A 48,733-nucleotide genomic window follows, 5' to 3' on the forward strand; every position below is an offset into this window, starting at 1 on the left:
AGCGCAAGCAGCGCGTCACCGATGAATTTGTCCACGAAGCCGCCAAAGCTTTGCACCGCTGCCGTCAGTTCCTCGAACAATTCGTTCTGAAGCGCCTGCATGACTTCAGGATCGAGTCGCTCGCTCATCGTGGTGAAGCCGCTAAGGTCGGCAAACAGCACGGTAATCGTGCGGCGGTTTGCTTCGCTGTCGATCCTGTCGGGCTGCGATCGAAATGCTTGTTGCGCATCGGCCGTTGCATTCGGCACCAGCGGTGGTGAGGCAGCCCTGATCGGGAATGTCACCGGACTCGTCCGCGTCGTCGCCGGCCCGCCGGCTTTGGGGGCCTCACCGACGAGGGCGCCGCATTTCGGGCAGTACGCGAAATCTGGTGCGCACGCATAGCCGCAGCCGGGGCACGCGTTCGGCTGCTTCGTGCCGCACTTCGGGCAGAAAGCAAAGCCGCTCTGAACCTCGGAACCGCAACAAGAGCAGTTCATGGGTCGTGACCCTGCGGAAGCCGCGATGGCGCGGTCTGCTGGACCCGGCCAGATGGGCCCAGGATCCCGGCAAGGATGGGCTCGTCGCGCCGGAAGAGCAAGCGGCGGTTGCGGCGCTCGCGGTTACGGCCGCGAACGCGGCTTCACTCCTCCCCGTATCCCCTTAGCCGATCGATATCCAAAATAGTCACGCCGCCGTACTCCAACCGCAGCAGCCCCTCCTTCTCCAGCCGGTTGAGCGCGCGGTTGGCGTTTTGCCTGGACATGCCGGAGAGCGCGCCGATCTCCTCCTGGGTGATCTCCAGATGCGCGGTCGATTCCGGATAGAGGATCGGGTTGAACAGCAAGGCGATGCTGCGGGCGAGCCGTGCGGTGGCATCCAGCGTGCGGTTGACCTCGAGCATGCCGATGAACTGGCCGAGCCGCTCGTTGAGCTGGCGGACCAGAAAACGGTTGAAGCCGACGCTGTTCTCGAACAGCCACATGAAGGCACTGCGCTCCATCAGTGCGACGCGGCTGTCGCGCAGCGCGACCACGTCGTAGCGGCGCGGCTCGTTCTTGAGCACGCTGCCCTCGCCGAACCAGGCCCCCGCCGTCAGCCCGGCCAGGCTCGTCTCCTTGCCGTCACGCGAGACCCCGCCCATCCGGGCGAGGCCGCTCACCATGCCGGCCCAATAGGCGAATGTGTCGCCGCGCATGAAAACGGTCTCGCCAGTGCCGTAGGACCGCTCCGTGATTCCACCGCGGGCGACCTCGATCTCCTGCTTGGTAAGTTCGCGCGACCAGGCGGCGACGCGCTTCAGTTGATCATCTGAAATCATGATCTAGAGGCCAGCCGCACCGTTTCGTCACTCCATCCTTCTGTTGCACCGCAACACGATTATTTCAGCAGCATCCGACGAAAGATGAAGGCCGCTTGCCGCCCGAAAAATTTTGTCACCGAATTGTCAACCGGGAGACATTCCTAAATAGCGCTTTCCCCTATTGAGGGCCACCTTGGGCAATGCGGCTTTTGATCCCGACCGGGAACGAAAGCCGCGCGGTCCGGTCGAGACCATCTGCTGCATGGCCTCACCGGCACGACCGTACTAGGATCGCCCGAGAGGAACGGACGAAGAGCGCCACAAAAAGCGCCATCACCGGGAGGGCTTTGTTTGGTGGCTACCAGTCTTGAAGTGCGCGGCGTGTCCTTGCGATTCGGCGGCGTCCGTGCGCTGACCGATGTCGGCTTCGCCATCAAGGAGGGCGAGCTGTTCTCGATCATCGGCCCCAATGGCGCCGGCAAGACCTCGATCGTGAACTGCATTTCCGGCCGCTACAAGCCCACCGAAGGCCAACTCTTCTACCAAGGCCGCGATATTACCGGATTGACGCCGAATGCGCGGGCCTCGCTCGGCATCGGCCGCACCTTCCAGAATCTTGCGCTGTTCCACCACATGAGCGTGCTCGACAACATCATGGTCGGCCGCCATCACCTGCTGAAGAACAACTTCTTCACGGGTTCGCTCTACTGGCTCACCGGCGCGCGCAAGGAAGAGCTCGAGCATCGCCGCAAGGTCGAGGAGATCATCGACTTCCTCGATCTCCAGTCGGTACGAAAAGCGCAAGCCGGCACCCTCTCCTACGGCCTGCGCAAGCGCGTGGAACTGGCCCGCGCCATGGCGCTGGAGCCGCGCCTCATTCTCCTCGACGAGCCGATGGCCGGCATGAATTTCGAGGAAAAGGAGGACATGGCCCGCTACATCGTCGATCTCAACGAGGAGTTCGGGATGACGGTGGTGATGATCGAGCACGACATGGGCGTGGTGATGGACATCTCCCACCGTGTCATGGTGCTGGATTTCGGCCGCAAGATCGCCGAGGGCGATCCGGCCGCGGTGCTCGCCGACCCCCACGTCAGACGCGCCTATCTCGGCGAGGAGGATGAGGTGCTGGTCGATCCAGACGATGCCCCGCCGGCGCAGGAGAGCGCGGCATGATGGATTACGCAGGCCGCGTCGCGCAGGCCGATACCTATCCAAAGATGCTCCGGCTGAATGCCAGGGAGCACGGCAACGAGATCGCGCTGCGCGAAAAGGATCTCGGACTCTGGCGCCCGTTCACTTGGAATGATTATCAGACCCGCGTACGCAACTTCGCGCTCGGCCTCGTCGAATTGGGCCTCGGGCGCGAGGATGTCATCGGCATCATTGGCGACAACCGGCCGGACTGGGTCGCTGCCGAGGTGGCGACCCATGCGATCGGCGGATTGAGCCTCGGGCTCTATCGCGACGTGCTGGATGAGGAAGCCGCCTACCTGCTCAATTACGGCGAAGCGCAGCTTGTCTTCGCCGAGGACGAAGAGCAGGTCGACAAGCTGCTCGTGCTTGCCGAGCGCGTGCCAAGGCTCAAGCACATCATCTATTCCGATCCGCGCGGGATGCGGAAATATGACGATCCACGGCTGATGTCGGCGGAGAAATTCGCCGAGCTCGGCCGGGCGCGAGCTGTGCGGGAGCCCGAGCTTTACGATCGGCTGGTGGATGCCACCAGGGGCGAAGACGTTGCGATCCTCTGCACCACATCGGGTACCACGTCGCATCCGAAACTCGCGATGCTCGCCGCCGGACGCGTGCTCGGCCATTGCGCGACCTATCTCGCCTTCGACCCGAAGGGGCCGGACGACGAATATGTCTCGGTGCTGCCGCTGCCCTGGATCATGGAACAGGTCTATGTGCTCGGCAAAGGCCTGCTCTGCCGGATGAAGATCAACTTCGTCGAAGAGCCGGATACGATGATGAACGATTTGCGCGAGATCGCGCCGACGTTCGTGCTGTTTGCGCCGCGCGTCTGGGAATCCATCGCCGCCGACGTCCGCGCCAAGGTGATGGACGCCACACCCTTCAAGCAGCGCCTGTTCGATGTGGGCATGCGAAGCGGGCTCGCCGCGCTCGAACAGGGCAAGCGTTCCGGCTTTGCCGACGCGATCCTGTTCCGTGCGCTGCGCGACCGCCTCGGCTTCACCCGTCTGCGCTCGGCTGCAACCGGCGGCGCGGCGCTCGGCCCCGACACCTTCAAGTTCTTCCAGGCGATGGGCGTGCCCCTGCGCACGCTCTACGGCCAGACCGAATTGCTCGGCGCCTACACGCTGCACCCCGAGGGCAAGGTCGATCCCGACACCACCGGCGTACCGATGGCCGACAGCGTCGAGATCCGCATCGACAATGCCGACGTTCACGGCGTCGGCGAGATCGTGGTGCGGCATCCCAACATGTTCCTGGGCTACTACAAGAACCCGGAGGCGAGCGTCGCCGACCTCAGGGATGGCTGGATGCTGTCGGGCGATGCCGGATATTTCAACGACAACGGGCAGCTCGTGGTCATCGACCGCATCAAGGATCTTGCCGAGACCTCGCGCGGCGAGCGCTTCTCGCCGCAGTTCATCGAGAACAAGTTGAAATTCTCGCCCTATATCGCGGAAGCCGTGGTGCTTGGCGCCGGCCGCGACGCGCTCGCGGCGATGATCTGCATCCGCTATTCCATCATCTCGAAATGGGCAGAGAAGAACCGGCTCTCGTTCACGACTTATAGCGACCTCGCCTCGCGGCCGGAGGTCTATGCCTTGCTCCGCAAGGAGGTCGAGACCGTGAATCTCACGCTGCCGCCGGCGCAACGCATCTCGCGCTTCCTGCTGCTTTACAAGGAGCTGGACGCTGACGACGGCGAGCTCACCCGCACGCGAAAAGTGCGCCGCAGCGTCATCAACGAGAAATACGCCGGCATCATCGACGCCATTTACCGCGGCGTCGCCGACATCCCCGTCGACACCGTGATCCGCTTCCAGGACGGCACTACCCAAAGGGTGCGCACCACACTGCGGGTGGTGGATCTGGGCGGAACCGGGCATTTGGCGGAGGCGGCGGAGTGACACACGTGATCGTCATGCGCGGGCCTGACCCGCGCATCCATCCTCTTTCGAGCAAGCTTCTTTCCAAAACGATGGATTGCCGGGTCAAGCCCGGCAATGACGAGCTGGATTAACCGTCATGAACACCGCCTTCCTCATCCAGCTCCTGGTCAACGGCCTCGTGGTCGGCACGCTCTATGGCGTGGTCGCGATGTCGTTTGTGCTGATTTACAAGGCCAGCCAAGTCGTCAACTTCGCGCAAGGCGAGCTGCTGTTGGTCGGCGCCTGGGTGTGCTGGACGCTGCTGGCGAAATACCAGGTGCCGTTCTGGATCGGCATGCCGATGACGCTGGTCTTCATGTTCGTTTTCGGCATCGCCATCCAAGTCTTGATCCTGCGGCCGATGATTGGCGAACCCATCATCTCGGTGATCATGGTGACGATCGGCCTCTCGACCGTGCTCCAGGCCACGCTGAAATGGATGTACGGCGTCAATCCGCAGCCGTTTCCGCGTGTGTTCGAGAGCCAATCGGTCAGCCTGTTCGGGCTTCAGATTCAGACCGTCTATGTCATGAGCCTTGTCGTCTCGGTCGCCATGATGATCGGCATGGCATGGTTCTTCCGTGCCTCCAAATACGGACTTGCGATGCGTGCGACCGCGTTCAACCAGCAGGTGGCGCAGTCGCTCGGCATTTCCGTCAAGAGCGTGTTCGCGATGGCCTGGGCCATTTCGGCGACGGTGTCGGCAGTCGCGGGCGTCGTGGTCGCCGTGGTGAACGGCGTGTCGTCGGGGCTCGCTGCCTACGGCATCAAGGTGTTTCCGGCGGCGATCCTCGGGGGGCTGGATTCGGTCGGCGGCGCCGTGCTCGGCGGCATCATCATCGGTCTGCTCGAGAACATCGCGCAATATGTCGACAGCGAGTATCTGCACTGGGGCAATCTCTACGAGATCGCGCCGTTCTACGTCCTCATCATCGTGCTGATGATCAAGCCCTATGGCCTGTTCGGCACTCACGACATCGAGCGGATCTGACCCATGGCCGGCCCTGCCCTCATCCCTGCTGGTGATTTCCGCACTTCCTACGCCGCGGACACCACGATATTTCCGACCACGACCAGCCGCAATTTTGCGATCGCCGGCGCGCTGCTGCTTTGCCTCGCGCCGCAGTTCCTTGGCGGCTACTGGCTCAGCATCCTGATCCAGATCGGCATCTTCTCGATTGCGGCGCTGGGCCTGAATATTCTCGTCGGCTTCACCGGCCAGATCTCGATCGGGCACGCTGCCTTCTTCCTGCTTGGCGCCTTCACCTCGGCCTACATCTCCAACAACGCGCCGATCCCGGTGTTCTTCGCGATCCCGCTCGCGGGTGTGGTCACCGCGCTGGTCGGCCTGATCTTCGGCATTCCGGCGGCCCGGCTGAAGGGGCTCTACCTCGTCATCGCGACGCTTGCCGCGCAATACATCCTGCTCGACTTTTTCTCTCGCGCGGAGTGGTTCACCGGCGGCTCGGTACCGGCCAGCGCCAATCCATTCTCGATCTTCGGCTTCACCCTGCGCGGCGACAGGCAATATTTCTATGTCGTGCTGGCCTATGTGGTCGCGAGCTACGTCCTCGTCACCAACTTAATGCGTACGCGCGACGGCCGCGCGCTGGTGGCGATCCGCGACCATTATCTCTCCGCCGAGATCATGGGCATCAACCTCACAAAATACCGCACCCTGTCGTTTGGCCTCGCCGCTTTCTTCGCCGGCATCGCGGGTGCGCTCTATGCGCACTACCAGCTCGTGGTCTCCCAGGAAGGCTTCGGCATCGAGCGCTCGATCCTGTTTCTCGCCATGATCATCATCGGCGGCACCGGCTCGATCATGGGCACGCTGATGGGCACCGCCTTCGTGGTGCTGCTGCCGGAATCCATGGAATTCCTCAGCGTCCATTTAAAGGGCGGCGCGATCGACAGGGCGCTCTCGCTCAACAACAACATCACCTTCCTGCGCGAGATCGCGATCGGGGTGATCATCATCGCGTTTTTGATGTTCGAGCCGGACGGGCTTGCGCATCGCTGGCGTCAGATCAAGGCTTACTGGAAACTCTACCCGTTCTCGCATTGAGCGCGGGCAACTGTCTAACCAACGAATAAACAGCAGGAGGCAACAAATGAAGACAAAATCCCTTTTGAGCACCGCATCGCTTGCGCTGGCGATCGTAGCCTTTTCGGCGAGCGCGCAGGCGCAGATCGCGATCGGGCATCTCGCCGACTATTCCGGCGGCACCTCCGACGTCGGCACGCCGTTCGGCCAGGCGGTCGCCGACACCTTTGCCTGGGTCAACAAGAACGGCGGGGTCGGCGGCAAGCAACTCAGCGTCGACACCAATGATTACGGCTACCAGGTGCCGCGCGCGATCGCGCTCTACAAGAAATGGTCGGCGCCCGATTCGAAGGTCGCGGCAATCATGGGCTGGGGCACGGCGGACACCGAGGCGCTGACCGGATTCCTCGCCCAGGACAAGATTCCCGACATGTCCGCCTCCTACGCCGCGGCGCTCACCGATCCCGAAGGCATCAGCGGCAAGGCCAAGCCCGCGCCCTATAATTTCTTCTATGGCCCGAGCTATTCGGACTCGCTGCGCGCGATGTTGATGTGGGCGGCCGAGGACTGGAAGGCCAAGGGCAAGCCCAGCAAGCCGAAATTCGTGCACATGGGCGCCAACCACCCCTATCCGAACGCGCCAAAAGCTGCCGGTGAAGCCATGGCGCAGGAGCTCGGCTTCGAGGTGCTGCCGCCACTCGTGTTCGCGCTCGCGCCGGGCGACTACAGCGCGCAGTGCCTGAGCCTGAAATCCTCGGGCGCCAACTACGCCTATCTCGGCAACACTGCGGCCTCCAACATCTCGGTGATGAAGGCCTGCAAGAGCGCCGGCGTCGAAATTCAGTTCCTCGGCAACGTCTGGGGCATGGATGAGAACGCTGCCAAGACCGCGGGCGATGCCGCCAACGGCGTGATCTTCCCTTTACGCACCGCGGTGAGCTGGGGCGGCGATGCGCCCGGCATGAAGACGGTGATGGAGATCTCGAAGATGTCCGATCCCACCGGCAAGGTCTATCGGCCCGTGCATTACATCGCGGCCGTCTGCTCGGCGCTCTACATGAAGGAGGCGCTCGACTGGGCCGCCAAGAACGGCGGCGCCACCGGCGACAACGTCGCCAAAGGATTCTACCAGAAGAAGGACTGGGTACCGGCCGGGATGGAAGGCGTCTGCAATCCCTCGACCTGGACCGAGAAGGACCATCGCGGCACGCTGAAGGTCGACCTCTATCGCACCAAGATCACCGGCGCGACCGATGGCGATCTCAACGACCTCATGGCCAAGGGCACGATCAAGCTCGAGAAGGTCAAAACCGTCGAGCTGCCGCGCAAGCCGGAATTGCTGGGGTGGTGAGCGCGACGCTCACCTCATGCACAACTGTCATCCCCCGCGAGGGCGGGGGATCCAGTACGCCGCGGCTTCTCAAGAGGACGTCTCTGGAATACTGGGTCGCCCGGTCAAGCCGGGCGACGACTGCGGAGAACTGCGAAACATGACCCAGCCCACCGAAGCCGTTCGTCTCTCCCCCAGCATCGTGCCCGCGCCGCCCCTCCTCGGCATGCGCAACATCGAGGTCGTTTATGACGACGTCATCCTGGTGCTGCGCGGCCTCAGCCTCGATGTGCCCAAGGGCGCGATCGTGGCACTGCTCGGGGCCAACGGTGCCGGCAAGTCGACGACGCTGAAGGCGATCTCGGGGCTGCTCAAGACCGAAGACGGAGAGGTCACGCGCGGCGAGATCCTGTTCGAGGGCGAGCGCATCAACGGCATCGATCCCGACAAGATCGTCCGCCGCGGCATCTTCCAGGTGATGGAGGGACGCCGTATCGTCGCCGACATGACCTCGCTGGAAAACCTCAAGCTCGGCGCCTTCACCCGCAGGGACCGCGAGGTCGGTGCCGATCTCGACATGGTCTTCAACTATTTCCCGCGCCTGAAGGAGCGCACGGGGCTCGCCGGCTATCTCTCCGGTGGCGAGCAACAGATGCTGGCGATCGGCCGCGCGCTGATGGCCCGCCCGAAGATGATCCTGATGGACGAGCCGTCGATGGGCCTGTCACCCCTGCTCGTGAAAGAGGTGTTCTCGATCATCCAGAAGATCAACCGCGACCTCGGCGTCACCATCCTGCTGGTCGAGCAGAACGCGCGCGCCGCGCTGTCGGTGGCGAGCCACGGCTACATCATGGAGCAGGGCAAGGTCGTGCTCGACGGCACCGCGGATGAATTGCGCGACAACGAGGACGTCAAGGAATTCTATCTCGGCGGCGCCGGCGATCAGCGCAAGAGCTTCAAGAACCTCAAGAGCTTCAAACGTCGCAAGCGCTGGCTATAGCGCTTTCAAGCGAAGTAGGAACCGCCTCGCGTGAAAACAACGCGTCAAAACAACAGATTCTCAGCCCAGCACCTGCTCCGCTTCCGTGACTGCGCAGAGAACATGATAGAACGACGACGCAGGAATGGTGTCGATCAGCGATTTGCCGTCGCGATCGAAATGATCGAACCAGCCACCTTTGACGGGATGGCTGAGATAATGCCGTTCGAGCCGCACCAGCGCCGAGCGCGCTTCTTCCGCCGCCCCCGTCTCGCCGGACTCGGCCTGGGCGATCCACGCCTTGGCAATCTCGGTCTGCGGCCACAGCCGGCGCGAGCCGCGGCGGATGTTGCCGGTATCATCGCCCTCGTCGACGAGGCAGCCGGTGGCCTCGTCGCGATAGCGCAACGCGGTCGCCAGCAGCTCAGTGCGCCGCTGCCCGGTCGGACATCCCGTGATGCGCTCGAACCCCTTCAGGAGCCAGACCCATTCCGCCTGGTGGCCGGGCTCGACGCTGATCGGCTCGATCTTCGACCAGTCCTCCTCGAAATATTCGCCGAGCGTACGCTTCTGCTTGTCGTAGAGATTGGCGAGGAACAGTGCAAAAAACTCGCCGGCGCGGTTCTGGAACGCCAAATCGTGGGTCGCGTCAAAACAGGCGATCATCGCCTCGAACAGGTGCATGTGCGGATTTTGCCGGCGCGGCAGCGAGACCGGCAGACCTTCATGGACGCCGCCATGCGGCGAACGCAGATGGCCGTCGAGGAAGGCGAGCAGTGCGTCGATCTCGGCGCGAACCTGCGCGTCGTTGTCGAGTGCATAGACGGTCGCCAGCGCAAACAGGATGAAGGCGTGGTCGTAGGCATCGCGCCGCGCATCCAGCACCGTACCCTCCGGCGTCAGCCGGTGCACGTAGCCGGGCCTGCCGTCGGGCGCCTTCGCTCTTGCCAGCAGGTGCTCGAGCCCCTTCAGCGCGATGGCGCGCCCGTCCGGACACCAGCCCATCTGCGCCGCCTTGGCGTAGCACCAGATCTGGCGGGCCTGCACGAACACGCGCCGCGGCGCGGCCGCATCTGCCGTGCCATCACGGTGCAGCCGGTCGATGAAGCCGCCCGCGGCATGGTCCCAGCCGACGGTCGACCACAGCGGCAGCGCCTCGTCGATCATGAGACGCTTCAGGCGCGCGACGACGCTGGACGTCTCGTCCGCCGCATTGATTCCTTCGTCCGCCATCGCGTTCTCTCCACGCCCCGACAATGGCCGTCTGATACCCATGCAAGCGGCGGCGTGCAACGGATGCCAACCCGGAAAGTTCAGCCATGACCGCCCATTACGACGACCTGGAGACGCGCGAACAGGCGGCACGCGAGGCCGAGCTGTTCTCCCGCCTGCCGAGCGTGCTACGCAGCGCGATGACCGCACCCGCCTATGCCGAGCGCCTGAGGGGCTTCGACCCGTCTGCCGTGACCTCCAGAGCGGCGCTGGCGAGCCTGCCGGTGCTGCGCAAGTCGGAACTGCCGGCCCTGCACAAGGCCTCCATGCCCTTCGGCGGCTTTGTAGCGGCTGCGCCGGGATCGTTCGCCCGCCTCTTCACCTCCCCCGGTCCGATCTTCGAACCCGAGGGGCGGCAGGCCGACCCCTGGCGCGGCGCACGGGCCCTGTTCGCAGCCGGGTTCCGGCAAGGCGACGTGGTGCTCAATACCTTCAGCTACCACCTCACCCCAGGCGGCTTCATCTTCGATTCCTCGGCGCGCGCGCTCGGCTGTGCAGTGATCCCGGCCGGCCCCGGCAACACCGAGCAGCAACTCGAGCTGATCGAGGCCTACCGGCCTGTCGGCTACAGCGGAACGCCGGACTTTCTGAAAATATTGCTCGATGCCGCAGGAAGCGCGGGCCGCGACGTCTCCTCGATCAAACGCGCGCTGGTTTCGGGCGCCGCCTTCCCGCCCTCGCTCCAAGCCGAGATCGAGGCGCGCGGCATCGACGCCTACCAAGCCTTCGGCACCGCCGATCTCGGCCTCATCGCCTTCGAGACCGGGGCGCGCGACGGCATGGTCGTGAACGAGGACCTGATCATGGAGATAGTCAAGCCCGGTACCGGCGATCCGGTTGCACCGGGCGACGTCGGCGAGATCGTGGTGACCTCGCTCGACCCGCGCCATCCCTGGATCCGCCTCGCACTTGGCGACCTCACGGCCGCGCTGCCGGCTCCGAGCCCGTGCGGGCGCACCAACATGCGCATCAAGGGCTGGATGGGCCGCGCCGACCAGACCACCAAGGTCAAGGGAATGTTCGTCCGCCCCGAGCAGGTCGCCGAAATCGGCAAGCGCCATCCGGCGCTCGGGCGCCTGCGCCTCGTCGTCACGCGCCAGGGCGAGACCGATGCGATGACGCTGAAGGCGGAGACGGCGGCGGCAGACGATGCGCTGCGTGAGGAGATCGCGGCCAGCTTGCGGACGGTGACGAAACTCGGCGGCGCCGTCGAGCTGGTCGGCCCTGGCGCGCTGCCCAACGACGGCAAGGTGATCGCGGACGAGCGGTAGACTCAAAATCCAATTCCCTGCGAACAGGGAATTCTGCAGGGAAAACGCGCGCGCGGCAGCGCCGTCATCTGGTCCCTACCTTGCGCAATGCCTTGGAATCGCAACGCAATCCAAACGGTTGCGTCGCTCCGGTCAAACCGGAACAGGGAATTTTTTGCGGGCCAGCAGGGAATCTGGTTGCCCTGAGCACGGAACACTATGAGCGCAGCACGAGCGCTGTGCCAAAGGCCCAGCTGTGCGGATCTTCCCTGGCCGACACCATTCGGAGCTGCGAAAGTCCAGTGCTAACCAAGGCCAACACCTTGGTATCCGGAAATCTACGGCGCTGCAGCCGACTGCTGCCCTTGCATCACCGTGATTTCCCGGTGTTGCGTGCGCTCCACCGATCCGCGGCCTGGCAACAGGTCTGCGGATCACCGCCAAACTGCCACCGGAGGTTTAAGGGACTGCGCTGGTTGTTCCGGCATGGCGTAGTAAGCGTTGCTCCGCTTCGGCCGGCGGGATGTTGCCGATGGGCTCGAGGGGCCGCCGATGGACAACCCTCGGCCACGAGCAACATTCTTCTGCAGGCGCAGTGGCAGTCCTGCGAGTCCAGCCGTTATTCAATCGTCTTCGATGCGAACGGACGATGAGATCGATGTACCAAGAGCGGCAGAATGAATGCTTGGAGGTTCGTCCCATCAAAGAGATACGCCGCGAGACCAGCCGCTTTCGCAGCATCGAGATCGCTCTGTTTGTCGCCGATCAAGAAACTGTCGCTGATATTTACCGGGTACCGCTCAAGCAAAGCATTGATCATTCCAGGTTGAGGCTTGCGGCAGCTGCAGAGGACTCGGTATCGCGCAATCTGAGCATCGGGGTGGTGTGGGCAAAATTCGAAAGCATCGATATGCGCGCCAACGATAGCGAGCTCATGCGACATCCATTCATGCAGATTTCGAACATGCCGCTCCTCGTAGAGACCCCTAGCGATTCCTGATTGGTTCGTCACAACAAACGCGAAATACCCAGCATCGTTGACGGCTTTGACAGCCTGCTCGGCTCCTTCCACCCACCGGATCTTAGCCGGGTCAAAAGCATAGCCGTCATCCTCATTGAGGACTCCATCACGATCAAAGAAAACTGCCGGACGCATAAAGTCTGCCTAACCCAAGTTGCACTGAACGCGCTGACATCCTCCGACAATCACCGCTCATTTTCAACATCTCGCGCATTCAGACAGGACTCGTGCTCCCAGCGCTCGTCTTGCGTCCTCTCTGCTGCCACTTGTCCGATTGGCTTCCTTTTGTCATTTTGATGCCGCCCAAGTCCCTCCGTCCCTGCTTCGAGGCGACGAGAACAAGCGCTAGTAACGCTCCAATCGCAACGGAATGCCAGTCCTTGCGGGTTTTTGGGCCGTCCGTGGCCCAGGCAAGAAAGTCCTCGTCTGTTTTGAGCGAGACAATCTCGGTCAACATTTGGTCCCGAAGCTTGGCTGATTCCTCTCGGCTGAGCACTGGAGGACGTCGCAGAACGCTTTTGTCGGGTTTTCCTTTCCATCCGTTACTGGGTCGCGGCTCGGCGGGTGGCGGACCCGCAACTGTATCTGGCGCATCCAGATCGTCCTCGCCGGCAATACCCACAAGCGCAAACAGGGCGTAGCGACGGGCATACGTCAACGCCGCTCCCATTCGGTGCGGCGCCTCGACGTCTTTGCTCATACAAACAGCCGCCGATGAAGTGGCGGCGGTCATGAGGATTGACCGTCACAATACGAGTTGGCGCATGGACGCCATTTTCTTGGACGAACGCCACCGGTATCTTCTGTTTGCCGCGTTGCAAATGCAGCTCGACTGGCCGCGAGCTCCGAACCTGCGGGATGAGACACCGGCGCTATCCGTGCGCCCGTTCGAATTATTCTAGAGGCCGACGCCCGGACAATTGAGGACGCCTACCAGCAGAAACTCGGAGAGGCCGCGCTTCCGGCAGCCGCTATTGAATACAGCTCGCAAGCGGAAGCACCCGTCCATGGCCATGGCGCGCCAGAGGACGGAGCGGCGGCTCTTGCCTTTCCCAAGGAGCCGGTCCGCAAGCGAAGCAAACCACATCTCTCGTTCGTGCGAGGACAGCCCTGCTCATCTGCAAACAAACTCCATCAGACCCGCACCACCTGAAGGTCGCCCAACCGAGAGGGTTGGGGCGCAAGGTCAGCGACGAGTTCACGGTGCCGCTCTGCCGTACTCACGACCAAGACCTGCATCGGCATGGCAACGAAAAAGCCTGGTGGACCAACATGCAGATCGCCCCCTCACCGATTGCCAAGGAGCTTTGGCAGGCAAGCCCAATCCATACCAAAGAAAGTGCTGCAGCGGCTCGCATACCCACCTTGGGCTCCGAAGGTTTCGCGGCTGATGCGCCAAGCGGTTTTCGCTGAACGGGCGCCGCGGTTTGGCATCGAATGGCGACCTTTCACCGCCGAAACGCTCACATTTGGCGAGTTGACCAGAGGCAGCATGCGAAATCGAGGTGCGCCTCGCTGCCACGGCTTTGACCATCACGCCCCAATGTGGAGGTCTAGTTGCAAGCTCGTGATATCGTACTGCTCTTCGAGAGCGGGCTTAACACGGCCGGATCTCGCAGAGCGTCTCTGCTCCGCGAAATCAACTGCCAGCGAGCGGTGTCTTCCTGAACACCGCGTGGCGATTGATCGCGGCATGCGGAAAGAAGAAGTAGGTGAACACCATGGAGGGCGCGCAGAGCACAAAATCGTCGAGCTCCCTGTGAAGATCAAAGCTGCTTTGGTGGGGCGATCGTTCTGTGCAGCGGGTGGCTTTCAAGTTGGCTCGGTCTTCAGCGATCCCGTAGTCGCCACCGCGATCCTTGATCGTCTGCTGCACCACAGCCACGTGATCACAATACGCGGCGACAGCCACCTCTCGAAGGAAAAGCGTCGCAGCGGGCTCCTGCAGAAGCCCGCCGCACTATCGGAGAAGCAGCTGTGAAGCAAGCCGCTCGCTCGCTACGGCGCTATGGAGGGCGCGCTTCGCGAGCGGCCTGCTTTAATCTAGTTCACAAACAACAAGGGGTCACTTCCTCATATCGCCACGGCGTTAAGTCCGGACGTCGCTTGACACTTCTCTCGCAACCATACGAACAGATCGGTTCAACGCGTTACGTTAGAAATTCAGTTTTTTGAAAATTAGCCAGGGTAGCCGGGAAATCGCGAGGGCGACTCCCGCCCAAAACCTCGGAAAAAAAACCGCTCCGATGTCGTTATCAGCGTTCGCCATTACATAATCTGCAACTCGCGCAGGCGATACGATGGGGAAGAGCAGACGCTTGCCAAACGACTGCTGGGTTTCGACGTAGCCAAGTCGAAAGAACTGAACCAGCACGCCGCCGCCGACGGTGAGATGGCGCAGACTTTCAAAGTAGCTCTCCAATCCCCGTTTTGCAGCGGAATATACCACGTTGGCTCTCCTGCCGCGAACGGCGGCGATCGAACCGAAACCTACAATGCGCGCTCGCTTTTGTTGCAGAAGCTGCGGCAGTAAGTGCGCCGTGACTGCCATCACGACGGTGAGGTTGGAATTCACTATCCGAAGCGTGTCCTGCGCGTTCAACAGCCCAAGGTCATCCGGCTGCGATGCCCCAATCGGAAAATAAAGCCCATCGATCTCGCCGAACTGCGAAGCGGCCGCTGCGATCTGTTCCACACAGACCGAGGGGACACTGGCATCGGTGGCGACCCTTCGCACCTCGACGCCGTGGACCAATCGAAGATGGGCGGCGAGCGCATCAAGGTCCTGTGCATCGCGTGCCACCAGAAGCAGCGCCGTACCACGCGCCGCAAGTGCTTCGCATAGCGCGCGTCCCACGCCCGCCGATGCTCCAATCACCAGCGCTCTCAAAGGCCGAGCCTTTCGGATAGATCGGAACGAAACAGGCGTTTCGGATCGAAGGCGTGGAGCGCGTCCCGGAAACGATCCGCTCCGTCATAGCAGAAGTCGACTACAGCGCGGGGCAAGCGCGAATCCTTAATGATGTTGGGCAGGCCGCCAAGCGCCATCACCCGTTCGTCGAGAAAAGCCATGAACCGATCAGCGGCTGCACCAGCCGGCACATCGAGGGCGAGACAAATGCCTGCCCCCGTGAATCGCAGCAACTCCCGCCTCCCGGCAAATGCCTTTGCGGATGACAGTGTGATCGGCAGAGGCTGGGCACGGACATAGGCGCGGACCGATTCGACATAGTCCTCAATCGCCTCGTCAGGCAGGATCGCCTGATACTCGCGAAAACCTGCGGCGCCGAACAGCTGAAAGTACAACTGCGTCTTGTGAGCCGGAAACAGCGCATCCTGCAAGGAGACGACCTGTCCCCGCAGTGTCCTTTTTTGTCGGCGCCGAAACTCCAGATTGAGGGCACGCGATGAGATCGCATTCATCAGGGGAACCGGCCAGCGGCCGCGGCTCTCGGATGATAGCACTGGCGGTTCCGCATCCGATGCCGTCGATGCGCCTTCGTCGACGAACCTGCCCTGAAATAGATAGCCGCTTCCGAACCCGGGCCTTGATGATGCCATGTCGTGCCACGTATAGGCGAAATCGGTGCCGCGGGTGGCGAGCCGCAGGCGCTCGAATCCTTCTGCGGCATCGGCGAACGGCACGCCGCGCATCTGGACCCAGGCCATAGGCGCTGGTGAGGCGCGCAGCCGTGCGCGGATGATGTGTCCGGTCAGACCGTAACCGCCACAGGTCAATCGAAACAGGTCCGGATTTTTCTGTGGCGACAGCTCTAATATCCCGTGAGACGGATGCAATAAATCTATCGACTCGACCTGGTTGATAAACGTGCCATCGTGACTTTGGTTCTTGCCATGTACATCGGCGGCAATACATCCTCCTACCGAAATTCGGCCATGCCCCGGCTGGATGGGCAGATAAAGCCCGCGCGAAGACAGGAAGCGGTGCAGCGCGAACAGCGAGATGCCCGTCTCGACCTCAACGACATGGCATGCGGAATCGAAATCCGTGACGCGATCGAACGATCGGTGCGAGACCGACAAACCATCCTGCAGGAAGCTTGCTGCCGCGTAAGAAAGTCCGGAGCCTCGCGAAATGCGCGGTGTTTCTGTCAAGTCGGTTCGCCAATAGCGATACCGATCGGGCTGCTGCAGTTGCCCTCGGGCACGGATGCGGCCGTCGAAACTGACGAAATCTGAGCCCGCCTCCGGAGCGGCGGATGGCATGGACGAGACCTGACCGCCCACGATAGTCACTGCGACGACAGCTTCAGCGCGTTGAGCTTGGAGGGCACGCCCCAGAAGGCCATCGGCTCGTAGTCGGGATACGGGAAGTGACCGCGGCGGAGTTCAATCCCACTTGATCGTGAGCGTCGGCGTTGCGACACAAGATCCAATACTGATATCGGCGCGCCGCTGCAGCAGTTGATGACCCCATTGCAGGCTAGTGGATTCTCAAGAGCCAATGCGAAATTCGCGGCAACATCGTTGATCGGCAAATAGTCGCGCAGCTGATCGCCCGCCGACATGTTGAAAAATGGAGCGTCTTCGTCAATTGCGCGATCGAGTTGCGCGAGCAGACTACTTGGGTTTTGCCCCTCGCCATACATATAGAACAGCCGCATCCACTGCAGAGTGAACGGCTTTTGCTGCTGCAAGATCTCCAAGGATTTCCGCAAGGCGTCCTTGGCAAGACCATAGGCCGTGATCGGCGCCGTAGCGCCCTGTTCGGTCAGCGGCCCATACTCCATGCCATATTCAAGGCAGGTCCCCGCCACCATGATTTGCGAGACACCCGAATCCACGGCTGCTTCCAGAAACGACAGGTCAGCAGGAAGATTGCGGCCGAGGTGAAAGAAGTCGCGATAGTTCGGCAGATCGGGCCAGGCCAGATGGATCAGCGCATCCGGCTGAGATCCACCCGAAAGCGCCGGCCGGAAGTCCTGGTGAAGGTCGCAGGAGATAAATTCGAGCTGCGTGAACCACGGCAGCGATCGGGCCTTCTCGCCGTTGCGGGCGATAGCGACAACAGAATGACCTCGGCCAAGCAGCGTGCTAACAAGGTGCCGCCCGACAAACCCCGTCGCGCCTGTCACCAGGATCTTCACGGAATAACCTTGAGTTCCGGAACGGCTATGACGAACTTGCTGCCTGATGCCAGAAGCTGCTGCTGCTGCTGCACCACCTCGTCGGCGATGTTCCAGGGGAAGATGACCACCCAATCGGGCTTGACCTTCGCAAGCTGGGACGGCGGCAGGATCGCGAGGTGATTGCCCGGCATGTAGCTGCCCTGCTTGGAGGCCGCGGCATCGCACACGAAACTCACGAGATCATGTTTGACCCCCGCATAGTTCATCAGCGTATTGCCCTTCGCCGCGGCACCATACGCAGCCACCGATTTGCCTGCGCGCTTTTGGGTAATCAGGAATTCAAGGAAGTCATCCTTGACCTTGTCCGCCTTGCGCTGAAATCCTTTGTAGATGGCCAGGTCACGCAAGCCATAGGCGTTCTCTTTTTCCAGCATATCCATCACAACAGGCTGGTTTTTTCGCGGATCGCTTTCGTGGCATCCGTAGATGCGCAGGCTTCCGCCGTGCGTCGGCAGTTCTTCCAGATCGAAAATGCGCAGTCCTGACCTTGCAAATATGTGCACGACGGCGGTCAGCGAGAGATAAGAAAAATGCTCATGATAGACCGTATCGAATTGATTGAGCCTGATCAGGTTCATCAGATGCGGGAACTCGAGGTTGATGGTGCCCCCCTGCTTCAGCGCGATCCGAAGGCCGTCCGTGAAGTCATTGATGTCAGGCACGTGCGCGTAGACGTTATTACCGCAGATCAGGTCGGCGCGCTTGCCCCCTTCCGCCAGCTCCGTCGCGGTCGCCTCTCCGAAGAACTTGCGCAGCACCGGCACGCCGATTTTTTCTGCAGCGTCGGCGGTACTGCTGGTCGGCTCAACCCCTAGACATGGGATGTCCGCCGCAACGAAGTTCTTCAGCAGGTACCCGTCATTGGAAGCGACCTCGATCACGAAACTGTCGCGGTTCAGTTTCAGGATTTCAGTGATCTTCTCCACATAACGCGCCGCATGCTGCAGCCAACTGCGGGAGGTTGAGGAAAAATACGCATAATCGCGCGAAAACAATTCGTCGGCCGCCGCATAGTCCTCGGTCTGGACCAACCAACATTTGTCGCAAACATAGAGCCGCAGCGGAAACGTCGTCTCCGGCGCGCGCAGCTGGCTGGCCGAGAGATAGGCGTTCGATGGTGGCGCGTGACCGAGATCGAGAAAGACGTGTTCGAGCTCATGATGGCAATGACGGCATTTCATACGACGATACCTTCGAAATTCCTGTCGAGAAGCGGATGATGGAGGTCCCTGTCGGACAGGTCGGTCGGCGCCAGTGGCCAATCCACGCCAATGATCGGATCGTCAAAGCGGACGGCACCTTCTGCTTCGGACGCGTAGAACGCGGTATGCAGATAGAGAAGCTCGGAATCCGGCTCCAGCACCTGGAAGCCATGCGCGCATCCTTCCGGGATGACGAGAGCGCGGCGATTGTCTGGCGTGAGTTCCAGCGACGTCCATTTCCGGAACGTCGCCGATCCCTTGCGCAAATCGACGGCCACGTCGAACACGCGACCGCTCAGACACCGGACGATCTTCATTTCCGCATGTGGCGCGTTTTGATAGTGCAGTCCCCGGAGCGCGCCGACGCGACGAGTGATCGAATGATTGATCTGAACGATCGATCGTGATCCGATAATGTCCTGTTGCTCACGCGAGCAGAAGAGCCGGGAAAATGCCCCACGCGAGTCTTGGTGGGCCACGCTCTCCGCAACCCAGACCCCCTCGATGCCGGTCTGCTCGAGCTTCATGAAGCCGAACCCTCGGCCCACGCCAACTCCCGGGCACTGGCGCGCGCGACATAGCGATCGAGCTGCGCACGGCTGATGACGTCGCTTCGTTCGAGCCAGGCCCGATACCACTCGGCGGTGGCTGTTACACCTTCGTCGAAAGTCCATACCGGCTGCCAGTGCATGCGCTGACGGGCCTTGTCGCTATCGACCTGAAGCAGATGCGCTTCGTGGGTCTGGATCTGACCGGCGTCGTACCATTCCGCAGCCGGCCATTGCCGCTTGATCGCGTCTAGGACCTGCCGAACCTGGCGGTTGCCTTCCCGATCGGGCCCGAAATTCCAGGCCTCGGCAAAGGTGGAATCGCGTTCGATCAATTTCTGTCCGAGCATGAGATAACCCGAGAGGCATTCGAGAACATGCTGCCAAGGTCGCGTCGCCGTCGGCGATCTGATCTCCACCGGCCTGCCGTGCCGGATCGAGCGCACCAGATCCGGAATCAGACGATCTTCGGACCAGTCGCCGCCGCCGATCACATTACCGGCGCGCGCCGTGGCCAGCAGTGGCGCGTCCGGCGAGTTGAAGAATGATTTCCGGTAGCTGGCTGCAACCAGTTCGCACCCGGCCTTGGACGCACTGTAGGGATCATGCCCTCCTAGACGATCGGTCTCGCGATAGCCCCAGACCCACTCGTTGTTTTCGTAGCACTTGTCGGTGGTCACGACGACAATCGCAGCAAGGCGCTCCGCCTCGCGGCATGCGTCGAGCACATTGGCCGTGCCCATCACGTTGGCGGCCCAGGTCTCCAGCGGACTGCGGTAGGAGCGCCGCACCAATGGTTGGGCAGCCATATGGAACACGATATCTGGATCGGTCTGGCGGATCTGGTCGCGCAGCTGTTTTTCATCGCGAATATCGATGAAGTGCGAATCGATATCGAGCTTCAGCAGGCCGAAATGGTGGGGATCGGTCTCCGGCGGAAGTGCTATTCCCGTCACCTTCGCGCCCAGCTCCTTGAGCCATAGTGCCAGCCAGCTTCCCTTAAAGCCGGTGTGTCCGGTCACTAGCACATGGCGGCCCTTGTAGATATCGCCGAACATCATCACCAACTCTTCCAGGGGGCCTTCCCTGACGACCACAATTCCTCGAGATGATTTTTGTCACGAAGCGTGTCCATCGCCTGCCAGAACCCCTCGTGGCGATAGGCGGATAACTGGCCCTCGGCGGCAAGTCGTTGCAATGGCTGCTGCTCCCATACCGTTTCGTCGCCGTCGAGATAGGACAGCACGCCGGGCTCGAGCACGAAAAACCCGCCATTGATCCAGGCGCCGTCGCCCGCCGGCTTTTCCTGGAAATGGTGGACCGCTTCGTTCTCAATGTGCAGCGCACCGTAGCGACCGGGGGGCTGGATCGCGGTCACGGTCGCCAGCCGTCCAGCGTCGCGATGCTGGGCGATGAGAGCCGAAATATCAAGGTCCGCGACACCATCGCCATAGGTGAAGCAGAACGATTCATTGCCGATATACGGCTCGACCCGTTTCAGCCGACCGCCGGTCATGGTAAGTTCGCCGGTATCAACCAGCGTCACGCGCCAGGGCTCGGCGAACTTCTCATGGATCTGCATGCTATTCTCACGCATGCTAAACGTGACATTAGACATGTGCAGGAAGTAATTGGAGAAGTACTCTTTGATGACGTAGCCTTTGTAGCCAAGACAAACCACGAAATCATTGATCCCGTGATGCGAGTACATTTTCATGATGTGCCAAAGAATCGGCTTCCCGCCGATTTCAATCATCGGCTTCGGCTTGAGGTGGGATTCTTCGCTGATACGGGTGCCCAAACCACCGGCGAGAATGATCGCTTTCATCTTGTCTCTCACTCAATTCGAGAACGGAATTGCCGTTTCGGCTCGGCAGCTCGAGAGCGACGCGCGCCCGGATGCATGGACCAGAAAAGCCCCCGCTTTTATCAGGAAAATGCTCAGAACCCCATACCGACAGGCTTGGCGAAAATCAAGGAAATCTGGGCGCCGGTTTCGCTCACGACGCCACGGTGGAACGCTGGGCGTGCGTGTAGCGGCGGTTCACCACATAGTTTGGTCGCCCAAGGCCATTCTTGTAGGAGCGGGCCACGTAGAGCGCTGTGAACGCCGCCGTAAATCCGAAATACGTGCAGCCGCACAGAAGGTTCAGCAGCAACAGCCACGGGCTTTCGGCCAATATGTACGCAGCTCCCAATACAGCCGTGAGCAGCAGCCACAAAGGCAGCACGTAGATTGGCAGGCGTAGGGGCAGTGTGGTCGACGACAGGATGCCAGCGATGGCGAAGATCGTCATTCCAACGAGATTGTAGTTTGTCTTCCCCGCGACGCGGCGTTGCCGCTTGTAAGGCAGACCGATCCGCTTGAAGCCGACCCGCGAGATCGACGCACGGACGAACGGGAACGAGTTGTGGTCGTTTACAATGGCATCGCGCACTTCGGAAGTAAGCAGCGAGAACTCGGCCATGTACAGGATGATGTCCTCGTCCGCCAGCGATCGGACGACATGGTAGAACAACTTGCGCAGCGTCTTGACTGGCCGCGCTTCCTCGCGATCCACGCGCGCACCATAAACGATGTCGAAGCCCTTCTCGTAATAGCCGACGAAATCCAGCAGCATCTCCGGCGGGTCTTCGCAATCGACGTCGATAAAGGCGATGACGTCGCCCTGCGCGTTGCGCAGTCCACATTCCAACGAGCGCTGGTAGCCGACATTGGCGCTTAGCGTGATCACATAGACGAAATCATATTGCGCGCGCAGCTTACCGATTTCGGCATAGGTCCCATCTGTGGAGGCGTTATTGAGGAACAGCAGCTCGACGCGGTAACGCGCGGAAAGCAGCTCGATCACCGGCAGCGCCCGCTCGAAGAACAGCGGAACGACCTTTTCCTCGTTATAAACAGGACAGACAATGGTGATGCGCGAAAACTGTCGATGGTCGTTCAAGGCTGCGCTGCGCCTCAGTCTCGCAATCAGCGGGCCAGCAGCACCGTTACCGCTACCCAGGCTGGACTTCTACGTGATCTGCCGAAAAGTGTAAAGTGGCTGCCTTGGTTCCGACGCCACCGATTGGCCAGCAGCGGCTCTATGGTCTGGCCTCTGGATTTGCGCCGGGTGAGAAATCGATTCTCCATGCCTAGCGATGCAGCCGACCTGCCCGCCTTCACGCCGGCCACGTTCGGTCAGGACACCATCAATACATATGGCCCGCTTTCCTTTCCTTTGGTCATTGAGGATGTCGGAATCAACCTCCCACTCGGATATCCGTTCTGGACCTTTGCCATGCCGTTTTAGCTGCCCCGACGTCCTATTTCATCATCAGCCGGACGAAAGGTCCGTTTCTCGCCAGCAGTTTCTTCTTTGGCGCGCTCGTAGTCGGCTTTATTAACACCGACCACTCTTTTCAACTATCAGTGGGCTATACCGCGGCCTTTGCCTTCGGTCCGGTGACCCCGGCGGTGTTCGCCAGCGCTTTCACCATCGCGTCCGGAATCTTGCCGGTCCAATCGGCGAGGATCTGTGCCCGCGACTTTTGGCCGAAATCATACCCAGTGCCGCCGGTCACGCCGGACTGTTCGCCGGGCCACTCAATGGCGATAGCGCCTACCGCCTGGCTGGTGACCTCCTCCGCGACAATCAGATCAAACGACGCGCGCGAAATTCCACGCAGGTCGAGCATTTTTCCCATGAAAAGTCCCCGAAAGGGGTTGGCTTTACTCGGGCTGGCTGTGACGGTAGCTTGCGCCCCATTCAGAAAGAACGGTCCACAACCTTTCACACCTCAGCCGCATCAGACTTCCATGCGAGCCAATCCAGCCAAAGCATAGAGTTCCTCTTGATCAGCAGCCTTAAGCTCTACCGGCCCCCTGTTCTCTTTTGGATCGGGACACTGATCATATTTTTGCAGGCCTACAGGGTGCCGTTCGTACCGATGGGCGCAGGACTGGACGCCTCATTCCCTCACATCTTAAATCTCGGCGCTTCCACCGGGGCAAAATTTGGAACCGACATCGTCTACACCTATGGCCCGTTAGGCTTTCTCCTTGCGATAGAAGACGTCGGAATCAATTTCACGACAGGATTCGTGTTCTGGACCATAGTGTACGCGGCTTTCGCTGCCGCCATGTCCTACTTCGTGATTAGCCGTACAGGAGGATGGCGCGCAATTTTAGGACTTGCCGTCGGCGCAGCCGTCTCCGGCTTTATTGATGTCGACAGACTGCCGTCGTGCTTTGTCACATTGTTGCTATTTCTGGGGTACGAAGAAACTCGGTTTAGATACCCGATCATCGCATGCTGCGGATTTTTGGCTGCCCTCGGGCTCTTGATGAAAGTGACGATCGGTATTGGCTGCCTCGGCGCCATACTCGCAAGCACCCTGGTTCCTTTCACCTCAGTCCGCGAAATCTTTCAACGCGCCATGGTCGCAGCGATATCGAGCGTGGCGACTTTCTGTATCGCCTGGATTGTGCTCAGCGGCTCCCTCAGTGGAATGGCCTCTTACTTCTACAACTCACTACAACTTTCCGCCGGATATACAGCCTCGATGAGCGTCTCTCGAGCAAACGAGAGCTTGAGCCTGAGCCTTTTCTTATCTGCGATGGCGCTACTCGCAGTCTTTGCGGGTTTGCTGCCGCGCTGGCGCAACCTGCATGCGCTAGCGATCGTAATTCCATCGGTCGCCATCAGCTGGAAACACGGCGTTGTTCGATACGATATGCACGTTTTCGCGCTCGTTTTTATTCTGGCATTCTCGACCTTTTGCGTCTTGATCTTGCATCTGAGCAAACGATCGTCTTCGCCGGATAAGGCAAACAACAAATGGTTCACTCTTGCCTTCTACCGTCCAGCGATCGGCATCCTCGGTGCGACGGCAATCACATCTCTGACCGCAACAGCGCTTGTAAGTGCTGACATACAATTCACCCCCAAAGTTGCAGCCGGACTGGAGCCGCTCGCGCACCTCCGTCATTATTCGCAGTATCGATTGCACCTCAGGCGGGTCTCTGATTCACAATTAGCCAAGTCTCGGATGGATCCAGATACGCTGAGCCGGATCGGCAAAAAGACGGTCGACGTCTACTCTTATGAACTTGGTTTCGTCGCGGCCAATCCGCAATTGAACTGGCACCTGAAACCGATCTTTCAGCATTTCAATGCGTTCACGGAACATCTTGACAGGCTCAATGCCGATTTCCTCAGAAGTCCGAACGCGCCCGCCTTTCTGATCATGCATCATCCAAACGACTCGATCGCCGGAGTCGATGGTCGTCACCAACTTTTCGATGATCCGATCGCCTTCCTTGAGGTCATGCGACACTACCGAACCATCTTTGTGGAGAACGACCCTTCGAAACCTCAGATTGGCTTGTTGGAGCGCTCCTCGGACGTGGAGCGCCGGTTTAGCGAGCCGACGACTTTCAGGTCGGAACTAGCGCGCTGGAACAACGCAATACCCTTGCCGCCGGCGTCGCCCTCGACAATTCTGCGGATCAAGGTTGACCTCACAAAATCCCTGTCAGCGAAGCTCGAGGAAGCTCTGTTCCGCCTGGAACCCATACACCTGGTCTACATCCTTTCCGACGGTACCGAGCAAAAGTATCGGCTGATGCCACCGCACCTAACGAGCGGGGTTTGGGTAGCTCCTTTTTTTGAAAATTATTCATCCCTCTACAAGTTTCTCGGTGGCGTCGAGTGGGCAGGCCCGAAAGTTGTTGGCATCCGCTTCGAGAGCAAGAGCCCAACCGACTACAGCGAGCCCTTCTCCGTATCTTGGGAGAAGATAGATTGCGAGGAGGCTACGCCATGCCAGCCGACATATTCGCGATTTGTTTCGACTTTCACTAACGGGCAGAAGGGTGTCCCATCCCTCATTCGGCCAACGATCGTCACGGAATTTCCCGTTCCGGTTCACACAATCCGAGCAATTGAAGTTCGGCTATCCACTTATGGACAAGTCAACAAGGGACTGTTGACCCTTGCGGTCGTTGACGGTAATGGGAACGATTTGGGCCAATCACAGCTGGACGCCACGCTCGTGCGTGACAACGGCTACGCAATGTTCGTTTTCGACCCGATCATTCAACTCAATGGCGGCAAGGTCGTGCTGAGATTGTCCTATGAGGCCGTCGGCCAAGGAATGATAGCCGCCTGGAGAACTTCTGAGAGCGCCACCGACCTTGATTTGCGAGCTTACGAACAGTGATCCTTACCTCTCCGTCCCAATGGACGTTTGGCGTGCTGGAGCCAAAGTTTGAAGCATTCAGTGTGCCTATCTGAAGCTCGTAATCACACGCTCGAGGGTGACATTGACGTTGGACGGCGGCCTAAAGAGGCCCTGCGCGATCGCAAGACTCGTCGTTCTTCCGTTCATCAGGTCCTTGTGATCTCGATTCTTTATATAGCACGCTTTCAATCACAGCTGCCTTGGGTCCGTGCCACGTCCAATGCTCGTACAGTTTCTTCAACTCCGGCGACATCGCCTCGAAAGCGCGTGTTTGGTTATCTGATACGAGGATGTTCTCTTGCGCGCCAGATCGGAAAGTCTTGCTGCTCGACCATTCGGAGGAATGGTATGCCTTACCATCATCACCAACGACAACAGCGTACAGACCCTGCCGCACAACCCTGTTCGTCACGCTCGCATGACCGCTTTCGAACTCAAAGCAGTCTTCTTTCGTAGCAAGCCTCGGCGGGAGCGCATCCAGAAACACCGGCCGCCGCATCATGAAGCCGTTGCTGCGAATGTGATGGTTGGGAAATGGAGGCAATTTAGCATAGATAGCGCCTTGCTTCGCCCATACGGTCTCGAAGAGATCTTCCATCTCTTGGCGGCTCGGCGGTTTCAATGCACCCCATTTTAGCGCCAGGGCCCGTCGGGCAAACCGCCGCGCGCGCCTGTAGAGCGACGGCGGCCGCCGCGCCAACCAGTTCGGAGCGTGCTTTACGATCTCGTGGCCCCACTGTTCGGCTATCAGCGGATCATAGGGGATGCCCTGGACACAAAGCCATACGGCCTTTGACATGCTCTTCATGCTGTCGCGGACGCTTTCCAGCGATGCGGTTGCGCCGGCGATGCCGATATTGGCCCGTGATGCGTGATCGTAGAGCTTGCGCAGCCAGTCGTCGGATTCGATCTCGGAAAAAGTGTTCAAGAAGCAAACGTGGTTGTGCGACAGTGTTTCGCCGGCCAGCTTGTAAGCTGTAATATCGAAGCCCTTATCGGTCATCGCGATCGATCGATGCTCAACCTGATCGCAAATCGCTTTCTGCGGAGAACCGGCGGGATCGTTATTGGGAAAGCCCTTCCAAACGATCACCAGGTCATGGGTGATGCCTACCCGGCGGCGCTTATAGGAATCAATGAACTTGTGAACTGGCGCGACGCCTTCCGCGAACCTCGCAAGGTAAACGACGGCGATTTGTGGCTGGACCGCGGCGGCAACACCCGACGACATGAGCAGTCTCCACTTTCACCCGCAATTCAGTGCCGCAACCTCACCGCGTACCTGCAACTCAAACATGCCCGGGTTACCCGTTAGTCGCTGTGACCGAGAGCTGTTCCATATCTGACCAGCGCCTGGCTTTCGCGCCGTACATCAGGCAGTGGTCGAGCGCTGGCTGGGTCGCTTTGAACTGCGAGGCTGCTCCGCGCCCGCACAAGCGGTGAGAACGCGGTGCTCCAACCGTCCTTTGCGAGAAGAAGGCATATGTCGCGGACGGAGCTCGGCGAATGCTCGTTTATTTCCAGCGGCCAGAGATCCGCCCGCTTCAACGCCGCGACCCTGAAGAACGCGAGCGAATTGCCAGTCGTCGTTACGGTCTGCGGCTTCAGTGCTAGGGCATAGGGGCCAGGCCACGCCGCGCTCCGGCCCAGCCACGGCGATTCCAACAAGCCGGACCGATTGACCATGCAGCAACCGTCCGTCACGAAATCGTCTGGACCGACAACGACGCCTCCGATAGCGCCGACCACAGGATGCAACTCAAGCAGACGGGCCACCTCGCCGGCGACGTCTTGGGACTGAATTATCACGCCGCTGGCGGCGAACACCAGAATCGCATCGGAATCGACGGACTCGACCCGCGCCGCGTCGCCCGCCCAGATCAGCTGAGGTAGGTGATGGATCTTCCGCGCAATATATAGCTCGCGCGCGCCGCGATATTCCGGCCATTTTGCAACGCAGAACCCGTCGGGTGCGGCCAACCGGGCGATTTGACGCTCGAGGACATGCCTCACTGCCCCTATCGCGCGCTCGTCTCCTTCGGGCTTGTGGGTAGTGGAAGCGGCATGTTGCCGCCAGTGATAGAGCACTTCGGGAACGTGCTCGATCCGGCCGCCCGCGTTGGCGATCCGCATCACGCTGTCCCAATCGTGACACCATGTAGCGCCGGGGTCAGTATAGAGGCCGAGCGACAGGGCGCGCTGCCGGTTGATAGCACACAGGTGCCAAATATACGAACTGTCGAGATTGAGCACGGGATCGAACGCAGCACGGAGATAGGGCGACACCGGCTTGCCTTCGACAAGCGCGTCTTCGTCGGAATAGATCATGTCCGGCTGGTCCAATCGCGCGATGGAACTCGCCAAGATCTGAACGGCATCCACGGTGAGCAGGTCATCCGCATCCACCGGCACGATGTAGTCGCCCTGAGCCTTATCTAGTCCGCGACGCATGGCACCCATGATGCCGAGCGACGCCGGCTCAACGATCACCGTTGCGCGCCAATGATCGGCGCCCTCGCGTACGATGTGGGCAAGCGCGTCGGGCGCAATCGGTCCGTGCGCGACAATGACCCACTCCACTGGCTTTAAAGTTTGCGCCACAACCGACGCCGCCAACGCGTCGAGTAGGTCGATCTTCGTGCCTTCATAGACCGTCGTAATGAGCGAAACCGAGACCGCCTCAGCTGGGAGCCGATAGCGCGAACGCCGCCCGGCAATATGCATTTCAAGCCAGTCGGAGTAGCTGAGAAGCCCGGCGTGCAGGTGCGCCAGATGCTGGCGATTGGCCTCGGGTTGGACTTCCCGGTAGGCGAGTTCTGCAGCCAGGCCCAGCCTCGGCGAATACACTCGCTGGTCTGGGATCAGTGACCAGAAGCGTGATAACCAACGCCTCGTCCCGCTCCCGGAAACAGCCGCCGCGTCGGCTCTCTCCACACGCGCGCGCATGAACGGCGAATAGACCACCCTCTTACCTGCCTCCGCCGCCATTGCCCCGAGCCAGGGGCCGAGCATTTCAATCGCGACGGCTTCGCGCTGCAGTTCACCCAGACACTGCTTCAGAAAGGATGTCCTGACTACGCAATGCGCCGTCGAGACCGCCGAAACCGTATGCGCCTTCCACATCCGCGCGCCGTAGCCAGGATCGGTCAGCGCGCGCCCCTGATCCGGACAACCACAGCCATCGCCGTAGCCAAACACGCGCGGACCATCCACGATTGCGGAGCCGTCATCCAGCCTGCCGCCAACCATCACTGCATCGGCGAACAATTCAAGCAGCGCCATGGCATCCCAGCGCCACTCGTCATCGAGCGGCAAAACACCGTGCCATTGCAGATGGACGAGATCGGTGCCGATTCTGTCGACTGCATTGGCGAGATCGGCAACGTTTCCACGCTCCAGCACGAAGGCAGTAACGTCCGGCAACGCGTCAGCCGTACCATTCGCCGCGCCAATCAGGATCGTCTGAATCGATTGCGCATGCGATCGCTCTCGCCGGAACCACCAGTCCACATTGTACTGGAATAGCGGGCTGTTCACGAGCTCGATATTCGTTGCGCCGGAGCGATCAAGAAATCTCTGCAGCGTCCGCCGGTGGGACTCGGTGATGTAGGACTTCGATTCGATGTTTCCGGACGTCGATGCGGCATGCATGCGCCAACTGTAAAGCACTTCCGGAACATGCGTCGGCTTTTTGCCGGCGAGCATGAAACGGATAAAGCTGTCCCAATCGTGGCAGCCTTCGGCAGAGCTGTCGCTGTATAAGCCAAGCTGGATTGCCAGTTCGCGATCGATGGCGCAAAGATGCGCAATGTAACACGAGTGCACGAATAGCACGGGATCCCAGTCCGGCTTAAAGTACGGCGTATGAAACCGTCCCGCGTCCAGCTTGTCTTCGTCGGTAAAGAGCAGCGCTGGATAATTTCTATCCTCGATGAAGCGAGTGAGAACGTGGACGCAATCGGGCTCGATCAGATCGTCGGAATCCAGCGGCAGAATATAACGCCCGGACGCCCGTTCGAGGCAGTACCGCATTCCGCCGATGATACCGAGATTGCTCTCGACGCGCTCGAGCCGCACGCCCGGATGGCGTGCGAGCCTCACAAGGGTGCGGCGGGTGCCCTCCTCTGTGGAGCCGTTGTCGAGGATCAGCCATTCGAAATGCATTCCCCCGTCCTGAAGAAAAACACTGTTGCCAAGCTCTTCGATGAACCGAGGATCGGTGTTGTAGACAGTGGTTACAAAGGAAAGCAGGCCGGGCGTTTGATGGTACATTCCATCCCGGCGACGACGGGCGAGACTCGTCTTGCGGTAGGCCTCGTAGTCGCTCTTCGCCACCGACGGCAGGCCCGGCGCCACCGATTGCGCGGTTCCCAGCGCAGGCTCGCGCATCCCTTCCAGGCGCGCAAGCAATTCCGTGACGATTCCGTTGAGGCTCTGATCCCAGTCCGTCGGCAATGCGATCGCGCCGGAGGAATCGTAACTCGGCAGCCCGCAATTGATCCGCCCTGCTGCGTTCTCGATAGCCTGCCCGACGCTTTCGGCATTCGGCTCCGCAACGATAATGTTCGGCGAGAACGCCCGCATGCGATCCGCCGTCTTTACCGAGAAACTGTTGGTGACGACCAGCTTGCCGGACGCAGCCATTTCCAACGGCGGATAGCTCGGATGCGGCGACAGCATCAATGACAGCATGACATCGGCGGTGCGCACGCGTCCGGCATAGTCGTCGAAGCTCATCCACGGCAGCGGATTGAGCATAACGCCTTCGCCGAGCGCAATTGGCGGAATCTTTTCGCCCATCGCCCAGACCTCCCAATTGTCCTTATCGATGGCGCCGGAGGCAACAGCGCGACGCAGCGCGACAAGGCCAATTTCGAACAGGTTGCGGCGGGCGACGCTGGGGCGAGCGTAGAACAGCAGCACCTTCTTTTTGGATTGAGTGGCGACGGGAAAATAATGGGTGCGATCCAGGGCGGGACTGAACCATAGCGCATCGGCCGCAAATGCCGGGTCTGCAAAGCGCCCAGCACCTTCCCGGACCAAATGGTCGAGCAGAAGTTGGGTATTGATCACCGGAATATGCGGCAATCCATAGGTTTCGAGCGCACGGGCCTGGAAGGTGGAGCCCTCGTGAAGAATCGGTTCGAAATCCTGAATCAGGTAAATGAAAGCCTTATTGGCAGTATTGGCAACGGCGTATTTCGCAATCTGGGCGGTCCACCAGGCGGTCGCGAAAAATACATCGCGGATGCCGATCGGGATCGGCCTGGTGCGGTCGAATCCATCGACGATCTCAATGCGGTCCCTGGCGACCGGCCGATTCAATAGCCGCTCCATGTAAGGGAATAAGGCGGCGTCTTCGCCCTCCAGCGGCACATCGCAGGCGATCAGTCGGAAGCGCTCGCCGCGCTCCGCCAGCATGGACGCGAGCAGCAGCGCGGTGTTGGGGCCGCCCGACATGTGCTTCAGGCGGAGGCTCGGCAACAGCACGTTGACGGAGGGGCGAACGGCGAGGTCGTCGGCCACCTCGAAATTTAGCGGAAGGCTTAGGTGGTAGCCTGGCACCTGCGAATGGACCTCGGCGTCCGAGACGTGCACAGGTTCGGACGCGACGATCTCCAGCCTGGCTGAACTGATCAGCCCACGATCACGGATATATTGCCCGATAGCGCGGCCGAACTGGGTGTGCCTCATGTGCTGTTGATAAAAAGCAAAACCGTGTCGCAAGACGAGCTTACGAAGGCGCAGGCGGCCGGTCCGGGGCGAGTTGGGCGCCAGACTTCGCATGCGAGTTGCCAAAAGCCGCGCGATCGCCGTTATTCGCCAACTGGTCGATCTGCGAATTTCATCGAGCTCGCGACTTAGCTGCCCGAGCTCGCTATTTAGCTGTTCGCTTCTCTGCTTCAGATCCAAAATGATCTCGGCTGACGCAGCAAGGTCTCGCTCTAAGTCAGGGAACGTCTCGTCGGGCGGCGCAGATCGATTGGTCCAGATGTTCTTGCTTTCGTCGAAGATCGGATCCAGTTGGTACGGAGTGCCGCTCCATTCCTTGTTGGCCGGAACCACCAACTCCAAGGTGCCGCAAACAACGCGCTGACCGAGGCCGTTCTTTGCGGCGGGCGATTTTCTCACCACGCACATCGAATTGATGAATTCGACCGAATGAACCAACGCCAGACTTTCTTCGGGCAGCTCGCAACCGTATTTACCGAAGATGCCGCGCAGAATTTCGCCGCGAGCCTTGGGCATCCCCCAATGCTCATGGTTGACGACATCCGCAAGGCGCTTGAAAAACGTGATAGAGGAATACGGATAGTAGAGTCCACCCTCGAACTTGTCCCAGTAGCTGCAATGCAGATCCTCGGCAATGAAGATTCCACCCTCCGCAAGATGCGGAAAATACAGCGCGAAAGTCTTGACAATGTCGCCGGACAGATGGGACCCGTCATCGATCACGATGTCGAACTGTCCGGACCGCTGCAGTATCAGCCCCTGGGTCTGCGGATCATTTGCATTGCCGACAATGACGCCGATGCGCGGATCATCATACGTCAGGCGCTCGCAATCCGGATTGATGTCACAGCCGACGATCGCCTGCGCCTTCGGAAAGAATTGCGACCAGATGTCGAGCGAACCGCCGTTCTGGACACCGATCTCGAGCAGCCGGACCGGACGATCCCTCATCGACGAGAACAAACGATCATATTCATCGAGATAGAGCGACCACTTGTCGGATGTCTTTCCTGAGTGGCTGGCGTAGAGTTCGTGAAGCGTTCGTTTAGTCATTCGTAACCTGCAACTCTACCCGCTCGAATGGAATGCCAACGAGCCCGTAACGAATCTTGCTTGAAGCGACGTTGACGATCAGCGCGTCATGCATCCAATGATGCTGAATGTTGTCGTAGCGATCGCCGTTTGCGACCGACGCCATGACCGCATATTGCCCGTTCGGAAGCATCGGCAGACGGAACTCGAACACGCCTTCGAATGTCATGCCCGGCTCGATGCGAACCGGCATGCGATCGGTGAACGGAAGCGTATTCTCTCCGAACAGATCCTGCCCCAACCGATCGCGAATCAGAAATCCCAGGATCGGCTTGCCGAGTGGACCATGTGCCTTGGCGCGGACGGTCATGCGAACGCGCTCGCCACCTTCGTAAATCCCCTCCGGACCGGCTGACAATTTCGTCAAGGAAACGGATTGGATTTCGGCATGGCCTGTCTTCCAGCCGGTGGCGACAGCGGTATTGTCGCGTACGCTGGCCACGGCGCCGTAATCCACAGCCGGCGCCGCGTGCGAATCCATTGGCGATGTTTCAGGCGCCGGCCCGGCGGCCTGGTCCGACGCGACCGAGATCAACTTGGCTTCTTCGCCGTAGACTTCCTGAAGCGTGAATTGGAGGTAGCTTTCAGAAACCTCTCTCGACGTGCCGGTCATCCGGATCTGGCCGTGGGACAGCCAGATCGCGGATTCGCACAGGTTCTGCACGGCAGCGGTATCGTGGCTGACAAACAGCAAGGTGCCGTGCTTTTGAAACTCTCGGATGAAGCGCATGCATTTTTGGGTGAACACCGCATCCCCGACCGCGAGCGCTTCGTCGACCACCAGAACATCGGCGTCGACATGCGCAATCACCGCAAATGCCAGCCGGACATACATGCCGCTCGAATAGGTCTTCACCGGCTGTTCGATGAACTCGCCAATATCGGCGAACGCAGCGATAAGCTCGAAACGGCTGCCGATCTGCGCATGGGTCAGCCCGTAGAGGGTGGCCGCCATGTAGACATTCTCGCGGCCAGTGAATTCCGGATTGAAGCCAGCCCCGAGTTCCAGCAGCGCTGCCACGCGACCATTAACCTTGATCGCGCCACCGCTCGGATTGAGGGTTCCGCAGATCATCTGCAATAGGGTCGATTTTCCACTCCCGTTGCGCCCGATAATGCCAACGGTTTCGCCCTTCTTTACCTCAAAGGAAACGTCTCTGAGCGCCCAGAACTCCCGAAAATACTGCTGCGGCGTCTTGCCGATCAGCGCTCCGAGTCGCGGAAACAAGGACTGCTTTAAACGATCGTGCGGCTTGTTGTAGATCTGGTAGCACTTGCTGAGGCTCTGTACCTTAATTGCAGTTTCCCTAGAGGACATCGGCGAACCCCCGGCGGGTCTTCTGAAACCAGACAAAACCACACCACGCGACCAAGGCGCCGCCTAAAAGATAGATCAGGTACATCGACGGGTCCGGCACCTTCCCCCAGAACAACACATCCCGCGCCTGCTCGATCGCGGGCGTGATCGGATTGAGGAACAGCAGGCTGCGATATTTCTCCGGAAATGCATTCACCGGATAGAAGATCGGCGATAGGAACATCAGGATCGTGGTGATCATGCCCATGAACTGCGCGACGTCGCGCAAATAGACGCCGAGTGAGGCCAGGAACCAGCTCACCCCCAGAATGAAAAGCAGCAGCGGCAGCAAAACCAGGGGGATCAGCACGACGGTGAGGTGCGGCATTCCAAACAAGAACAGATACGCAATAAACCACACGCACATGCTCACCGCGCCATGAAAGATCGCCGAACCCAGCGCAACGGAAGGAAGTATCTCTAGCGGAAAAACCACCTTCTTGACGTAGTTCACGTTGCTCAGGATCAGGCTGGGCGCGCGGTTCAAGCATTCCGAGAAAAGCGTGAATACGATCAGGCCGGGAAACAGCACCATCGCAAACTCAGTCTTCGAGTCACTCCCGACATTCCAGCGCATCTTGAAAACCACGCTGAAGACTAGTGTGTAGATGATTAGCATCAGAATCGGATTGAAGAATGACCAGAACAGTCCGAGCACAGATCCGCGATAGCGTCCGACCACTTCCCGGTGCACCAGAGCGCGTATCAGGCCGCGGTTGCACCACAAGTCCACCAGCATTTTCAGCGGAGAAATCGAAAACTCCTGCATCAACCAAGAACCGCTGCAGCTTCAGCTCGCAGAGCCCCTGCTTCTTCGGTAAGCAAATCTGACCAGCAGCTAGAGAGCCGCGATGCCCTTTCAGGCCACCCGTTTCCTGAGATGCCACCCACGCACGCCGATCCTACCGCAGTCACATGCTGGACGGAAAAACCGGGGGGATCCGACAGCAATCGGACACGGCAAATTTTCTCGACAACGCGCATTCTTCTTCACCAGGAACTGTGAATCTCGGTTCAACCGTTGGAAGTGCCCCGTTCTCATCCCCGCGCGAGGCCCCACCCTTCGCTGGCCTATGTACCAACCTATGCCACGCAGCACAATCTAACCGCGCTCCGCAGTTGGCAATTCTCCCCCTCCCCCTCACCCCTCCCGCGGCGATCGGATTCCGGCGCATTTGCCCCGCTCATGACCTACCGGGAGATGGTATCTTGGTCGTCGCCCCAGGTCATCCTCGTGAAAGCACGCTGCCCGGCCGCATTCATGTTTTGGAACGCCCGAGTCTGGTTGTCCTTGACGAGAAGATTGCGCTGGCCTCCAAGGCGAAATGTGCCGCTTTCGGCCCATTCTTCCATCCCGTAAACGCGTCCATCCGCACCCACCACCACGATTTTTAGGCCGCGCTGAAGAATTCGCTGCGTCAGCCCGTCCGGCCCGCTCTCGAAAAGGTATGAATCGTTCTTGGTTTCGATCGAATCCGGCAGCACATCGAGAAAGACCTGTCGTTCGATCATGAAGGCATTCGTTCTGATGTGCGGGTTCGGAAAAGGCGCCATGTCGTCCAAGCGCGCCAGCGCGCCGCCGGGCCCGATCTCGTTGGCCCAATACGCTTCAAACTTGTCGTCCAGTGTGCAGTCGTGGCGTGACGAGCGCACGGCGAAATAGGAAATCGCAGTGGCCACCACTCTAGTCGCCAGCCGCTTCGGCAACCGCGTCCGGATTGCTCGGAACAACCGTCGGAGGCCGGCCGGTTTTGGAATCCCCTCATTCTGAAACAGCCACCATCCCTTTTGGACGTGCTTCATGCTGCTGAGAAGGCTTTCATAGGAACCGGTGGCCCCAGCGATTCCGACCGCCGGATCGGCAAACGCCGAATGCAGTTTGCGAAGCCAGTTGTCAGACGTGATTTCCGAGAACGTGTTGAGGAAGACCACACGCGTGTGCGGAAGCTGCGCAGCAGCCTTGGCATAGGCGTTGATGTCGAAGCCGTCATCCGACACTGAAATGAAATGAGGGAATGCACGCTTCAGGACTTTGTCGAGCGTGGATTCCCCCGGCGGGAAGCCTTTTCGGACCACCACGCAATCATGCGCAATCCCGGGTAGATGACGCTCGAAGGATTCAATGAAATTCGTGACCGGTCCTTTTCCTTCGGCATGGCGTGCCAGATAAACAACAGCGAGATCGCTGGTGAAGGTTGAAGCCTGGCCTGGCACGACGTTGTTGTCCTTGTTGCTGGATCACCGAAGCACTAGAAGACCTGCGGCGATGATCGGAAAGACGGGGCTCACAGGGCTTCAGCGAGGTCGCTGATGTAGCGCGCATAGGCGCTCTTTCCCAGCGCCGCGCCCAGGCGTGCCAACTGATCGCGATCGATGTATCCTTGGCCGAAAGCCACCTCTTCGGGACAGGCGATCCGAAATCCCTGTCGCCGCTCGAGCGTGGCGACAAAGTCGGCGGCTTCCAACAGGCTGTCCGGCGTACCGGTGTCCAGCCAGGCGAAGCCGCGTCCCATCAGCTCAACCGCAAGCTCTCCGCGCTCAAGATAGGCCCGGTTCACATCGGTAATTTCGAGTTCGCCGCGTGCTGACGGCTTGATGTTGGCCGCAATATCGACAACTCGGTTATCATAGAAATAGAGTCCGGTAACGGCGAAGTTCGACTTCGGCTGTAGTGGCTTTTCCTCGATCGAGGTCGCATTGCCCTGCTTGTCGAACGCGACCACTCCATATCGTTCCGGATCGGCGACGTGATAGGCAAACACCGTTGCGCCGGTGGTCCGCGACGTGGCGCTGGCGAGCAAATTCGGGAGGCCATGGCCAAAGAAGATGTTGTCGCCGAGAATGAGCGCCGAGGCGTCGCCGCCAATGAAATCGGCGCCGATCACGAACGCCTGCGCCAGACCTTCAGGTTTGGGCTGCACCGCGTAAGACAGCGATAGCCCCCACTGATTGCCGTCTCCCAACAACGCCTCGAACAACGGCAAGTCCTGCGGCGTCGAAATGATCAGGATGTCGCGGATGCCGGCCAACATCAGCGTGGTCAGCGGATAATAGACCATCGGCTTGTCGTAGACGGGCAGCAACTGCTTGGAGGTCACGAGCGTCATCGGATAGAGGCGCGTCCCGCTTCCGCCAGCAAGAATAATGCCTTTCAAAGCAGATCTCCCGTTCAAGTCCCAAGAAGACGATCAAGGCAATCCGTCAGAGACTGCTTCAGCGGAGGCAGCCCCACATCGAACACCGCCGCCAGTTTCGCGCTCGAAAGCTGCGAATTCGCTGGTCGGACGGCAGCTGTCGGATAATCGGAAGTCGAGATCGGGTCAAGCAATACGGACCGCCCGCCGCGGGACGCGGCGAGATCGGTGATCTGTTTCGCGAAGGCGTACCAAGTCATCGGGTCGGGCCCGGCAAGATGCGTGACACCCGCATAATGCGGCTGCCAGCCCCCCGCCACCCGCCCGGCGATGGCGCGGATCGCGTCGGCGATATCCAGCGCATATGTGGGGCAACCTACCTGATCGTTCACTACCCGCAGCCGGTCGCGTTCCGATGCAAGGCGAAGAATCGTGCGCACGAAATTACCTCCAAACGGCGCGTAGACCCATGACGTACGCAAGATAACGTGCCTTGGGTTCGCCGCGGCGACAGCTAGCTCGCCCGCCAACTTGGAGCGGCCATAGACGCTTTGCGGGTTGACCGGATCGCTCTCGACATAGGCGCCGGTCTTCATCCCGTCAAAGACGTAGTCGGTCGACAGATGGATGACCGGAATGCCTTGATCCGCGGCCGCCACCGCTACAAGGCCTGCGCCATCGCGATTGAGCGCAAATGCGAGATCGGGTTCCGACTCAGCTGTATCCACCGCCGTGTAGGCCGCGGGATTGACCACCACGTCGGGACGGAATGCGGCAATGGCTCGCTCGATCGAGACTGCGTTCAGCAGATCGACGTCCGGTCGTCGGCCAAAGCCGAACTCAATCTCCTTGTCGGCGGCCGCAGCCTCCCGGAGCGACCGCGCGACCTGGCCCTCGCCGCCAATCACATAGATCCGCATCTGTGGATTCACGCCCCCACCAGACCGAGACGTTCGCCGCCATAGACCTTATTCCGCAACGGTTGCCACCAATCTTCGCGCGCGAGATACCACTGCACTGTTTTTTCGATCCCGGTTTCGAACGTTTCCCGCGCTCGCCATCCCAGATCGGTTTCGAGCTTGCTGGCATCAATCGCGTAACGCTGATCGTGCCCCGGGCGATCGGCAACGAACGAAATCAGCTCGTGATGCGAGGCGCCGTTCGGGCGCAGGCGATCCATCCACGAACAGATCTGCCGGACCACTTCGATGTTGGTCCGCTCATTGCGTCCGCCGATATTGTAGGTTTCGCCGGGTCGGCCTGTTGCGAGAATGATGCCAAGCGCCCGGGCGTGGTCGTCGACAAACAGCCAATCGCGGACGTTGGAGCCGTCGCCATAGACCGGAAGCGGCTTGCGATCCAGTGCGTTGAGGATAACCAGCGGAATCAGCTTTTCGGGAAAATGATAGGGCCCGTAATTGTTGGAACAATTGGAGACGATGACAGGCACGTCATAGGTTCGGTGCCAGGCCTTCGCCAGATGGTCGGAAGCAGCTTTGGTGGCCGAATAGGGAGAACTGGGATCGTAGGCCGTGGTTTCTGTGAACAGCCCGTCCTCTCCGAGCGACCCGTAAACCTCGTCCGTCGAGACGTGCACGAAACGGAAATCGTCCGCATTTTTCCTGGCCGACGCGAGGTAACGGCGAGCGGTCTCGAGCAGCGTGAATGTACCGACGACATTGGTTCTCAAGAACAGATCGGAGCCGGCGATCGAACGATCGACGTGGCTCTCGGCCGCCAGATGAACTATCGCGTCCGGCTGGTATTTCTCGAAAATCGCAGCCATAGCTGCGCCATCGCAAATATCGTGCTTTTCAAACGCATAATGCGGACTAGACGCAACCAGCGCCAGCGACGCCGTGTTGCCGGCATACGTCAATTTATCAACCACGACGACGTCATAGCCGAGATCGGCGATGAAATGTCGACATAACGCCGATCCGATAAAACCGGCTCCTCCAGTCACAATCACACGCAATGCGCCAACTCCTCAACCGCCGAATTGAAAGGCCGGAGAGACATCTCTCAGGCGCGGCTGCTTGCGATCCTTGTCTGATAAGATGACACCAGCCGCCGAAATCCGCCAATCGATGCCTAAGTCAGGATCGTCCCAGGCAATACCGCGATCGCAGTCCGGCGCGTAGTAATCGGTCACCTTGTAGATGACCTCGCAATCGTCGGTCAGTGTAACGTAGCCATGAGCGAAGCCGGGCGGCAGCCACAATTGACGCCAATTCGCCGCCGACAGCTCGGCGGCGATGTGGCGGCCGAAGGTCGGCGAGCCCGCCCTGATGTCAACACCGACGTCTAGAATTGCTCCACGCGAGCACCTCACCAGCTTACCTTGCGGGTGCGGCGGAAGCTGGTAATGCAATCCGCGCAGAACGCCCCTTTGTGTCGACGACACGTGATTGTCCTGCACGAACGCCGCTGCAACGCCCCTCGCAACAAGCACGTCCGCACGAAACGTCTCCGAGAAAAATCCTCGAGGGTCGCTATGTTTCGCTGGGGTCAGCAGCAGAACGTCCGGAATGTCTACGCGTTCAATCTTGATAGCCATTTTCGGACGTTGGTTCCGCCAAATTGAAATTTTAACTTGCGCCAGCTTTTCTGGACGCAACGCCTCGTTGAATCCCCTTCCCCATTGCAGACGCTCCTCACAATGACCCGCCCACGATCGACAATTGTTCAAGCACCATCGCGCTGGACGCATGTGACGTTCTATGGCTTAAAGCATCATCTCTGGAACCTCAAGGCACGCCAACAGGATCGGGGTTGCCCATCCGTCGGGCCTGCTTGACCGGACGAAGTCTTAGTTCTGATGCCAGTTGGGGGATGGCAAGAATCAGAAGTCTGATGGTATTATAATATGCTCGGTTTTCCGCGACAAGATCCGAGCTACGCCACCGCAAAGTTGAAATCGATTGATGTTAGCCTCTATCAAAACACGAAGCAGCGAAGGGCATCCGCCGGGGGAAGGGCATCCGCCGGGGATTGTCACTTGGGGCGAAGGACAAAGATCCACCGCGATGGCACTTGCCGACCTTCGGGATGGTTTCGCCGCATGGCGTCTGTGGGGCCGGATGGGATGGAACGACATCCTTCAGCGCTATCGCCGCTCAGTGCTGGGACCGTTCTGGCTCACTGCCAGCATGGCAATCATGGTGGTTGCGTTGGGATTTCTCTACGCAGAATTATTCAACACTCCGATTCGCAGTTTCTTACCTTTTCTCTGCACCGGTCTGCTGGTCTGGAATCTTCTTGCGAACTTCCTCAGCGAAGGCGGCATGATCTTCACAGTGGCCGAGTCCTATATCAAGCAGGTGCGGCTGCCCTACTCGATCTATGTCTATCGGTCGAGTTGGAGCAAGATCATTATCTTCGCCCATAACTTCGTCATATATTTTGGGATTGTGATCTATTTTGGGATCTGGCCTGGCGCAATCGCCTTACTGGCGATTCCCGGACTGATCCTCGTGGTATTGAACGGTGCGCTGGCAACAGTCTATATCGGCATTCTGTCCGCGCGCTTCCGGGACATTCCACCGCTCATCAACTCCATCGTGCAATTGGTATTCTTTGTTACGCCCATCATGTGGAAACCGGAATTGCTTCATCGCCGGGCTTACATCGCCGACATCAATCCATTTTTCCATCTGATCGAGATCGTGCGGACGCCCTTGTTGGGAAATGCTCCTGATCTCAAGAACTACCTTGCCGTGTTGTTGATCACGGCTGTCAATCTCGGATTTGCCGGGCTGGTCTTCACGCGCTTTCGCTCGCGTATCGCCTATTGGATCTGAAGACGATGGCTACAGACAACATTCAGTCAGAACTGACGTTGGAAAATGTCAGCGTGTCGTTTCCCATCTATCATGGCGGGTCGCGGTCGTTGAAGAAGAGTCTGCTGTTCCGTAGCTCCGGTGGCCATCTGGCGACCGACGCGAACCACCGTATCGTGGTCGAAGCGCTGCGAAACGTCTCGACACATATTACCGCCGGCGACAGGGTCGCGCTGATCGGATCAAACGGTGCCGGCAAAACTACCTTGCTGCGCGTGATGGCCGGCATCTATGAGCCGGTCGTCGGCACAGTCCGCACTCGTGGGACAATCTCTCCGATGCTCGACATCGGTCTTGGCATCGACCCCGACCTCAGCGGCTATGAGAATGTCCGAATGCGCGGCCTGATCCTCGGCATGACGCCTGACGATATCGCCAGAAAAATGCAGGATATCTCCGATTTCACAGAGCTTGGCGAATATCTGGAGATCCCGGTGCGCACCTATTCCTCCGGCATGATGACGCGATTGACCTTTGCAGTGGCGACCAGCTTTGCCCCCGAAATCCTGTTGATGGACGAGTGGATCATGGCTGGCGACGACAGATTCATCATCAAGGCCAAGCATCGCATTGACAATTTCGTCGCGAAGGCAAGCATCCTGGTGCTCGCTTCGCATAGTGCCGAAACCTGCCGCCAGTTCTGCAACAAGGCGCTTTGGATGGATCAGGGCGTTATCAGAGCAGCAGGCCCCCTCGAGGAGATCCTCGAAATGTACGCAGAGACGCAAAGAGTCCGCGTCGAGATGGCATGAACCGGCCTCACAGCCGGCCAAACAGCGCCCCAACGAAAAGCGCGAGATTCTCGAGGAGGCTTTGCCGGTACACTCCGGATTTCCAAAGGAGCCGTAGCCGCTTGGGCCATCCGACCAACCGCGCTTGGGTGTACCGGGCGAGGACGAGTGCGTTCTGCGGCGTTAGCAGCTCTCGCATGCTGCCTAGCATGTTCAGGTTGACATCATTCCACATTGCGAAGCGGCCGCCGACGAATGCGAACGATCGAACAAGCCGAGCCCGCAGACCGACATTCGCTCCGACAAGATTTTCCACATGTTGTCTGTATCGTAGGCTGGGCCAGGGATCGTAATGCGCAATGCCGCCGATCCCGGTCACGACCTGATACGTCCACCAATCGTGCGATACCAGGGCAACGTCAGCTGGCGTGGTGCGCAGCGCCAACCGGGCCGCGCGATTGAACACCATCGTATTGCCGCCGCCGATGTTCTGTACCAGGGCGTTCTGAAATGTTGGCTCGCGCAAGAAGAGAGGTGAGAAGCCAATCGGCGCGCCGCCCTCCTCGATCAACTCGGTCCGGGTAAAATACAGAGCCGGATGATCGCTCGGAAGCGCTTCGAACCAGCTCACGGCTTTCGCAAGTTTCTCCGGAAACCAGATGTCATCCTGATCACTATAGGCGAACAGGTCGCCATCGAGTGCATCACTGCGAACCAGCGAAACGAAGTTCTGCCAGAACCCCTGTTGCGGTCCCTGGCGAACAATCACTCGCTGCGAGACGCATCGAGCGAACTCATAGACGATCTCGACGGTACTGTCCGTCGAACCGTCATCAGAAACTAGCAGCTCCCAATTCGAATAGGTCTGAGCTCGATAAGACTCGAGCTGTTCCCGGAGAAATTCGGCGCCGTCTCTGGTCGCGAGCAGAATGACAACTTTAGGGCTTGTCGACGGCAATTGGGATGGTTCCTGCTTGAGCCTCACGCAGCCATCTCGCGGCCGCGCTGGAAATAATAGGGTTCTCTTAGACTATCTGTCCTACTCTTCAAATCGCGGATGAAACCCCCGCGGATTCCAGCCAAAATCGCGGATCGCCGGCGCGGGATCGAACACCATGTCGTTTGCCATCCGCGCGCCCATCGCGGCATTTGCATCCGGAAGGAATGGCTTTGCTAGGGCAAACGCCACCCGCCAGATTAACGGCGGCGCGGATATGATCCGGCGTGGCTTACCGAGCGCGTCGAAAATCCGACCGACCATCTCACGATAGCTGATCGTCTCACCGCCCGGCAGCGCGTAGGTCTTGCCGACTGCCGCATCGCTTGCTGCCGCAGCAATGGCGCCGATCGCCAGGTCCTCCGCGTGTACGGGCTGCCGCAACCCGGCGCCGTTGCCCATCAAAGGCAGCACCCCGAACCGTCGACAGAGCCGCGCCAATCGCGAAATGTTGCCGTCGCGGCCCTCCGCATAGATGATGGTCGGGCGGAGAATCGTCCAACCGACATTGTAGCGCTCGCAAGTGGCGATCAGCCGCCTCTCCCCCTCCGCAAGGCGCTGCAGCAGTTCGCGCTCTGATGCGACCTCGGAGTCGATCTTGGTGACGATGCTAGTGGAGGTGAAGGCGACTACGCGCTTCAAAGACGTTGTACAGATGCGTGGCAGCGCATCGGCCAACAGGCCAACCTCCGCCGTGCAATACAAGGTCTTGAAGGGAGGTGGGTTCCAGGTCTCGGGCGCGGCGAGATCACCCTGGAGCCACTCTACTCCGCAATTGCGGTGCCGCCCCCGGGACAGCGCCAGCGGCGTTTCACCGGACCTAACCAGATGCTCGACAATATAGCCTCCGACAACGCCGGTGGCTCCCACAACGAAACTCTGCATCTCGCTCAACTCACTGCGGCCGCGCGCGTCGCCTTCCTCGAATAGCGCGATTAGGATGTCCTATATCTGTCTATCGGCTTCTCGCCAATCGTTTCTCGCCGTCGGATCTACGGCTTTGTCAGGCGCCAGAACCTGGTACTCGACCGTCCTCCCAGTCTCGCTCGGTATACTGTGCGGCAAAATCAGTCGGTCACGATATCCGCACGATGACAAAGTACATGGCATGACAATTTATGTAAATTGCGCGAAAGGTAACTCCACACAGACTGGCCTGCCTATTTCAGGAGCCTTCCGAATGCCCTTTCCGCGCGCCTCGCAAGCCTGTCCCGCTTGCGCGCCCGCAGACCAATATTCGCGCCAAGAAGATTGAACCCTTGTTGCTTCTACAGAAGGCCGGCGATCGTAATGCGCGGCGCCCTCGCTCCCCGTCACGACCTGATAGGTCCACCAATCGTGCGACACTGCTGAAACGTCGGCCGGCGTGGCCCGAAGCACCAGCCGCGGCGACCGATTGAACACCATGGTATCCTCCCGATGTTTTGCACCAGCGCATTCTGGAAGGTTGGCGCGCGCACGAACAGCGGTGAGTAGCCAATCGGTACCGCCCTCGTCCATCAACTCGGTTCGGGTAAACAGAGCCGGCTGATCGGTTGAACGTGTCCTAAACCAGCTCACGGCTTTTGCCAGCTTCTCGGTAAACCAGACGTGGTCCTGATCGCTGTAGGCGAACAGCTCACCATCGACATCGTCAGATCGGACCAATGACACGAAGTTCTGCCGGAAACCGATCAGCGGCCTAGCCGTACAACCACCCGCTAAGGAACCTCCCTTGCAAACCGTTCTATGATATTGATCGTGTCGTCCCTTGAGGCGTCGTCGGACACCAGCAATTCCCAATTGCGACAGGTCTGTGTCCGATAAGAGTCGAGTTGCTCCTCAAGAAAGGCGGCCCCGTTTTTAGTTGCGAGCAGAATGACGACCATAGGGTCTGCTGACAGCAATTGAGATCGTTCCTAATTGATCCTCTCGCGCCACCATTATGTGCGCACTGGAACTGCACACGGCCTATCCTGATTTTCAAATAGCGAGGAAATTATTTCGCCTGATGCCCGGATATTGTACCAGGACGCGTTATAGCGACTGCGAGGACCTTTTCAGACGTCAATCAAAGGACATGAAAATCGTTCAGATGTTGCTCTAGAGTAGCCGCCGTCATATTTTGAACCGTTACGATGTCGCTGACATCGGCTGTAATGACAGCGTTTCCATGCTCGTCGTCTGCCATATGCGAAACAATGGAGGCGACGTCTGCGAATATCGTATGGTAAAATTGAATAACATCCACGCCCGGTTGAAAGTTGGCGATAGTGCTTTGGCCAAAGCTCGGGTTGAACGTGAATGTATCGCGCCCGGCAGTGCCGATCATCAATTTGCTGTTCTCATCGCCGACGTAATCATTGTTGACCGTCGCATCGTTCACGTTCGAACTTGCGATCACAGTGGTGGTCAGGCCGACATGTCCTTCGCCGTTCAGGTCCTGGTAAAAGCTCGGCTCCGCCGATTGCAGCACGGAGTCGGCGCCCGACAAGGCCGCCGTCGACGAGATGAAGTTGCCGCTGCTGTCGGTGGTCCAGATCGAATACAGGTCCGAACCGGTGACCTTCCAGGCGACCTCGTATCCGCTCACCGTCTGCTCCGCGCTGATCGGCAACCAATTGCCGAATTGACCCGCGACAAAATCCGCCCCAGAGGTTTTAAGCGACGGTCCCACCCCAGAGTTATCGTATAGGAAGAAATGGTTGCCGGCTTCGGTTAGATGAGTTGATCCATTCGCTTCGATGACTGTCGTGGTCAGGCCGATATGTCCGTCACCGTTCAGGTCCTGGTAAAAGCTCGGCTCCGCCGATTGCAGCACGTAATCGGTGCTCGACAAGGCCGCCGTCGACGAGATGAAGTTGCCGCTGCTGTCGGTGGTCCAGATCGAATACAGGTCCGAACCGGTGACCTTCCAGGCGACCTCGTATCCGCTCACCGTCTGCTCCGCGCTGATCGGCAACCAGTTGCCGAATTGACCTGCCACAAAGTTTACTCCGGAGCTCTTAAGCGAGGGGCCCGACGAAGTACCATTCGCATATAAGTAAAAGTTACTCCCGAGCTGTGTCAGACTCGTCGCGCCAAACGACTCGACGACGGCGGGGACAACCGCAACGCCGATCAAATCGGAAACACCTATCGCAATGTTGCCCGTGAGATCGATCGCAAAGTCGGCGACACGATCGCCGTTGGTGTCGCCCTGCAGCGTGGTGATGCCAAGCGAGCTGTTGTAGCTGTAATTGAGTTCACCCGCAGAGCCATCAAAAGCCAAACGACCGATGAAATGGAAAAGATCGTAACCGGACGTGCTGCTGATAGCATCGATCCCGCTCAGGTCGATTTTATCTGCCCTCGATGCAAAGTCGGTAATACGATCATGTTGTCCATTCGCGGCTGGGCTATCGCCGAACGCAAATACAAAAGTATCGGCGCCGCCCCCGCCGGTCAGCGTATCGGTGCCACGACCGCCCTTCAGCACGTTCGCGATGCCATTTCCGACGATCGTATCGTTGCCGGATCCGCCGATGGCGTTATCGATATAGGAGCGCGCATCGCCGTTGTAGAGATAGGCGTTGTAGACGTTGCCGGACGCATAATGGCCGTCGCCGAGATAGGCCAGCTGCGTGCTGGAGAACACCGATGATGCACCGGGGTTGAGGTTGATGCTCAGGTTCGTCGTGTAGTTCGACAGATCATAGGTATCGACGCCGCCGCCGTCCCAGATGGTTTCGTAGATGCGGTTGGCCGAGCCGCCAACCCCGCCGCCCGGCGCGAGCTGCCCGACACCGTTGATGAACTCCTGCCCAGTGGTCGGATTCCAGGTATAGGTGGTGTTGCTGCTCTGGGTCGTGAAGTTTGCGCCGTACATTGTCTGCAGCGCGAGAATGTCGTTGGCCATGTAGGTCTGCGGATACCCGTACGCTTCGTTGGTGTAGCCGCTCGTGATCGAAGCGCTGACATAGCTGCGATAGCTCATGACGGTGTATTCGCTGTCGTCGTGCGCCGTCGGAACTGCGACGTTGGCCGGACCACCGGCTTCCTGGCTGTGCTTGAGGCCGACGGCATGGCCGAGCTCGTGCAGCGCGGTGGTGAAGTAGTAGTTGCCGAGCTTGGCCAGGGAGTAATTGTATTGAGTCCCGAACCAGATGTCGCCGCCGGACGCATAGTTGCTGGGATAGTAGGCGTAGGAGGTCGGGTTGGCCGCCGGCGACTGAGCGATCATGATGTCGCCGCCGTTCGTGCCGGCGTACTGGATGTTGGCGTTGGTGTAACCGTCGATCAAACCGATCGCGTAGTTGATCGCCGCCTGCATCTGGGTCGGCGCCGAGGCAAAGCCCGATGTGGTTGGCTCACTGCTGCCGCCGGAGTATGGGTTGGCGTAGTCGCTCGGCGAATCCGGGAAACTGTAGGTGATCGTGCCCGACCATTTGTAGCCCGAAAGCAGGCCGTCGATGTCGGCGTTGTTGGTCTTCGTGACCGTGACAGCGGTAGCCAAGGGGAACTCCGAATCAGTGAGCCCCGTCCTATTCGAGGCGTTAACAGATGATTGTAGAGAGCTGAACGTTTGGTTTAAATGGGGCGAGACCATCGGACCTCTAGGCATAACGCGCTGTTAGCCCATTAATCCCGTAGTCACACGGGACGCGAATAAGGGTTTCGTTCCCGGAACACCCGTAATTGCAGGGTTTCATGAAACGACGTTCACTCCCGGTCGGTCTGTTTGGCGTCCTGATCGCACTCGCCGGACTGCCCCATCAACCCTTCGGAGAACTGTCTGTCATGGTGGAGAAGGCCAAGGCCGACGACAGCGGCAAGGCGGCGCGCGCGCCCTCCATGCCGATGGCCCGCGATCCTGCCGCTGCGGTGGCAGAGGAATACGAAGCCGCCCGCCGGAAGGGAACGCGGCAGGCCCTTGAGCTCTTCATCGCGCGCCACGGCGATGATCCCCTGGCCGAGCAGGCGCGTGCCGAGTTGAAGCGCCTGTCGCGCTGATCTCGCAGGCACCGCATCAGGCATGGCATTTCGGCAGGCGGGATGGGCGTCGGGCCGGCTTGTCGCGCGATCTTTCGGCACTAAGGTAGGCCCGCAATCTGTCCCGGAGCCTTTCAAGATGCCCTTTCCGCATGCCTCGGAAGCCCTGTCGCGCTTCAACGTACTCGATCTGACCCGGGTCCGCTCCGGCCCCACCTGCGTGCGACAACTGGCGGACTGGGGGGCGAATGTCGTCAAGATCGACGCACTGACCGAGGATGCCGGCGGCGAGCAGCCGGGTGGGCCGCGTCGCGGTTCCGACTTCCAGAATCTGCATCGCAACAAGCGGGCCATGACGCTGAACCTGAAGGACGAGCGCGGGCTCGCCGTGTTCAAGCGCCTCGCCGCCAAGGCCGACGTCGTGGTCGAGAATTTCCGGCCCGACGTGAAGAAGAAGCTTGGCATCGACTATGACAGCCTCGCCAAGATCAATCCGCGCATCGTCTATGGCAGCATATCCGGCTTCGGCCAGGATGGTCCCTATCACAAGCGGCCCGGCTTCGATCAGATCGCCCAGGGCATGGGCGGGCTGATGTCGATCACCGGCGCGCCGGGCCAAGGCCCGATGCGGGTCGGCATTCCCGTCGCCGACCTCACCGCCGGCCTGTTCTGCGCCATGGGCATCCTCACCGCGCTGCTGGAGCGCGAGGTCTCGGGCAAGGGCCAGTGGGTGCAGACCTCGCTGTTGCAGGCGCAGATCTTCATGCTCGACTTCCAGGCCGCGCGCTGGCTGATGGAGAAGGAGGTCGCCAAGCAGGCCGGCAACAACCACCCCACCAGCATCCCGACCGGGGTGTTCAAGACGTCTGACGGCTACATCAACATCGCAACGACCGGCGGGCGGATCTGGGAGCGCTGCGCGCAGGCGGTCGGCGCGCCGGAGCTCTTTGGCCATCCCGACTATGCGACTGCACCCGCACGCTCCAAGAACCGCGACGCGCTCAATGCCGAAATCGAGAAGCGCACGGTGACGAAGTCGACCGAGACCTGGGTCAGGGAGCTCAACGAGGCCGGCGTGCCCTGCGGGCCGATCTACGCCATCGATCAGATGTTCGACGATGCGCAGGTCAAGCATCTCGGCATCGCACAAGACGTGCCGAACGAGGAGAACCGCGACATCCGCCTGATCGGCCAGCCCGTCACGCTGTCGCGCACGCCGAGCAGGATGGTGGCGCGGCCGCCGGAATTCGGCGAGCAGACGGACGAGGTGCTGAAGGAATTCGGCTTCGCCGCGGACGAGATCGCGGAGCTCAGAGCGGCGAAGGTGGTTTGAGGCCCACGGGCGCCGGCACGTTGCCCGCCGCAATCGGGATAGGGGGACGCCTCGCGGCGTCGCCCCTCCCACACCACCGTACGTACGGGTCCGTATACGGCGGTTCGGTGGATTATGCGGGTCTCGGGGC

General features: G+C 59.9%; 44 protein-coding genes and 1 pseudogene (1 of these 45 running past the window's edge). 17 read left to right on the plus strand and 28 right to left on the minus strand.

The genetic code is table 11. The annotated features are described in order from the left end of the window. Positions 1–479, minus strand: partial view of an adenylate/guanylate cyclase domain-containing protein gene (locus tag IVA82_RS31620; RefSeq protein WP_247391778.1) — the start only. 2,851 nt of this gene lie to the left of the window's left edge; 479 of the gene's 3,330 nt are visible here — the first part of the coding sequence; its start codon is at positions 477–479; the stop codon falls past the left edge of the window. A gap of 143 nt (positions 480–622) precedes the next feature. After that, the gene (locus IVA82_RS31625; protein ID WP_247391782.1) at positions 623–1,300 is read right to left on the minus strand and encodes a Crp/Fnr family transcriptional regulator; all 678 of its coding nucleotides are present in this window, start codon (positions 1,298–1,300) and stop codon (positions 623–625) included. 336 nt (positions 1,301–1,636) lie between these two features. Here IVA82_RS31625 and IVA82_RS31630 point away from each other — a divergent pair, with 336 nt between their 5' ends. The 7 genes from IVA82_RS31630 (at position 1,637) to IVA82_RS31660 (ending at position 8,784) form a co-directional block, all read left to right on the plus strand. After that, positions 1,637–2,458 carry an ABC transporter ATP-binding protein gene (locus IVA82_RS31630; RefSeq protein WP_247391785.1) on the plus strand — a complete coding sequence of 274 codons (822 nt, stop codon included), beginning with the start codon at positions 1,637–1,639 and terminating at the stop codon, positions 2,456–2,458. Beyond that, positions 2,455–4,386, plus strand: a complete 1,932-nt coding sequence (locus IVA82_RS31635) for a long-chain fatty acid--CoA ligase (protein WP_247391788.1) — start codon at positions 2,455–2,457, stop codon at positions 4,384–4,386. The genes IVA82_RS31630 and IVA82_RS31635 overlap by 4 nt, the downstream gene beginning before the upstream one ends. Beyond that, positions 4,383–4,499, plus strand: a complete 117-nt coding sequence (locus tag IVA82_RS31640) for an ABC transporter (protein WP_247391791.1) — start codon at positions 4,383–4,385, stop codon at positions 4,497–4,499. The genes IVA82_RS31635 and IVA82_RS31640 overlap by 4 nt, the downstream gene beginning before the upstream one ends. A gap of 5 nt (positions 4,500–4,504) precedes the next feature. Next, on the plus strand, positions 4,505–5,398 hold the full coding sequence (locus IVA82_RS31645) for a branched-chain amino acid ABC transporter permease (RefSeq protein WP_247391792.1): 894 nt from the start codon (positions 4,505–4,507) through the stop codon (positions 5,396–5,398). 3 nt (positions 5,399–5,401) lie between these two features. Next, positions 5,402–6,475 carry a branched-chain amino acid ABC transporter permease gene (locus tag IVA82_RS31650; protein WP_247391794.1) on the plus strand — a complete coding sequence of 358 codons (1,074 nt, stop codon included), beginning with the start codon at positions 5,402–5,404 and terminating at the stop codon, positions 6,473–6,475. A 46-nt stretch (positions 6,476–6,521) separates the two neighbouring features. Next, positions 6,522–7,805: an ABC transporter substrate-binding protein gene (locus IVA82_RS31655; protein ID WP_247391797.1), complete on the plus strand. Its 1,284-nt coding sequence runs from the start codon at positions 6,522–6,524 to the stop codon at positions 7,803–7,805. A 139-nt stretch (positions 7,806–7,944) separates the two neighbouring features. Then, entirely contained in the window at positions 7,945–8,784 is an 840-nt protein-coding gene (locus tag IVA82_RS31660) for an ABC transporter ATP-binding protein (RefSeq protein WP_247391800.1), read from the plus strand. A gap of 60 nt (positions 8,785–8,844) precedes the next feature. Here the strand turns inward: IVA82_RS31660 and IVA82_RS31665 are convergent, their stop codons facing one another. Further along, positions 8,845–9,996 (minus strand): AGE family epimerase/isomerase, encoded by a 1,152-nt coding sequence (locus IVA82_RS31665; RefSeq protein WP_247391802.1) that lies wholly within the window; start codon positions 9,994–9,996, stop codon positions 8,845–8,847. Between the two features lie 86 nt (positions 9,997–10,082). On the opposite strand from IVA82_RS31665, the gene IVA82_RS31670 reads away from it, so the two are divergent. Beyond that, positions 10,083–11,306: an AMP-binding protein gene (locus IVA82_RS31670; RefSeq protein ID WP_247391804.1), complete on the plus strand. Its 1,224-nt coding sequence runs from the start codon at positions 10,083–10,085 to the stop codon at positions 11,304–11,306. Between the two features lie 598 nt (positions 11,307–11,904). Here the strand turns inward: IVA82_RS31670 and IVA82_RS31675 are convergent. Then, complete coding sequence (locus tag IVA82_RS31675) at positions 11,905–12,441, minus strand: HAD family hydrolase (RefSeq protein ID WP_247391805.1); 537 nt, start codon at positions 12,439–12,441, stop codon at positions 11,905–11,907. A 79-nt stretch (positions 12,442–12,520) separates the two neighbouring features. Continuing rightward, the gene (locus IVA82_RS49145; RefSeq protein ID WP_346658826.1) at positions 12,521–13,006 is read right to left on the minus strand and encodes an ERF family protein; all 486 of its coding nucleotides are present in this window, start codon (positions 13,004–13,006) and stop codon (positions 12,521–12,523) included. 64 nt (positions 13,007–13,070) lie between these two features. Between IVA82_RS49145 and IVA82_RS31685 the strand changes: the two genes are divergently transcribed. From IVA82_RS31685 to IVA82_RS31695, 3 genes and pseudogenes are all read left to right on the plus strand, one after another. Continuing rightward, positions 13,071–13,208, plus strand: coding sequence for a hypothetical protein (locus tag IVA82_RS31685; protein ID WP_247391806.1), 138 nt, complete (start codon positions 13,071–13,073; stop codon positions 13,206–13,208). A 271-nt stretch (positions 13,209–13,479) separates the two neighbouring features. Then, positions 13,480–13,719 carry a hypothetical protein gene (locus IVA82_RS49150; protein WP_346658827.1) on the plus strand — a complete coding sequence of 80 codons (240 nt, stop codon included), beginning with the start codon at positions 13,480–13,482 and terminating at the stop codon, positions 13,717–13,719. Positions 13,720–14,128: 409 nt separating this feature from the next. After that, a pseudogene (locus tag IVA82_RS31695) lies at positions 14,129–14,287 on the plus strand (ATP-binding protein); the annotation flags it as partial. A 174-nt stretch (positions 14,288–14,461) separates the two neighbouring features. Here IVA82_RS31695 and IVA82_RS31700 read toward each other — a convergent pair. The 8 genes from IVA82_RS31700 to IVA82_RS31735 form a co-directional block, all read right to left on the minus strand. After that, the gene (locus IVA82_RS31700) at positions 14,462–15,184 is read right to left on the minus strand and encodes an SDR family NAD(P)-dependent oxidoreductase (protein WP_247391808.1); all 723 of its coding nucleotides are present in this window, start codon (positions 15,182–15,184) and stop codon (positions 14,462–14,464) included. A gap of 8 nt (positions 15,185–15,192) precedes the next feature. Beyond that, entirely contained in the window at positions 15,193–16,554 is a 1,362-nt protein-coding gene (locus tag IVA82_RS31705) for an FAD-binding oxidoreductase (protein ID WP_247391809.1), read from the minus strand. A 5-nt stretch (positions 16,555–16,559) separates the two neighbouring features. Further along, positions 16,560–17,414 (minus strand): NAD(P)-dependent oxidoreductase, encoded by an 855-nt coding sequence (locus IVA82_RS31710; protein ID WP_247391812.1) that lies wholly within the window; start codon positions 17,412–17,414, stop codon positions 16,560–16,562. Beyond that, positions 17,411–18,637, minus strand: a complete 1,227-nt coding sequence (locus IVA82_RS31715; protein ID WP_247391813.1) for a class I SAM-dependent methyltransferase — start codon at positions 18,635–18,637, stop codon at positions 17,411–17,413. Before IVA82_RS31715 ends, IVA82_RS31710 begins: the two co-directional genes overlap by 4 nt. Beyond that, a complete protein-coding gene (gene rfbC / locus IVA82_RS31720) occupies positions 18,634–19,185 on the minus strand; it encodes a dTDP-4-dehydrorhamnose 3,5-epimerase (protein WP_247391815.1) in 552 nt (183 codons plus the stop codon). The genes IVA82_RS31715 and rfbC (IVA82_RS31720) overlap by 4 nt, the downstream gene beginning before the upstream one ends. After that, positions 19,182–20,267 (minus strand): CDP-glucose 4,6-dehydratase, encoded by a 1,086-nt coding sequence (gene rfbG, locus IVA82_RS31725; RefSeq protein WP_247391817.1) that lies wholly within the window; start codon positions 20,265–20,267, stop codon positions 19,182–19,184. Before rfbG ends, rfbC (IVA82_RS31720) begins: the two co-directional genes overlap by 4 nt. Continuing rightward, positions 20,267–21,034: a glucose-1-phosphate cytidylyltransferase gene (gene rfbF / locus IVA82_RS31730; protein WP_247391819.1), complete on the minus strand. Its 768-nt coding sequence runs from the start codon at positions 21,032–21,034 to the stop codon at positions 20,267–20,269. The genes rfbG and rfbF overlap by 1 nt, the downstream gene beginning before the upstream one ends. Positions 21,035–21,206: 172 nt before the next feature. Further along, on the minus strand, positions 21,207–22,154 hold the full coding sequence (locus tag IVA82_RS31735; RefSeq protein WP_247391821.1) for a glycosyltransferase family 2 protein: 948 nt from the start codon (positions 22,152–22,154) through the stop codon (positions 21,207–21,209). Positions 22,155–22,295: 141 nt separating this feature from the next. On the opposite strand from IVA82_RS31735, the gene IVA82_RS31740 reads away from it, so the two are divergent. Then, positions 22,296–22,502 (plus strand): hypothetical protein, encoded by a 207-nt coding sequence (locus tag IVA82_RS31740; RefSeq protein WP_247391823.1) that lies wholly within the window; start codon positions 22,296–22,298, stop codon positions 22,500–22,502. 124 nt (positions 22,503–22,626) lie between these two features. Here the strand turns inward: IVA82_RS31740 and IVA82_RS31745 are convergent, their stop codons facing one another. Continuing rightward, positions 22,627–22,896: a hypothetical protein gene (locus IVA82_RS31745; RefSeq protein WP_247391826.1), complete on the minus strand. Its 270-nt coding sequence runs from the start codon at positions 22,894–22,896 to the stop codon at positions 22,627–22,629. 147 nt (positions 22,897–23,043) lie between these two features. Here IVA82_RS31745 and IVA82_RS31750 point away from each other — a divergent pair, with 147 nt between their 5' ends. Further along, on the plus strand, positions 23,044–25,413 hold the full coding sequence (locus IVA82_RS31750) for a hypothetical protein (RefSeq protein WP_247391828.1): 2,370 nt from the start codon (positions 23,044–23,046) through the stop codon (positions 25,411–25,413). A gap of 121 nt (positions 25,414–25,534) precedes the next feature. Here IVA82_RS31750 and IVA82_RS31755 read toward each other — a convergent pair whose 3' ends face one another. From IVA82_RS31755 to rfbC (IVA82_RS31795), 9 genes are all read right to left on the minus strand, one after another. Beyond that, positions 25,535–26,665, minus strand: coding sequence for a hypothetical protein (locus IVA82_RS31755; protein ID WP_247391830.1), 1,131 nt, complete (start codon positions 26,663–26,665; stop codon positions 25,535–25,537). An 80-nt stretch (positions 26,666–26,745) separates the two neighbouring features. Then, the gene (locus IVA82_RS31760; RefSeq protein ID WP_247391832.1) at positions 26,746–32,220 is read right to left on the minus strand and encodes a glycosyltransferase; all 5,475 of its coding nucleotides are present in this window, start codon (positions 32,218–32,220) and stop codon (positions 26,746–26,748) included. Beyond that, entirely contained in the window at positions 32,213–33,577 is a 1,365-nt protein-coding gene (locus IVA82_RS31765; RefSeq protein WP_247391833.1) for an ABC transporter ATP-binding protein, read from the minus strand. The genes IVA82_RS31760 and IVA82_RS31765 overlap by 8 nt, the downstream gene beginning before the upstream one ends. Then, positions 33,567–34,385, minus strand: a complete 819-nt coding sequence (locus IVA82_RS31770) for an ABC transporter permease (RefSeq protein ID WP_247391835.1) — start codon at positions 34,383–34,385, stop codon at positions 33,567–33,569. The genes IVA82_RS31765 and IVA82_RS31770 overlap by 11 nt, the downstream gene beginning before the upstream one ends. A 422-nt stretch (positions 34,386–34,807) precedes the next feature. Continuing rightward, complete coding sequence (locus IVA82_RS31775; protein ID WP_247391836.1) at positions 34,808–35,830, minus strand: hypothetical protein; 1,023 nt, start codon at positions 35,828–35,830, stop codon at positions 34,808–34,810. 71 nt (positions 35,831–35,901) lie between these two features. Continuing rightward, positions 35,902–36,771 (minus strand): glucose-1-phosphate thymidylyltransferase RfbA, encoded by an 870-nt coding sequence (rfbA, locus tag IVA82_RS31780; protein WP_247391838.1) that lies wholly within the window; start codon positions 36,769–36,771, stop codon positions 35,902–35,904. Between the two features lie 14 nt (positions 36,772–36,785). Then, complete coding sequence (rfbD, locus tag IVA82_RS31785) at positions 36,786–37,670, minus strand: dTDP-4-dehydrorhamnose reductase (RefSeq protein WP_247391841.1); 885 nt, start codon at positions 37,668–37,670, stop codon at positions 36,786–36,788. Between the two features lie 8 nt (positions 37,671–37,678). After that, positions 37,679–38,728, minus strand: a complete 1,050-nt coding sequence (gene rfbB, locus IVA82_RS31790) for a dTDP-glucose 4,6-dehydratase (RefSeq protein WP_247391844.1) — start codon at positions 38,726–38,728, stop codon at positions 37,679–37,681. A gap of 12 nt (positions 38,729–38,740) precedes the next feature. Further along, positions 38,741–39,304: a dTDP-4-dehydrorhamnose 3,5-epimerase gene (gene rfbC / locus IVA82_RS31795; protein ID WP_346658829.1), complete on the minus strand. Its 564-nt coding sequence runs from the start codon at positions 39,302–39,304 to the stop codon at positions 38,741–38,743. A gap of 373 nt (positions 39,305–39,677) precedes the next feature. Between rfbC (IVA82_RS31795) and IVA82_RS31800 the strand changes: the two genes are divergently transcribed. Further along, positions 39,678–40,553, plus strand: coding sequence for an ABC transporter permease (locus IVA82_RS31800; RefSeq protein WP_247391850.1), 876 nt, complete (start codon positions 39,678–39,680; stop codon positions 40,551–40,553). A gap of 5 nt (positions 40,554–40,558) precedes the next feature. Further along, positions 40,559–41,344: an ABC transporter ATP-binding protein gene (locus tag IVA82_RS31805; protein ID WP_247391881.1), complete on the plus strand. Its 786-nt coding sequence runs from the start codon at positions 40,559–40,561 to the stop codon at positions 41,342–41,344. A gap of 7 nt (positions 41,345–41,351) precedes the next feature. On the opposite strand, the gene IVA82_RS31810 is transcribed toward IVA82_RS31805, so the two are convergent. From IVA82_RS31810 to IVA82_RS31830, 5 genes are all read right to left on the minus strand, one after another. Next, the gene (locus IVA82_RS31810; RefSeq protein WP_247391852.1) at positions 41,352–42,308 is read right to left on the minus strand and encodes a glycosyltransferase family 2 protein; all 957 of its coding nucleotides are present in this window, start codon (positions 42,306–42,308) and stop codon (positions 41,352–41,354) included. 54 nt (positions 42,309–42,362) lie between these two features. Then, complete coding sequence (locus tag IVA82_RS31815) at positions 42,363–42,998, minus strand: epimerase (RefSeq protein WP_346658828.1); 636 nt, start codon at positions 42,996–42,998, stop codon at positions 42,363–42,365. Between the two features lie 438 nt (positions 42,999–43,436). Continuing rightward, entirely contained in the window at positions 43,437–43,973 is a 537-nt protein-coding gene (locus IVA82_RS31820) for a hypothetical protein (protein ID WP_247391855.1), read from the minus strand. Positions 43,974–44,020: 47 nt separating this feature from the next. Continuing rightward, positions 44,021–44,188, minus strand: coding sequence for a glycosyltransferase (locus IVA82_RS31825; RefSeq protein ID WP_247391857.1), 168 nt, complete (start codon positions 44,186–44,188; stop codon positions 44,021–44,023). 182 nt (positions 44,189–44,370) lie between these two features. Continuing rightward, complete coding sequence (locus tag IVA82_RS31830) at positions 44,371–46,794, minus strand: M10 family metallopeptidase C-terminal domain-containing protein (RefSeq protein WP_247391860.1); 2,424 nt, start codon at positions 46,792–46,794, stop codon at positions 44,371–44,373. A gap of 194 nt (positions 46,795–46,988) precedes the next feature. Here IVA82_RS31830 and IVA82_RS31835 point away from each other — a divergent pair, with 194 nt between their 5' ends. Next, positions 46,989–47,291 carry a hypothetical protein gene (locus IVA82_RS31835; protein WP_247391863.1) on the plus strand — a complete coding sequence of 101 codons (303 nt, stop codon included), beginning with the start codon at positions 46,989–46,991 and terminating at the stop codon, positions 47,289–47,291. Positions 47,292–47,409: 118 nt separating this feature from the next. After that, positions 47,410–48,603, plus strand: a complete 1,194-nt coding sequence (locus IVA82_RS31840) for a CoA transferase (RefSeq protein ID WP_247391866.1) — start codon at positions 47,410–47,412, stop codon at positions 48,601–48,603. Positions 48,604–48,733: the final 130 nt, after the last annotated feature.

Origin of the sequence: Bradyrhizobium sp. 142, from assembly GCF_023074015.1 — a bacterium.
Classification (GTDB): domain Bacteria; phylum Pseudomonadota; class Alphaproteobacteria; order Rhizobiales; family Xanthobacteraceae; genus Bradyrhizobium.

Bases quoted from the DNA above. Each gene is read 5' to 3' on its own strand.
- IVA82_RS31635 (WP_247391788.1), top strand. From the start codon at position 2,455: ATGATGGATTACGCAGGCCGCGTCGCGCAGGCCGATACCTATCCAAAG.
- rfbF (WP_247391819.1), bottom strand. From the start codon at position 21,034: ATGAAAGCGATCATTCTCGCCGGTGGTTTGGGCACCCGTATCAGCGAA.
- IVA82_RS31835 (WP_247391863.1), top strand. From the start codon at position 46,989: ATGAAACGACGTTCACTCCCGGTCGGTCTGTTTGGCGTCCTGATCGCA.
- rfbD (WP_247391841.1), bottom strand. From the start codon at position 37,670: ATGCGGATCTATGTGATTGGCGGCGAGGGCCAGGTCGCGCGGTCGCTC.
- IVA82_RS31625 (WP_247391782.1), bottom strand. From the start codon at position 1,300: ATGATTTCAGATGATCAACTGAAGCGCGTCGCCGCCTGGTCGCGCGAA.
- IVA82_RS31715 (WP_247391813.1), bottom strand. From the start codon at position 18,637: ATGAAATGCCGTCATTGCCATCATGAGCTCGAACACGTCTTTCTCGAT.
- IVA82_RS31670 (WP_247391804.1), top strand. From the start codon at position 10,083: ATGACCGCCCATTACGACGACCTGGAGACGCGCGAACAGGCGGCACGC.
- rfbC (WP_247391815.1), bottom strand. From the start codon at position 19,185: ATGAAGCTCGAGCAGACCGGCATCGAGGGGGTCTGGGTTGCGGAGAGC.
- IVA82_RS31760 (WP_247391832.1), bottom strand. From the start codon at position 32,220: ATGACTAAACGAACGCTTCACGAACTCTACGCCAGCCACTCAGGAAAG.
- IVA82_RS31675 (WP_247391805.1), bottom strand. From the start codon at position 12,441: ATGCGTCCGGCAGTTTTCTTTGATCGTGATGGAGTCCTCAATGAGGAT.
- IVA82_RS31650 (WP_247391794.1), top strand. From the start codon at position 5,402: ATGGCCGGCCCTGCCCTCATCCCTGCTGGTGATTTCCGCACTTCCTAC.
- IVA82_RS31745 (WP_247391826.1), bottom strand. From the start codon at position 22,896: ATGGGAAAAATGCTCGACCTGCGTGGAATTTCGCGCGCGTCGTTTGAT.
- IVA82_RS31740 (WP_247391823.1), top strand. From the start codon at position 22,296: ATGGTCTGGCCTCTGGATTTGCGCCGGGTGAGAAATCGATTCTCCATG.
- IVA82_RS31840 (WP_247391866.1), top strand. From the start codon at position 47,410: ATGCCCTTTCCGCATGCCTCGGAAGCCCTGTCGCGCTTCAACGTACTC.
- IVA82_RS49145 (WP_346658826.1), bottom strand. From the start codon at position 13,006: ATGAGCAAAGACGTCGAGGCGCCGCACCGAATGGGAGCGGCGTTGACG.
- IVA82_RS31800 (WP_247391850.1), top strand. From the start codon at position 39,678: ATGTTAGCCTCTATCAAAACACGAAGCAGCGAAGGGCATCCGCCGGGG.
- IVA82_RS31765 (WP_247391833.1), bottom strand. From the start codon at position 33,577: ATGTCCTCTAGGGAAACTGCAATTAAGGTACAGAGCCTCAGCAAGTGC.
- IVA82_RS31645 (WP_247391792.1), top strand. From the start codon at position 4,505: ATGAACACCGCCTTCCTCATCCAGCTCCTGGTCAACGGCCTCGTGGTC.
- rfbG (WP_247391817.1), bottom strand. From the start codon at position 20,267: ATGATGTTCGGCGATATCTACAAGGGCCGCCATGTGCTAGTGACCGGA.
- IVA82_RS31660 (WP_247391800.1), top strand. From the start codon at position 7,945: ATGACCCAGCCCACCGAAGCCGTTCGTCTCTCCCCCAGCATCGTGCCC.
- IVA82_RS31770 (WP_247391835.1), bottom strand. From the start codon at position 34,385: ATGCAGGAGTTTTCGATTTCTCCGCTGAAAATGCTGGTGGACTTGTGG.
- IVA82_RS31685 (WP_247391806.1), top strand. From the start codon at position 13,071: ATGGACGCCATTTTCTTGGACGAACGCCACCGGTATCTTCTGTTTGCC.
- IVA82_RS31805 (WP_247391881.1), top strand. From the start codon at position 40,559: ATGGCTACAGACAACATTCAGTCAGAACTGACGTTGGAAAATGTCAGC.
- IVA82_RS31825 (WP_247391857.1), bottom strand. From the start codon at position 44,188: ATGGTCGTCATTCTGCTCGCAACTAAAAACGGGGCCGCCTTTCTTGAG.
- IVA82_RS31665 (WP_247391802.1), bottom strand. From the start codon at position 9,996: ATGGCGGACGAAGGAATCAATGCGGCGGACGAGACGTCCAGCGTCGTC.
- IVA82_RS31655 (WP_247391797.1), top strand. From the start codon at position 6,522: ATGAAGACAAAATCCCTTTTGAGCACCGCATCGCTTGCGCTGGCGATC.
- IVA82_RS31755 (WP_247391830.1), bottom strand. From the start codon at position 26,665: ATGTCGTCGGGTGTTGCCGCCGCGGTCCAGCCACAAATCGCCGTCGTT.